49 protein-coding genes and 1 pseudogene (2 of these 50 cut by a window edge) are annotated in these 57,671 nt (G+C 64.6%); 19 read left to right on the forward strand and 31 right to left on the reverse strand.

The window, feature by feature from the left end; translation table 11 throughout:
* Window positions 1-357: the 3' portion of a hypothetical protein gene (locus AKN83_RS39480; protein ID WP_172803497.1), read on the forward strand. It extends 21 nt beyond the left edge of the window; 357 of the gene's 378 nt are visible here — the last part of the coding sequence; its start codon lies off the left edge, out of view; its stop codon occupies window positions 355-357.
* Between the two features lie 97 nt (window positions 358-454).
* On the opposite strand, the gene AKN83_RS06760 is transcribed toward AKN83_RS39480, so the two are convergent.
* Window positions 455-862 (reverse strand): GFA family protein, encoded by a 408-nt coding sequence (locus AKN83_RS06760; RefSeq protein ID WP_050406703.1) that lies wholly within the window; start codon window positions 860-862, stop codon window positions 455-457.
* 250 nt (window positions 863-1,112) lie between these two features.
* On the opposite strand from AKN83_RS06760, the gene AKN83_RS06765 reads away from it, so the two are divergent.
* The 4 genes from AKN83_RS06765 (at window position 1,113) to AKN83_RS06780 (ending at window position 3,833) form a co-directional block, all read left to right on the forward strand.
* Entirely contained in the window at window positions 1,113-2,066 is a 954-nt protein-coding gene (locus tag AKN83_RS06765) for a metallophosphoesterase family protein (protein ID WP_050406704.1), read from the forward strand.
* Between the two features lie 24 nt (window positions 2,067-2,090).
* Complete coding sequence (locus AKN83_RS06770; protein WP_050406705.1) at window positions 2,091-2,414, forward strand: cupredoxin domain-containing protein; 324 nt, start codon at window positions 2,091-2,093, stop codon at window positions 2,412-2,414.
* Between the two features lie 94 nt (window positions 2,415-2,508).
* Complete coding sequence (locus AKN83_RS06775; RefSeq protein ID WP_050406706.1) at window positions 2,509-3,066, forward strand: sigma-70 family RNA polymerase sigma factor; 558 nt, start codon at window positions 2,509-2,511, stop codon at window positions 3,064-3,066.
* Complete coding sequence (locus AKN83_RS06780; protein ID WP_050406707.1) at window positions 3,063-3,833, forward strand: anti-sigma factor family protein; 771 nt, start codon at window positions 3,063-3,065, stop codon at window positions 3,831-3,833. The genes AKN83_RS06775 and AKN83_RS06780 overlap by 4 nt, the downstream gene beginning before the upstream one ends.
* 102 nt (window positions 3,834-3,935) lie before the next feature.
* On the opposite strand, the gene hpnO is transcribed toward AKN83_RS06780, so the two are convergent.
* Window positions 3,936-5,327 carry an aminobacteriohopanetriol synthase HpnO gene (gene hpnO / locus AKN83_RS06785; protein ID WP_050406708.1) on the reverse strand — a complete coding sequence of 464 codons (1,392 nt, stop codon included), beginning with the start codon at window positions 5,325-5,327 and terminating at the stop codon, window positions 3,936-3,938.
* A gap of 102 nt (window positions 5,328-5,429) precedes the next feature.
* Between hpnO and AKN83_RS06790 the strand changes: the two genes are divergently transcribed.
* Window positions 5,430-6,089, forward strand: a complete 660-nt coding sequence (locus AKN83_RS06790) for a DUF2147 domain-containing protein (RefSeq protein ID WP_050406709.1) — start codon at window positions 5,430-5,432, stop codon at window positions 6,087-6,089.
* A 124-nt stretch (window positions 6,090-6,213) separates the two neighbouring features.
* On the opposite strand, the gene hpnN is transcribed toward AKN83_RS06790, so the two are convergent.
* Window positions 6,214-8,829 (reverse strand): hopanoid transporter HpnN, encoded by a 2,616-nt coding sequence (gene hpnN / locus AKN83_RS06795; RefSeq protein ID WP_050406710.1) that lies wholly within the window; start codon window positions 8,827-8,829, stop codon window positions 6,214-6,216.
* 451 nt (window positions 8,830-9,280) lie between these two features.
* Between hpnN and ispH the strand changes: the two genes are divergently transcribed.
* Window positions 9,281-10,207 (forward strand): 4-hydroxy-3-methylbut-2-enyl diphosphate reductase, encoded by a 927-nt coding sequence (gene ispH, locus AKN83_RS06800; RefSeq protein WP_050406711.1) that lies wholly within the window; start codon window positions 9,281-9,283, stop codon window positions 10,205-10,207.
* Between the two features lie 45 nt (window positions 10,208-10,252).
* On the forward strand, window positions 10,253-11,413 hold the full coding sequence (hpnH, locus tag AKN83_RS06805; protein WP_050406712.1) for an adenosyl-hopene transferase HpnH: 1,161 nt from the start codon (window positions 10,253-10,255) through the stop codon (window positions 11,411-11,413).
* A gap of 70 nt (window positions 11,414-11,483) precedes the next feature.
* On the opposite strand, the gene AKN83_RS06810 is transcribed toward hpnH, so the two are convergent.
* The 9 genes and pseudogenes from AKN83_RS06810 to AKN83_RS06850 all read right to left on the reverse strand — a co-directional run bounded on the left by AKN83_RS06810 (window position 11,484) and on the right by AKN83_RS06850 (window position 20,268).
* Entirely contained in the window at window positions 11,484-12,383 is a 900-nt protein-coding gene (locus AKN83_RS06810) for a Rossmann-like and DUF2520 domain-containing protein (protein ID WP_050406713.1), read from the reverse strand.
* A pseudogene (locus AKN83_RS42025) lies at window positions 12,380-13,029 on the reverse strand (class II aldolase/adducin family protein). The gene AKN83_RS06810 and the pseudogene AKN83_RS42025 overlap by 4 nt, the downstream one beginning before the upstream one ends.
* Window positions 13,030-13,086: 57 nt before the next feature.
* Complete coding sequence (locus AKN83_RS06820) at window positions 13,087-13,731, reverse strand: TetR/AcrR family transcriptional regulator (RefSeq protein WP_050406714.1); 645 nt, start codon at window positions 13,729-13,731, stop codon at window positions 13,087-13,089.
* A gap of 360 nt (window positions 13,732-14,091) precedes the next feature.
* The gene (locus tag AKN83_RS06825; RefSeq protein WP_050406715.1) at window positions 14,092-14,850 is read right to left on the reverse strand and encodes a phosphorylase; all 759 of its coding nucleotides are present in this window, start codon (window positions 14,848-14,850) and stop codon (window positions 14,092-14,094) included.
* A complete protein-coding gene (shc, locus tag AKN83_RS06830; protein WP_050406716.1) occupies window positions 14,847-16,808 on the reverse strand; it encodes a squalene--hopene cyclase in 1,962 nt (653 codons plus the stop codon). The genes AKN83_RS06825 and shc overlap by 4 nt, the downstream gene beginning before the upstream one ends.
* A gap of 65 nt (window positions 16,809-16,873) precedes the next feature.
* Window positions 16,874-18,124, reverse strand: coding sequence for a hydroxysqualene dehydroxylase HpnE (gene hpnE, locus AKN83_RS06835; RefSeq protein WP_050406717.1), 1,251 nt, complete (start codon window positions 18,122-18,124; stop codon window positions 16,874-16,876).
* A complete protein-coding gene (gene hpnD, locus AKN83_RS06840) occupies window positions 18,124-18,960 on the reverse strand; it encodes a presqualene diphosphate synthase HpnD (protein WP_050406718.1) in 837 nt (278 codons plus the stop codon). The genes hpnE and hpnD overlap by 1 nt, the downstream gene beginning before the upstream one ends.
* Entirely contained in the window at window positions 18,957-19,835 is an 879-nt protein-coding gene (gene hpnC / locus AKN83_RS06845; RefSeq protein ID WP_050406719.1) for a squalene synthase HpnC, read from the reverse strand. Before hpnC ends, hpnD begins: the two co-directional genes overlap by 4 nt.
* A gap of 196 nt (window positions 19,836-20,031) precedes the next feature.
* On the reverse strand, window positions 20,032-20,268 hold the full coding sequence (locus tag AKN83_RS06850) for a hypothetical protein (protein WP_050406720.1): 237 nt from the start codon (window positions 20,266-20,268) through the stop codon (window positions 20,032-20,034).
* A gap of 406 nt (window positions 20,269-20,674) precedes the next feature.
* Here AKN83_RS06850 and AKN83_RS06855 point away from each other — a divergent pair, with 406 nt between their 5' ends.
* The gene (locus AKN83_RS06855; RefSeq protein WP_050406721.1) at window positions 20,675-21,178 is read left to right on the forward strand and encodes a hypothetical protein; all 504 of its coding nucleotides are present in this window, start codon (window positions 20,675-20,677) and stop codon (window positions 21,176-21,178) included.
* Between the two features lie 80 nt (window positions 21,179-21,258).
* Here AKN83_RS06855 and AKN83_RS06860 read toward each other — a convergent pair whose 3' ends face one another.
* From AKN83_RS06860 to AKN83_RS06875, 4 genes are all read right to left on the reverse strand, one after another.
* On the reverse strand, window positions 21,259-23,643 hold the full coding sequence (locus tag AKN83_RS06860; protein ID WP_050406722.1) for an efflux RND transporter permease subunit: 2,385 nt from the start codon (window positions 23,641-23,643) through the stop codon (window positions 21,259-21,261).
* A 298-nt stretch (window positions 23,644-23,941) separates the two neighbouring features.
* Window positions 23,942-24,730 (reverse strand): ethanolamine ammonia-lyase subunit EutC, encoded by a 789-nt coding sequence (gene eutC / locus AKN83_RS06865; RefSeq protein ID WP_050406723.1) that lies wholly within the window; start codon window positions 24,728-24,730, stop codon window positions 23,942-23,944.
* Window positions 24,731-24,734: 4 nt separating this feature from the next.
* Entirely contained in the window at window positions 24,735-26,321 is a 1,587-nt protein-coding gene (locus AKN83_RS06870; RefSeq protein ID WP_050406724.1) for a B12-binding domain-containing radical SAM protein, read from the reverse strand.
* A 129-nt stretch (window positions 26,322-26,450) separates the two neighbouring features.
* Window positions 26,451-27,833 (reverse strand): ethanolamine ammonia-lyase subunit EutB, encoded by a 1,383-nt coding sequence (locus tag AKN83_RS06875; RefSeq protein WP_050406725.1) that lies wholly within the window; start codon window positions 27,831-27,833, stop codon window positions 26,451-26,453.
* A gap of 92 nt (window positions 27,834-27,925) precedes the next feature.
* Between AKN83_RS06875 and AKN83_RS39485 the strand changes: the two genes are divergently transcribed.
* The 3 genes from AKN83_RS39485 (at window position 27,926) to AKN83_RS06885 (ending at window position 31,561) form a co-directional block, all read left to right on the forward strand.
* Window positions 27,926-28,096: a hypothetical protein gene (locus tag AKN83_RS39485; protein WP_157113234.1), complete on the forward strand. Its 171-nt coding sequence runs from the start codon at window positions 27,926-27,928 to the stop codon at window positions 28,094-28,096.
* Window positions 28,097-28,180: 84 nt separating this feature from the next.
* Window positions 28,181-29,887 carry a methyl-accepting chemotaxis protein gene (locus AKN83_RS06880; protein WP_157113235.1) on the forward strand — a complete coding sequence of 569 codons (1,707 nt, stop codon included), beginning with the start codon at window positions 28,181-28,183 and terminating at the stop codon, window positions 29,885-29,887.
* Between the two features lie 171 nt (window positions 29,888-30,058).
* Window positions 30,059-31,561, forward strand: coding sequence for a sensor domain-containing diguanylate cyclase (locus tag AKN83_RS06885; protein WP_050406727.1), 1,503 nt, complete (start codon window positions 30,059-30,061; stop codon window positions 31,559-31,561).
* A 45-nt stretch (window positions 31,562-31,606) separates the two neighbouring features.
* Here AKN83_RS06885 and AKN83_RS06890 read toward each other — a convergent pair whose 3' ends face one another.
* From AKN83_RS06890 to AKN83_RS06940, 11 genes are all read right to left on the reverse strand, one after another.
* Window positions 31,607-32,485: a transglutaminase family protein gene (locus AKN83_RS06890; RefSeq protein ID WP_050406728.1), complete on the reverse strand. Its 879-nt coding sequence runs from the start codon at window positions 32,483-32,485 to the stop codon at window positions 31,607-31,609.
* Window positions 32,482-34,950, reverse strand: a complete 2,469-nt coding sequence (locus tag AKN83_RS06895; protein WP_244521913.1) for a circularly permuted type 2 ATP-grasp protein — start codon at window positions 34,948-34,950, stop codon at window positions 32,482-32,484. The genes AKN83_RS06890 and AKN83_RS06895 overlap by 4 nt, the downstream gene beginning before the upstream one ends.
* Before the next feature lie 83 nt (window positions 34,951-35,033).
* The gene (locus tag AKN83_RS06900; RefSeq protein WP_050406730.1) at window positions 35,034-38,291 is read right to left on the reverse strand and encodes a transglutaminase family protein; all 3,258 of its coding nucleotides are present in this window, start codon (window positions 38,289-38,291) and stop codon (window positions 35,034-35,036) included.
* A gap of 100 nt (window positions 38,292-38,391) precedes the next feature.
* A complete protein-coding gene (locus AKN83_RS06905; RefSeq protein WP_244521914.1) occupies window positions 38,392-38,889 on the reverse strand; it encodes a GDSL-type esterase/lipase family protein in 498 nt (165 codons plus the stop codon).
* Window positions 38,890-38,996: 107 nt separating this feature from the next.
* Entirely contained in the window at window positions 38,997-40,520 is a 1,524-nt protein-coding gene (locus tag AKN83_RS06910) for a UxaA family hydrolase (protein WP_050406731.1), read from the reverse strand.
* 179 nt (window positions 40,521-40,699) lie between these two features.
* Window positions 40,700-41,476: an HpcH/HpaI aldolase family protein gene (locus AKN83_RS06915; protein WP_050406732.1), complete on the reverse strand. Its 777-nt coding sequence runs from the start codon at window positions 41,474-41,476 to the stop codon at window positions 40,700-40,702.
* Between the two features lie 49 nt (window positions 41,477-41,525).
* Complete coding sequence (locus tag AKN83_RS06920) at window positions 41,526-42,611, reverse strand: malate/lactate/ureidoglycolate dehydrogenase (RefSeq protein WP_050406733.1); 1,086 nt, start codon at window positions 42,609-42,611, stop codon at window positions 41,526-41,528.
* Window positions 42,612-42,647: 36 nt separating this feature from the next.
* Window positions 42,648-43,376, reverse strand: coding sequence for an ABC transporter ATP-binding protein (locus AKN83_RS06925; protein ID WP_050406791.1), 729 nt, complete (start codon window positions 43,374-43,376; stop codon window positions 42,648-42,650).
* Window positions 43,376-45,148 carry a branched-chain amino acid ABC transporter ATP-binding protein/permease gene (locus tag AKN83_RS06930; RefSeq protein ID WP_050406734.1) on the reverse strand — a complete coding sequence of 591 codons (1,773 nt, stop codon included), beginning with the start codon at window positions 45,146-45,148 and terminating at the stop codon, window positions 43,376-43,378. Before AKN83_RS06930 ends, AKN83_RS06925 begins: the two co-directional genes overlap by 1 nt.
* On the reverse strand, window positions 45,145-46,017 hold the full coding sequence (locus AKN83_RS06935) for a branched-chain amino acid ABC transporter permease (protein ID WP_050406735.1): 873 nt from the start codon (window positions 46,015-46,017) through the stop codon (window positions 45,145-45,147). The genes AKN83_RS06930 and AKN83_RS06935 overlap by 4 nt, the downstream gene beginning before the upstream one ends.
* Before the next feature lie 72 nt (window positions 46,018-46,089).
* Complete coding sequence (locus AKN83_RS06940) at window positions 46,090-47,235, reverse strand: ABC transporter substrate-binding protein (RefSeq protein WP_050406736.1); 1,146 nt, start codon at window positions 47,233-47,235, stop codon at window positions 46,090-46,092.
* 289 nt (window positions 47,236-47,524) lie between these two features.
* On the opposite strand from AKN83_RS06940, the gene AKN83_RS06945 reads away from it, so the two are divergent.
* The gene (locus AKN83_RS06945; protein ID WP_050406737.1) at window positions 47,525-48,520 is read left to right on the forward strand and encodes a GntR family transcriptional regulator; all 996 of its coding nucleotides are present in this window, start codon (window positions 47,525-47,527) and stop codon (window positions 48,518-48,520) included.
* 27 nt (window positions 48,521-48,547) lie between these two features.
* On the opposite strand, the gene hpaR is transcribed toward AKN83_RS06945, so the two are convergent.
* A complete protein-coding gene (hpaR, locus tag AKN83_RS06950) occupies window positions 48,548-49,081 on the reverse strand; it encodes a homoprotocatechuate degradation operon regulator HpaR (protein WP_050406738.1) in 534 nt (177 codons plus the stop codon).
* Between the two features lie 110 nt (window positions 49,082-49,191).
* On the opposite strand from hpaR, the gene hpaH reads away from it, so the two are divergent.
* From hpaH to AKN83_RS06980, 6 genes are all read left to right on the forward strand, one after another.
* Window positions 49,192-49,998 carry a 2-oxo-hept-4-ene-1,7-dioate hydratase gene (hpaH, locus tag AKN83_RS06955; RefSeq protein WP_050406739.1) on the forward strand — a complete coding sequence of 269 codons (807 nt, stop codon included), beginning with the start codon at window positions 49,192-49,194 and terminating at the stop codon, window positions 49,996-49,998.
* Between the two features lie 21 nt (window positions 49,999-50,019).
* Window positions 50,020-50,418 (forward strand): 5-carboxymethyl-2-hydroxymuconate Delta-isomerase, encoded by a 399-nt coding sequence (locus AKN83_RS06960; RefSeq protein WP_050406740.1) that lies wholly within the window; start codon window positions 50,020-50,022, stop codon window positions 50,416-50,418.
* Complete coding sequence (gene hpaE / locus AKN83_RS06965) at window positions 50,411-51,955, forward strand: 5-carboxymethyl-2-hydroxymuconate semialdehyde dehydrogenase (protein ID WP_050406741.1); 1,545 nt, start codon at window positions 50,411-50,413, stop codon at window positions 51,953-51,955. The genes AKN83_RS06960 and hpaE overlap by 8 nt, the downstream gene beginning before the upstream one ends.
* A gap of 107 nt (window positions 51,956-52,062) precedes the next feature.
* A complete protein-coding gene (gene hpaD, locus AKN83_RS06970) occupies window positions 52,063-53,046 on the forward strand; it encodes a 3,4-dihydroxyphenylacetate 2,3-dioxygenase (protein ID WP_050406742.1) in 984 nt (327 codons plus the stop codon).
* A 66-nt stretch (window positions 53,047-53,112) separates the two neighbouring features.
* Window positions 53,113-53,985 (forward strand): fumarylacetoacetate hydrolase family protein, encoded by an 873-nt coding sequence (locus tag AKN83_RS06975; RefSeq protein ID WP_050406792.1) that lies wholly within the window; start codon window positions 53,113-53,115, stop codon window positions 53,983-53,985.
* A gap of 24 nt (window positions 53,986-54,009) precedes the next feature.
* Complete coding sequence (locus AKN83_RS06980) at window positions 54,010-55,638, forward strand: thiamine pyrophosphate-dependent enzyme (RefSeq protein WP_050406743.1); 1,629 nt, start codon at window positions 54,010-54,012, stop codon at window positions 55,636-55,638.
* Here AKN83_RS06980 and AKN83_RS06985 read toward each other — a convergent pair.
* The 3 genes in view from AKN83_RS06985 to AKN83_RS06995 are tightly spaced (at most 26 nt apart) and all read right to left on the reverse strand, a layout consistent with a single transcriptional unit that may run on beyond the window.
* On the reverse strand, window positions 55,635-56,849 hold the full coding sequence (locus AKN83_RS06985) for an MFS transporter (RefSeq protein ID WP_050406744.1): 1,215 nt from the start codon (window positions 56,847-56,849) through the stop codon (window positions 55,635-55,637). The genes AKN83_RS06980 and AKN83_RS06985 overlap by 4 nt on opposite strands.
* Window positions 56,850-56,875: 26 nt before the next feature.
* Window positions 56,876-57,529, reverse strand: coding sequence for a DNA oxidative demethylase AlkB (alkB, locus tag AKN83_RS06990; protein ID WP_050406793.1), 654 nt, complete (start codon window positions 57,527-57,529; stop codon window positions 56,876-56,878).
* Between the two features lie 11 nt (window positions 57,530-57,540).
* Window positions 57,541-57,671 carry the final stretch of a 2OG-Fe(II) oxygenase gene (locus tag AKN83_RS06995; RefSeq protein WP_050406745.1) on the reverse strand. It continues 613 nt past the right edge of the window, so 131 of the gene's 744 nt are visible here — the last part of the coding sequence; the start codon falls outside the window, past its right edge — the gene reads right to left on this strand; it ends in the stop codon at window positions 57,541-57,543.

Consider the following 57,671-nt stretch of genomic DNA (forward strand, 5'->3'; position numbering starts at 1 on the left):
GCAAAGCGCCTCCTGCCAAAAGAACCGCCGTCCCTTTGCGGGGACGGCGTAAGCCACTCACGCAGTACTGGAACTTTTTTAGTGTTCGCCGTGGTGCTCGGCGTGATGCCGGCTGGCCTCGGTGTGGTGATGCTGGGCATGGCTGGCGTGACCATGGGCGCTGTGGGCGTGATGCGCCGCCTTGTGGTGGTCGCCGGCTTCGTGGTGCTTGGCGGCTTCGCGATGATGACGCGCCGCGTGCTCGTGATGCTCTGCAGCCTTGTGATGGTGCTCAACGCCTGCGTGGTCGCTCATGATGATCTCCCGGTGGCGAATGAAGTCTGCCATTCATATGCCGGAGCGCTGACATTATGCTGACGGCTGCAAGACAGCTTTGTTGCGGCTGTTCATCTACGTTGCGGGGCATGACGATGTTGCGGCGCGTATCATCGCCGCTGCGCCGGCAGGTGCCCGGTCATTCCATCGGCGGAAAGCGATCGTAGGTCGGCAGCTCATGCGCCGCCTCGATCCAGCGCAGCCGCTCCGCGACCTGGATATGCATGGTGGCCGGCACCGCGCCGGGATCATCATAGGTGCCGCTCTGGATGTCGATAAACCCCGGCAACATGTTGCCGTTGGTGTAGAAGAGCCCGGTGCCGCAGTTCGCACAGAAATGACGCCGGCCATGCTCTGAGGACCGGTAGATGCCGGGCTGGCCCTTGGTCACCCTGACCATGCCTTCAGCGACCATCACCCAACCGACCATCGGCGCACCGGCATGGCGCCGGCAATCGGTGCAGTGACAGAGCGCATGGACGACCGGTTCCCCCGTCACCTCGTAACGAACCTCGCCGCAGTGACAGCCGCCGGTGACCTCAGACATATTTTCTCCGACCGATCAGTGGTTTGCGGGGTCGATAGCGTTGCAGGCCCCGGGCCTTCAATGGCGCATCTTGCCCTTGCGTCCACCTGTCGCGCCGCCCGCATGGCGGCCCAACGTCACGGCCGGCTTTCCGGCTCTCACGAAATCGTCATCCCGGCCCTGAACCTCCCCCAAAGCCGCGGGAATAAACCCTTGGGCACGCCGATCACCTCCCCGGAAACCCAATCCTTGGGCCCATGGGAGACTTGTCATGAGCGGACACGATCACAATCACCACGATGAAGAGAAAGGCGTCAGCCGACGCAAGGTGCTGGAGTGCATGACCTGGGCCGGCACCGGCGTACTCTGGACGATTACCGGCGGCGTGCCGCATTCACTCGGCATCGTCGGCTCGGCGGCAGCGGCGGAAGCCACCACCGGCATGACCTTCATGCAAATCAGCGACAGCCATGTCGGCTTCGACAAGCCGGCCAACCCGAACGCGATCGGCACACTTGAGGAGGCGATCAACAAGGTCCGGGCGATGCAGGTCAAGCCGTCGTTCATGATCCACACCGGCGACATCACGCATCTGTCGAAGGCGTCCGAATTCGACGACGCCGATCGCATCATCTCGCAGGCCAAGCTTGACGTGCATTACGTGCCCGGCGAACACGATTTCATCGACGAGGAGGTCAAGCTCTACAAGGAGCGTTACGGCAAGGGCACCAAGGGCCCGGGCTACTACTCCTTCGACGCCGGCGGCGTGCACTTCGTCGGCCTCGTCAACGTCGTCGACCTCAAGGGCGGCGGCCTCGGCAATCTCGGCAACGAGCAGCTCGAATGGCTCGAGAACGACCTCAAGGGACGCTCGAAGTCGACGCCGATCGTGCTGTTCGCCCACATTCCGCTGTGGACGGTCTATCCGCAATGGGGCTGGGGCACCGAGGACGGCGCCCGCGCGCTGGAATACGTCAAGGGCTTCGGCTCGGTCACTGTGCTCAACGGCCACATCCACCAGGTGATGCAGAAGGTCGAGGGCAACGTCACTTTCCACACCGCGCGTTCGACGGCCTTCCCGCAGCCGGCGCCGGGTGCCGCGCCCTCGCCCGGCCCGATGAAGGTCGAGGATGCCAAGCTGCGCAGCATGCTCGGCGTAGCAAGCATCAACTTCAAGCAAAACAGCCAGCCGCTGGCGATCATCGACACGCCGCTGCAGGGCTAACGGACAAGGCTAAGGGAAGAGACCATGAGTTCGATCAACCGACGCGACTTCGGTATGGCCGTGGTCGCGACCATGCTGCTGCCGGTCACGGCGGCCCGTGCCGAAGACGTCGCGGTTCACATCGACAACTTCTCGTTCGCGCCGAACCCGCTCGACGTGAAGGTCGGCACCACCGTGACCTGGACCAACCGCGACGACATCCCGCACACCGTGGTGTGTGCGGGCAAATTCCGCTCCAAGACCATGGATACCGACGGCACCTTCTCGTTCACCTTCACGGAGCCCGGCGAGTACAAGTATTTCTGCTCGCTGCATCCGCACATGACAGGCAGTATCAAGGTTGGGTAACGTGACCAGCCATACGATCACTGCGATGCCCGGCCGGTGGCCCACAGCCCCCGGCCGGGCGCAAGCCGTCTCACGACATGCCGGGCAGAACACGATGGTTGTCAATGCGTCGCAAGACGATCCCGAAAAGGCGCGGCGCTTCCGCGAAGCCGCGCTGCCGTACCTTGACGACGCCTATACGCTGGCGCGCTATCTGCTGCGCGATGCCGCCGACGCCGAGGATGCGGTGCAGGAATGCTATCTACGCGCCTACAAACATTTCGACAGCTACCGGGGCCCGGCAATGAAGCCGTGGCTGTTCGCGATCCTGCGCAATGTCTGCCGCGCCGAATATGCCCGGCGCAAGACTGCCCCGACCGTGGTCGAGGAGCTGCCCGAAGGCGGCGATCAAACGCCTATGTGGAATGAGGCGCCGGAGACCCCGGAAAAGCAGCTGCTGCGCCGCTTCGACGGCGACACCGTACGCAAGCTGGTCGCGGCGCTCGCCGAGCCGTTCCGCGAGACCTTTGTGCTCCGGGAAATTCAGAATCTTTCTTACCGCGAGATCGCCGATGTCGCCGCCGTGCCCGTCGGCACCGTGATGTCCCGCCTCGCACGCGCCCGCGCCATGCTGCGATCGGCATGGCTTGCGGAACAGGAGCAAGTGAAATGACCTGCGAGGAAGCCGAAGTGCTGATCCACGCGCTGATCGACGGCGAACTCGATGCCGGCCATGCACGCGAAGTGGAAGCCCATGTCGAGGGGTGCGCGCATTGCGCCGCTCTCATGAAGGAGTATCAGGAGATCCGCCAGGCGATCGCCGAGAGCGACGTGCGCTACAAGGCGCCGCTCGAGCTGCGCCGCAAGATCGAGAAGGCATTGCCGCAACCGCAGCCGCAGGCGGCGCCGACCCGACGCTCGGTGCTGCGCGGCTTCGCGATGGGCTCCGCGGTATCGGCGATGGCCGCGACTGGCCTGGTTGCGATCGTGCTGCGCAACGACGACGAGCAGCGCATCGAGAACGAGGTGGTGTCGGCGCATCTGCGCTCGCTGCAGGCCGGCCACCTCATTGACGTGGTCTCAACCGATCAGCATACGGTCAAGCCCTGGTTCAACGGCAAGCTCGACGTCTCGCCGCCGGTGATCGATCTCACCGCGCAAGGCTTCACCCTGATCGGCGGCCGGCTCGACTACGTCAACGCCCGCGAGATCGGCGCCGTGGTCTACAAGCGCCGCCAACACGTCATCAACCTGTTCGTGGCGCAGACCGCGAACACCGAACGCAAGACCGCGAAGATCTCGACGCTGCAGGGCTTCAACATCCGGCGCTGGAGCGACCGCGGCCTGAATTACTGGGCGGTCAGCGATCTCGGCGCCGACGAACTGACCGAGTTCGGCGACAAGTTCGAGAGCGCGATGCGCGCGAACAAGGAAGGGTGACGACTTGTAGCCCGGATGAAGCGAGGCGAAATCCGGGACAGTCTCGCAAGGATCGAAAACCCCGGATTTCGCTTTGCTGCATCCGGGCTACGGGTTCCAACTTTACGCCGACTTGCGGACCGCGTTGTCGACCAGCGTCTTGCCGAGCGACCAGATCGCGCCGGGCACCTTGTGGCTGCCGGCGATCACGTCGTCGAACGACTTCTCGATCCAACTGCAGTCTTCCTCGGTGATCATCAGCGGCGGCAGCAGTTTGATGGTGTGGAGGCCGTGGCCGGCGACTTGGGTCAGGATCTTGTGATCCTTGAACAGCGGCACCGTGATGAGCTGGCAGAACAGGCCCTTGTTGGCGGTCTCCAGCAGATTCCACGACGCCTTCAGCCGCAGCGATTTCGGCGGACCGAACTCGACGCCGATCATCAGGCCCTTGCCACGGACTTCCTTCATCAGCTCATAGCCGGGCACCATGCGCGTCAGCGCAAGGCGCAGCTCGGCGCCGCGCTTGGCGGCGTTCTCGACGAGCTTCTCGTTCCTGATGACATCGAGCGTGGCGATGCCGGCAGCCATCGCCAGATCGTTCTTGGCGAAGGTCGAGCCATGCACGACCGCGCGGTCCATCTGGTTGAAGATCTTGTCGAAGATGTGCTTGCGCGTCAGCAGGGCGCCGATCGGCACGTGGCCGCCGGAGAGCGCCTTCGCGAGCAGCACCATGTCGGGCTCGATGCCCCAATGCTCGATCGCGAGGAACTTGCCGGTGCGGCCGATGCCGGTCTGGATCTCGTCGGCGATGAACAGCGTGCCGTATTTGCGGCACAGCGCCAGCGCGCCGGGCAGGAACTCGTCGGTGGGCATGTTGACGCCCTTGCCCTGGATCGGCTCGACGATGAACGCGCCGACCTGGCGTGACGACAGCGCCTTCTCCAGCGCTTCGAGATCGTTGTAGGGGATCGGGGTGCAGCCCGGCAGCAGCGGCTCGAATCCGCTGCGGAAATTCGTATCATCGGTCAGCGACAGCGCGCCATAGGACAGGCCGTGGAACGAATGCCCGCAATAGACGATGCCCGGACGGCCGGTGGCGCCGCGCGCGAACTTGATCGCTGCTTCGACGGTTTCGGCACCGGAATTGGCGAAAAACACCTTGTCTAGATATGGAACATACTCCAGAAGCCGTTCCGCGAGCACGCCGGCGAGCGTCGAGACATCGAGCTGGACCAGATTGGGCAGATCGGCGTCGAGCACGCTCTTCAGCGCCTTGCGCAGGGCCGGATGATTGCGGCCAATCGCAAAAACGCCAAATCCGCTCAATAGATCAAGGTAACGAGCCCCCTGACGATCGAAAAGGTATTGGCCTTGCCCCTTCTGGAAGCCGACGTCATAGCCGATGGTCTTGAGGACGCGCACGAGCTGCTCATTGAGGTGACGCGTGTGCATGGCACCGCGCTGCCCCTCGCGCTCCACAAAAATCTCGGAAACGTCTAAATTGGAACTTACCATTCGTTACATACGTCGGTTGATGGCCATCTCGTCAACTTAAAACGCTCGCTAGCGGCGTTTTGACCCCCGCTCGGATCGTCTAGTTAAGCACAGGTTTGGACCATGTTGCACTGCCCAAGAACTTTCGCGCGTACAATAGCCTTTTCAGGTTTATTTTTGGCCACCGTATTATCACCGGCACTTGCAGCGGACCCGACCGGCGACTGGAAGGTCGCGGACGGTGTCGCCACCATCCGCGTCGCCCAGTGTAATGGCAACATGTGGGGTGCGGTGTCCTGGGAAAAAACCCCCGGCGGCAAGGATAAGAACAATCCTGATCCGGCGAAGCAAAGCAGGCCGACCCTCGGCATGCCGATCCTGATCGACATGAAGAAGAAGGCCGGCGCCGACGCGTGGGAAGGCCAAGTCTACAACGCGAAGGATGGCCAGCTCTACAGCTCGACCATCAAGCCGGTCGGCACCGATCAGCTCGAGATCCAGGGCTGCGTGCTCGGCTTCCTGTGCGGCGGCGAGACCTGGACCCGCGTCGGTCCGCCGATCCCCCCGAGCGTCGCCGGCAACCCGCCTGCCGCGGGCAGCCCGGCACCGAAGGGCGCCCTGCCCAAATCGGCAGCGCCGCCGCAGAAGACGACAGGTGCGGTAGCGCCTGCCGCCAAGCCGGGTCAAAAGCCGGCAGCCGGTGCCCCCGGCACCGCCAATGCATCGGCTGACGTCGTCGGCGATATCTGCCTGCTCCCCGACATTGCACGATCGACGCACTGACGGAGGCCAGCGGGCGACGCCGCGCGCGAGCACGCTGGCTACCTCGTCGTGTTGACACCCGGCTGAATTTGCGGCTCGGCGGCACATTGCCGCCAAGCCGGATCAACGGTGGATCGCCTGCACGTCAGGTGACGTCGTTGGCGATATCCTCCTCCTTGAGGGCCTCGCGCGGCTTGCCCATCAGCGCCGGCTGGAACAGCAGCACTGCCGCAAGCGTCGTGACGAGCGAGAGCGCAAGCAGCTTGCCCATGCTCGCGGTGCCGGGATGACTGGACAGCCACAGGCTGCCGAACGCGGTCGCCGTGGTCAGCGCGCTGAAAAAGATCGCACGCGTCAGGCTCGACTGCAGCAGGTTTGTCCTGCCCTGCCGCCATGCCGTGACATAGTAGATCTTGAAGGCGACGCCGACGCCGAGCAGCAGCGGCAGGGCGACGATGTTGGCGAAGTTGAGCGGCAGTCCGATCAGCACGCAAATCTCCAGCGTGACGATGCCGGCGACCAGGAGCGGCACCAGCGTCATCAGCACGTCGACGATGCGGCGCAGCGTCAGCCACAGCAGCAGGCCGATCGTGACCAGCGCCAGGATGCCGGCGTGGATGAACGCATTCACGATGACATCGCCCGACTTCAGGATCGAGACCGGTCCACCGATCGCGGTCGGCTCGGCCGCGAGCACGGCGTCGGCAAAGCGGCGCAGATTGTCGTTGTCGTTCGGATCGCCCTTCGGCTCGACCTCGACGCGCATCAGGCCGTCCTTGGTCTTCCAGCTCGCGATCAATTCCGGCGGCAGGTTCTGCAGCGTGACGGTCTGGGCCTGCAGCGTGTTGCGGAGCTGATCGAACACGATCTTCATCGGCGCGACGAAGACGTCCTGCGCCTTGTCGCGGATGGCCTGGCTCGAATCGGCAAGCTTCTGCAGGGCGTCGGCGAGCCGGCGCGCGGCAACCGCACCCGGTCCCTTGCCGTCGCCCGCGGTCCTGCGCAGGCTGTCGACCGAGCTCTTCAGCGACTCGACGTTCTCCTGATCCGACGGCGCCGGATCGACCGAGTCGGGGTTGAGCGCCGGGCCGAGCGTCTTGGCCGCCTGCGCGATCAGCTTCAGCTTGGCCGGCTGATCATCAGGCACGAAGCTGTCGAGCGACATCACGCGCGATACTTCCGGCAGCTTCTCGAGCTTGGCCTCGATCTTCTTGGCGTCGTCTTCCGAGCGCGTCATCACGTTGATGGCGTTGGCGCCGGTGTTCGGATCCTTCCTCAGATCGAGGAAGGTCGCGATCGATTCCGCCTGCTTGTTGCGCAGATTGATCGGGTTGAAGTCGAACTTCATGTAGTGCAGCAGCGGCAGGCCTGCGACCGTGACCAGGATCGTGCCGACGATGATCGGGACGCGATGCTTCTCAAGGAAGTGATCGAGCGGCGCCAGGAAGGCGTAGCCGACCGGCTCCTTCTCTCCGGGCGGATTGAGCAGGTCGAGCAGCGCCGGCAGCACGGTGATGCTGGTGGTGAAGGCCACCAGCATGCCTGCGCCGGCGATCTTGCCGAGCTCGGAGATGCCCTTGTAGTCGGTCGGCAGGAAGCACAGGAAGCCGGCGGCGGTCGCCATCGCCGCGAGCGACAGCGGCACCGCCGAGCGGCGCGCGGCGTTCTCCAGCGCCAGCGTCAGATTGTCGTTCTTGTAACGCTCGGAGCGGTAGCGGACGCTGAACTGGATGCCGAAATCGACGCCAAGTCCGACGAACAGCACCGCGAAGGCGATTGAGAGCAGGTTCAGCGATCCGACCATCATCAGGCCAACCGCGGTAGTGAGGGCAAGACCGATGAACAGGTTGACGAACACGGCGAAGATGATCTTGCCGGAATGCAGCGCCAGCCAGAGGATGATCAGCACGATCACCACGGTGCCGATGCCGTTGGTGATCGCGCCGTCCTGGACGGTGGCGTATTCCTCGTTGGCGATCGGCACCGGTCCGGTCAGGCGAACCCGCGCGTGATACTCGGTCGGGAATTTCAGATCGGCGGCCGCCTGGCGGATTGCGTCGGTCGCGGCCTTGCCCGGCTCAAGTGCCGAATAGTCGATGATCGGCTTGATCTCGATGAAGGCGCGCTTGTCCGAATCGGTCAGCGGCTTGTCGCTGGTCAGCTCACGCCAGGAGAAGGTCGCATTGCCTTTGGCGAGGACGGTCTCGACCGTCTCCGAGATCAGGTTGAAGGGCGGAGCGGCATTGTCGAGCTTGACCTGTCCGCGCTTGACGCCGGCAAGGCCGGTCTCGAGCGCGCCGGTCAGCCCGCGAATCGAAGGGTCGCCGGCCATGATCTCGATCAGCGGCGCGGCCGATTCGAGCTGGGCCGTGACCTTCCCGACCTCTTCGGTCGGCAGGAACAGCAAGCCGTTCTTCTCGAAGAATTCGCCCGAGCCGAGCGCGGTGATCGCCTCGAAGTTCTTCTTGTCGGCCTGCAGCTTTGCGGTGAGCGCCTTCGCGGCCGAGCTGGTCAGCTCGGGCGTCGCCGCCTCGACGACGGCCAGGATCAGCCGCTCGCGATCAAAGGCTTCCTCGAACTGGTTGTCGCGCTTGCGCCAATCCAGATCCGGCGAGATCAGCTTGTTGATGTCGGTGTTGATCGAGAAGTTGCGGGCCGTATAGAAGCCGGCGCCGATCGACAGCAGCACCGAGAGAATGACAACCGGAAGGGCAAAGCGCGTACAGGTCCTAACAACGGAGACGACAATATTTGTCAGCACTTCGTTTCTTTCTAATCTCTGGGAGCATGGCCGAAAACGCCCGCTCTGTAGCGGAGTTCCGGGGACCGATCTAATGTTGTTTTGGTTATCTTCCTCGACGGGATGGCGAGGAGGTTCCAAAATAAAGGAACGGCCACGAGTGGCCGGTATAAACCGCAGGAGTGGGCGATAAAGTGACGAACAAGTGAGGAAGACGGGCCGTCGAAGGGCCCAAAATCCATACCATAATACCTTACACCTCTCGCCTCGCGGACCGCTCCCCCCTTCGAAGCGCTACCTTTTTGCCACAAATCCCTGTATTTCCATGCCCTTGAGGGCGCGGATCACGTGCAGGACCTGAGCTGGTGCGGACATTGCAACTGATGTTGCGGCGTCCGACCGAGCGGAGTGCGTTGCCGAAAAAGCCGCAGGCATGGAATGAGATTGGTGCAATTTGCGTAACGGACGTCCTATGGAAGTGTTTCTTGCCCAGCCGCGCGGCTTTTGCGCGGGCGTTGTGCGCGCGATCGAAATCGTCGAACGCGCGCTGCAGAAATATGGCCCGCCGGTCTATGTCCGCCACGAGATCGTTCACAACAAATACGTGGTCGAAAGCCTGAAGAAGAAGGGCGCGATCTTCGTCGAGGACCTGTCGGAAGTGCCGCCCAAGGCGGTCACCGTCTTCAGTGCCCACGGCGTCGCCAGGAGCGTCGAGGAGGAGGCGGAGGCCCGCGACCTGCCCGTGCTCAATGCCACCTGCCCGCTCGTCACCAAGGTCCACAACCAAGGCAAGCGCTACATCTCGAGAGGCCGCGCCCTGATCCTGATCGGGCATGCCGGCCATCCCGAGGTCGAAGGAACCATGGGCCAGGTTCCAGGACCGGTCCTGCTGGTCCAGAGCGTTCAGGATGTGGCGGAATTGCGGCTGCCGACCGACGCCCCGGTCGCCTATATCACCCAGACCACCCTGTCCGTGGACGACACCAGGGACATTATCGCGGCGCTCCAGGCAAAATTTACAGATATTCAAGGCCCGGACATCAGGGATATCTGCTATGCGACACAGAACCGCCAATCTGCGGTAAGGGACCTAGGTAAGCTGGTGGATGTCATTTTGGTGGTGGGGGCCGCCAATAGTTCCAACTCGAACAGGCTTCGTGAGATCGGCACCGAGGTTGGTGTCGCGAGTTATCTCATTGCCGATGGGAGCGAGCTCAACCCGGATTGGCTGAAGGATGCGAAGGCTGTCGGCATTACGGCGGGTGCATCGGCACCTGAGGTTTTGGTCGACGATGTCATCGAGGCCCTGCGGCGCATCGGACCGGTGTCGGTCTCGGTGGTTCCGGGCCGCGAAGAGAATATTGAATTCCGGCTGCCGGCCGAACTGACTACGGGCTGATCTGAACCCACTTCCCTTTGATAAGTGCAGAAAGAAAATCGTCTAATGGCTATACCGTTCTTCAAGGAAATGCGTATCGGCGGTTATCTGATCAAGCAGAAGCTGCTTGGCCGCAAACGCTATCCGCTCGTGCTGATGCTGGAACCCCTGTTCCGTTGCAACCTCGCCTGCGTCGGCTGCGGCAAGATCGACTATCCCGATGCGATCCTCAACCGCCGCATGACCGCCCAGGAATGCTGGGACGCAGCCGATGAATGCGGCGCGCCGATGGTGGCGATCCCCGGCGGCGAGCCGCTGATCCACAAGGAAATCGGCGAGATCGTGCGCGGTCTCGTGGCGCGCAAGAAGTTCGTCTCGCTGTGCACCAATGCGCTGCTGCTCGAGAAGAAGCTCGATCTGTTCGAGCCGTCGCCCTATCTGTTCTTCTCGGTGCATCTCGACGGCCTGAAGGACCATCACGACAAGGCGGTGTCGCAGAAGGGCGTGTTCGATCGCGCCGTCTCCGCGATCAAGGCGGCGAAGGCGCGCGGCTTCACGGTCAACGTCAACGCCACGATCTTCGACGGCCATCCGGCCGAGGAGATTGCCAAATTCCTCGACTTCACCACCGAGCTCGGCGTCGGCGTCTCGATGTCGCCCGGTTACGCCTATGAGCGTGCGCCTGACCAGGAGCACTTCCTCAACCGCACCAAGACCAAGAAGCTGTTCCGCGACGTCTTTGCGCTCGGCAAGGGCAAGAAGTGGAACTTCATGCATTCCGGCCTGTTCCTCGACTTCCTGGCCGGCAACCAGGAATACGAGTGCACGCCCTGGGGCATGCCGGCACGCAACATCTTCGGCTGGCAGAAGCCCTGCTATCTGCTCGGTGAAGGCTACGCCAAGACCTTCAAGGAGCTGATGGACACCACCGATTGGGACAGCTACGGCACCGGCAAGTACGAGAAGTGCGCCGACTGTATGGCCCATTGCGGTTACGAGCCGACCGCGGCCACCGCTGCGATCAACAATCCGCTGAAGGCGATGTGGGTCGCACTGCGCGGCATCAAGACCACGGGTCCGATGGCGCCGGAGATCGACATGTCGAAGCAGCGTCCGGCGCAGTACATCTTCGCCGAGCAGGTCCAGAAGAAGCTCTCGGAGATCCGCCGCGATGAGGCGGCCGCCGCCGCTGCCAAGCAGCAAGCGAAGGCTTCTACCGCCGCCTGATGCTCGATGTGAGCGGAGAGCAAGAAGTTGAAGGGCCTCGGTTCAGCGAACCGGGGCCTTTTTTCTTGGATCAGGATGCCGCCTGGTCTTGCCGGGTTCGGAGCAGCAGCTGCTCGATCTCCGCGGCGCGCGGAGCGCTCAGTGTGCCACGCTCGATTCCGAGCGGGACATTGCGCAGCGCCAGTTCGCGATAGAGCGCGCCCGAGGAAGGGAAGCGTTCGTCCAGGGCCGTGAGGTGCTTGACGATCGTTCCAACGTCGCCGCGCGCCACGCAGCCACCCATGCCGTGGGCGAGGCCACCGTCGAGCACGGCCGCGACCGTGCCTCGCAGCAGCGGCATCATGGCGCGCAGCGCGTCAGCCTCGCTGGCACCAAAACTCTTCCAGAGCTCGACGCCTTCCTTGAGCAGCGCGATCAGGAACGGGCCGACATAGTAGGCCGAGGCATGATAGAGCGCCCGCACGCCGGCCGGCAGCGCCAGCGGCTCGCAGCCGATACCGGCAGCCAGCCGCTCAAGGTCGTGCCGGAAGTCGCCTTCAGCCTCGATGCCGACCGTGCATCCGCGCAGGCCCTCCAGCGCGACGTCGGGATTGGCAAACATCTGCATTGGATGAAATCCGCCGGTTGCGGCGCCCGCGGATCGCGCGTGGTCGAGCGCCGCCAGTTCCGTCGCGCCGCTGCAATGGACCACGCGGTGACGCGGCTCCCAGCGCAGACCGCGGCAGACCGGCAGGATCGCGTCGTCGCTTACCGTGAGGAAGACCATGTCGCAGCTGTCCACGACCTGTTGCGCGTCGCTCATCGGCCGCGCCGACGGGATGCGGGATCCGAGGTGCTGCGCGGCATCGGGACCGCGGTTGTAGAAGGCCGCGACGTTCAGATCCGCGCGGGCGAACGCCGGCGCCAGCGTCTGCGCCACGCGGCCTGCGCCGATGAAGCCGATCCGCAGCGGGTCCTGCGACGTGCTCATTGTGCGTAGCCCGCGTCGATGCGGTCGAGCCCGCGCCGCATCGCCGGCCATTCCAGCAGCCCGTAGCCGGCCTGCAGATTCTGCGCCACCTCATTCAGCACCGGATTGGTGTCGCGCTCATTGTCCAGCGTGATCTCGGTGCTGGCAAAGCAGGTCACCGTGTTGCCGATCGCCAGCTCGCTCGGCGCGTGCAGCGGCCGACCGCAGCCGAGCGCATCGACCTGGATCCGGCAGGCCTGCTCCAGCCAGTAGATCGCGTTGAACGCCTGTGGAATCGTGCTGCCGTAGACCAGCAGGCCATGATCACGCAGGATCGCACGTTGTTGCGGCCGAGGTCGGCGACGACACGATCGCATGCGTCGCGATCGATCGCCGGCCCTTCGAAATCGTGATAGCCGATCCGTCCGTGAAACCGCATCGCCGTCTGCGACAGCGGCAGCAGCGCTTCGGCAAGGGAGCTGACCGCGGGCCCCGCCCTGGTGTGAGTATGCAGCACGCACTTCACATCGGACCGCGCACGGTGGATCGGAGCGTGCAGATAGAAGCCGGCTACGTTGACATTGTAGCCGTGGTCGGGCTGCAGCAAGGTCCGCCCCTCGATGTCTGTCTTGACGAGGCTCGACGCCGTGATCTCCTCGTACAGCATGCCGTACGGACGTACTGGCTTTCACTTCCGCGGCGGCAACCGGCCGGACACGCGCATTCATGCGGAAACTCTCGAGACAGGGGTCAATTCAGGCGGGGGATGGCGAAACAGCATGCGCGCGGAGAGCCCCGCGATCGATTGTGCGATCGCCTTCGCCGCGTCGGAGTCCGGGGCTGCCTCGGGCGCCAGCGGACCAACCAGCGCCTCCATGAAGGCGCCGGCCACGCAGGATGCCGCGACATTCGCATCGATATCGACGAACTCGCCGTCGGCGATGCCGCGCCGGACCAGCGTTGCGATCTGATCGGCCAAGGCCGCCCGGTATTTCAGCCGCGCCGCGTCGATCTCGGGTTCACAGGGTTCGGCGATCAGCGCGTAGGCCAGACGGCGGCCGCGCATCGCCCGGACTGCGAAGGTGTAGATCGCGTCCACCAGACATTGGGACGCGGATCCCTCGGCTTCGACGATCGCGGCGACAACGGCCACCTCGCGCTCGGAAACCAGGGCGAGCACCTGCGCGTACAGGTCCGCCTTCGAGTCGAAGTAGCGATACACGCTGCCGGTGGCTACGCCGGCCCGTGAGGCGATCAGGGCGATCTGGGCGTCCTTCCACCCGCTCTCCGCCACGGCGTCCCTGGCGGCATCCAGAATGCGGGCCTTGGTCTCGACCAGCTGATTGAGGCGAACCGCAGCGATTGCCATCGTGAACCTTAATTCATGAATAAAGGATTAGAGTTCATGCTCAATTGAATTGCTCGATATGTCAAGCCTCTAGGGGGCGGCCGGAGGTCGCAGGACAGGGCGCACCGCTACCGGACGCTGCGGCCGGGCGCGCGGAACCAATGATCGTTTGGAGACTTGTAGCGCGACGCGCTGGCAGGAACGGGCTTCGAGCGTCACCCGCCCGCAACCCGGCAGATCGCTCGCTGAATGCGCGAAACCCGGACCGGATCGATCAGGCACCAAAGCAAGAGGCCCGATCGCGATGCGATCGGGCCTCTATGTTTGAGCTTGATTGTTTTGAGTTTGGCCAGGCGAGCGTCCCGGTCCGGGACAGTTGGATCAGGCCGCCTTGGCCGTAATCAGAACGTCTTCCGCCGGCATCAGCACCTCGTTGCCGAGCAGGAAGCCGCGGCAGCTGCGCAGCGAGCGCAGCGCGCGATTGAAATCTATACCGGTCGACACCAGCGCCCGCAGCGTCCGCGGATTGCGCACGATGCCGCGCAGCACCTTGCGCAGATCGATGTCGCCGTTCGGCTTCACCGCGGATTTCGCGAGCTCGGGCAGCGCCCGGTGCGCGGGATCGCTGATCACGCGCAGCGCAGCGAACGGAATGCCCGCCTTGGCGGCATAGGCGGCCGCAATATGGCTTTCCATGTCGACTGCGGCAGCCCCCGTCATCGAGCGCAGCGCGGCCTTGCAGGCCTTCGCCGCGATCACCTCCTCGACGCCGGCAAGCCCGCCGCGGACGATCCTGCGGCGCTTCAACGCGGCGCTGGCGATCATCTCTTCGTTCAGAGCGGATGCGGCCAGGAAACGGGTATCGCCGGACATCACCTCGGTCGCGACAACGACGTCGCCCGACTTCAGCGACGGATCGAGCCCGCCGGCTACGCCGAACGAAATCACGCCACGGAAGGTGGTCGGATCCAGCGTCGCTAGCAATTCACGCAGCTGCTGCGGATCGCTCGAGCTGCAAATCACGATCATGCCGGGACCCGCTGCGATGCGGGCTTCCTGCACCAATCCAGTCACAATCAATACCGGCCGAGGATCAATTCTACTGCCCACGGTCTCGGCGGCCCCCGCCTCAACAATCACATCCCGACCCCTACCACCCTGCTATTGGTGCTTCTCAAATTCCGATACCGCGCCAGCGCCCAGAGCGGAAAGAACTTCGAGTAGCCATGATATCGCAAGTAAAATACCCGCGGAAACCCCGTAGCTGTGTATCGCTGCTCGTCCCACAGCCCTTTTTCCGTCTGTGTTGCCTTTAGGTACTCCACCCCCCGCACAACGGCGGGATTTTCGACCTCCCCGGCCGCCATCAATCCAAGCAAAGCCCATGCCGTTTGCGAGGAAGTCGACGGCGCAACCTCATAGCCCTTGTAATCCAGCCGGTAGCTGACGGCGTCCTCGCCCCAGCCACCATCCTGATTCTGGACTGACACCAGCCAATCGACCGCTTTCCGAATCATCGGGTCGTTGCGATCGATCCCTGCGACATTTAGCGCTGAGAGCACCGACCAGGTGCCGTAGAGGTAATTCAGGCCCCAGCGGCCGTACCAGGACCCTTCGGGGAGCTGGGTGCGACGCAGGTAGGCAATACCGTCGGCCATCGCCTTGCTGCTCTCGGCGGTCTCGCCGAGTTGGCCCAGCATCGAGATGCAGCGCGCCGTGACATCCTCGGTCGGCGGATCGAGCAAAGCGCCGTGATCGGAGAACGGGATGTTGTTGAGGTAATATTCGAGGTTGTTGGCGTCGAACGCGGCCCAGCCGCCGTCGCGGCTCTGCAGCCCCTCGATCCACTCGCGGCCGCGCGCGATCGCCTCGTCATATTCCCTGGTTCCGGTGTGCCGCCGCGCGCGGTCCATCGCCATCACGACCACGGCGGTGTCGTCGAGATCGGGATAGTGGTCGTTGTTGTACTGGAACGCCCAGCCACCGGGACGGACGCCCGGCGCCTTGACCGCCCAGTCGCCCTTCAGCTCCAGCACCTGGCGCGGCTTCAGCCAGTCGAGGCCCTGCTTGGCCTTGGCCAGCGTGTCCTCGCCGCCCGCTTCCTGCAGCGCATGACAGGTCAGCGCGGTGTCCCACACCGGCGAGACGCAGGGCTGGCAATAGGCCTCGTGCTCGCCGACCACCAGCAGCTTGTCGATGCCGCGGCGGGTGATGGCGCGCGGCGGGAAATTCCCGTCCTTGCCGAGCGCCTCATACATCATGACGATGTTGGCCATCGGCGGATAGATCGCGCCCATGCCGTCTTCGCCGTTCAACCGCTCTTCGGTGAAGGCGAGCGCGGCGTCGATCGCGCGCTGGCGCAGGCGCTTCGGAAACATCGGCTCGATCACGCGCAGCACGGCGTCGAGCGAGCGGAACAGATAGAACCAGCCCGCGCTCTGATGCGGCGCCTTCGGCGCCATGCGGACAGATTTCGGATCCTCCAGGAACAACTCGTCGATGCCGACGCCCTTCGGATTCCTGGCGCGCGGCTTCAGCGCGGCGAGCACCATCAGCGGCACCATGGTGGTGCGCGCCCAGTAGGAGATCTTGTTGATATGGAACGGCGACCACATCGGCAGCAGCATGATCTCGACCGGCAGCACCGGCGTCGCGCGCCAGGTCACGACGCCAAAAAGCGCGAGCAGGAAGCGCGTGAACACGTTGCTGCCCGAGGCCCCGCCGCGCGAGCGGATCGCCTCGCGCGCCCGCACCATGTGCGGCGCGTCGACGGAATCGCCGATCATCTTCAACGCGAAATACGACTTCACGCTGGCGCTCATGTCGAACGGGCCGTCATGCACCAGCGGCCAGCCGCCATGCGCGCCCTGGACGCGGCGCAGATAGTTGCCGAGCTTGGCCTCGAGCGCGGCATCGACGGGCTCGGCCAGGTAGTGACGCAGCAGGATGTACTCGGCCGGAATGGTGCTGTCGGCTTCGAGCTCGAACACCCAGTGCCCGTCGGACTGGCGATAGCCGAGCAACGCTTCGGTTGCCTTGGAGATGCTTTTCTCCAGCGCGACCGGGTCGACTGCAACGCCGTGATCTCTCGAAAGCATTTCGCTCGATATCCTCTTCATCGCGGGCCGGCTGATCGAAAGCCATTCTCGCTCAACAGGTCGAATTAACGCCTGGTCAGAACCAGATCTGCGGCACGATCACCCGACCGCACCGACCCCTCGATGGTTGCCGGCAACCCGGTAGCAGTCCAGTCGCCGGCAAGGAACAGGTTTTTTTGCGCCGTCGCGGGCCCGGGACGCAGGGCGTTCTGTTCCGGCGTCGCCTCAAATGTGGCGCGGCGCTCGCGCACGATCTGCCACGGCGGCAGGTCGCCGGAGACGCCGGATGCCTTGCAGATATCCCGCCAGATCGCCTGCGCAAGCTCCTCGCGCGGCATGTCGACCAGGCGGTCGCCGTTGCTGATCGTCACCGACAGCCGCTGCGGGAACGCGAACAGCCACTCCACGAGGCCGCCCACCACGCCGAGAATGGGCGCGGCGTCGCGCGGCGGATCTACGCGGAAATGCGCGTTGACGATGGCGCGGAATTTGGTCGGGGTTTTCAGGCCGGGCAGCAGGGTTGCCGCGGCGCGCGGCGGCACCGCGAGCACGACGGCATCGTCGGTCGCCAGCGTGATCTTGTCGCCACCGCCGAAGTCGAGCTCACTGATGCGATCACCGGACGTGCCAAGCGTACGCAATTCGTGACCGAACTGGACGCTGTGGCCCCGCTCCTCCAAGAGCTTCACGGCCGGCTCGATCAGCACCGAGCTGAGGCCGTCGCGTGCGATCAGCGGACGGCAGGCCTGCCCGCCGGCAAGCAGCGTCTCGCGCACGATGGCGCCGGCAAGTCCGGCCGAGCCCTCCGGCGGATCGACGTTCAGTGCGGCGAGCAGCAGTGGCTGCACCAGGCGGTCATACAGCGTGCCCTTGCAGGGAATAGTGTTGCCGACGAGCGCCTCGGTGCCGGCCCAGGCCAGCGGCGCCAATGCGAGATAATCGCGCAAGGTCGTGTCGGGGACGCGGCGCGCCTCGTCGAACACCCACAGCGGCAGGCGGGAATCGCCGAGGTCGAGCTGCCAGCGCCGGCCGGAGGCAAGATCGACGAACGGAAACTGCGCGCGCGCAGGTCCTACCAGGCCGGCCTCGGTGCCGATCGAACGCGCGTAGCTCAAAGCATGGCGGTTGCCCGACAGCAGCAGGTGGTTGCCATTGTCGATGGTGAGATTGGTGGCGGCGTCGAAATAGGAACGGCAGCGGCCACCGGCCTGCTGCGTCGCTTCGTGGACGGCAACCTTGTAGCCGCCATTGGCGAGCCGCACGGCCGCCGAGAGGCCGGAAATGCCGGCACCGATGATATGAACGGTGTTTTGCATCAGATAATCGCGTAACGAAGAAGAATGCCGATCTTGGCGGCCTTGGACACACGCACCGGCTCACGCGGAGCGGCGAAGCCGCGCGCGATGAGGAGATCGAGGATCGCGCGGTAGTATTTCGACATGATCCGCGGCGCGCGCACGGCACGGCGCGAATTGCGCTTCATGATCTCGTCGGACTTCTGGAAGTGCATCTTGGCGCGCTCGGCAAGCGGCGCGCACACTTTCGGCAGCGCGCGGTCGGCAGTGACGCGGGCCGGATCGTTGTTGGTGATGCCGGCGTGCCAGAGCCATTCGCGCGGCAGATAGAGCCGGCCGAGACCGGCATCCTCGTCGATGTCGCGCAGGATATTGGTGAGCTGCAGCGCGCGACCGAGATGGTAGGCGAGCTGGATGCCGTCTTCCTCGGGCAGGCCGAACACGCGCACCGACAGCCGGCCAACCGCGCTCGCGACGCGATCGCAATACAGATCGAGCGTCGCAAGATCGGGCGCCCGGATGTCTTGCGGGACGTCCATCTCCATGCCATCGACGATCGCGACGAAATCCTCGCGCTTCAGGCCGAAGGCCTTCACCGACGCGACATAGTCCTTCAGCCGCGCCGGCGGATGCCCCGCATACAGCGCGTCGATATCCTCGCGCCATTGCTGCAAGGCGGCCAGGCGCTCCGGCCGCGGACCGTCGGAATCGGCGATGTCGTCGACCTGCCGGCAGAAGCTGTAGATCTGGAACATCGCCTCGCGCTGCGCGCGCGGCAGGATGCGCATCGCGGCATAGAACGAACTGCCCGACGCGGTGCTTCCATAGTTTGCGTTGGCCGCCGCCTCGGCACTCATGCGCCCGCCGCCGTCTTGGAGACCGCACGCCGTCCGGTCGCACGCTGCGCGGCCTCGCCGGCGACGCCGCCGAGACTCTGCAGCAGCAGTTCAACCTTGCTTAAATGCACGCGCTCGCTGAGCGGATCGCGCACCTTCAGCATGTTGACGATCTTGTCGGCGAACGCCTGGATCACTGATATCTCGAGCCCGAGCCGGAAATCTTTCACTTCGGCGGCGAGCGGCTTGCTCTGGTCAAGCAACGCTTCGGTGCGCACCGCGAGCGCCTGCAGGCATTTGAGCAGGGCCGGCTGCGATTTGGCCTCGCCGAGCATCTCGACGGTCGCCCCCGCGGCGGCCAGCGCGTCGCGCGGCAGATAGACGCGGTTCAGGTTGCGGTAGTCCTTGCCGCAGTCCTGCAGATGATTGTTGATCTGCAAACCGGCGCAGAGCGCGTCCGACGCCGCCCAAGTCGAGATATCCTCGCCATGCACGTCGAGCATGAAGCGGCCGACCGGCATCGCCGAGTAGCGGCAATAGTCGATCACGTCGTCCCAGTTTTCGTAGCGCAGCTTGGTGACGTCGAGGCGGAACGCCACCAGCACGTCGAGCGCATGCCGCGGCGGCATGCCGCGCTCGGCAAAGGCGCGGCGCAGGCTGACCGCTTCCTTCTGGCTGTCGCCATTGCCGAGCAGTTCGGCCTCCATGAGGTCGAGATAACGCAGCTTGTCGGCAGGCTGCAGCGTGGCGTGATCGGCGATATCGTCGGCGGTGCGGACGAAATTGTAGAAGGCCAGGATGAGAGCACGATGCCGCGGATGAATGATCCACGACGCGACCGGAAAATTCTCGTCGCGGTGGGTCTTTCCGGATCGCAGGTCGCTCGCGGTGGTCATGGGAAATGTGGGCTACACTGGTCATGGCACGACGCAGGCGCGAACGGACGGGCGCATGCGGGGGATTTGCGAGCCCCATATAGGGGAATACGCCACCAAAACCAATGCTATCTGTGACCGCCAGCATATGCGACCGCGGCCGGCATGGCTGCCAGCCGCGGTGTCGATAGCGGTCCCTTGAGACCTGGATTCGGTCTTATTGGCCGTGGGTCTTCAGCACCTGTTCGCAGGCGGCGCTGATCTTGCTTCGGTTCTGCTGCAGGCAGGCGAGGATAGTGAAATCGCCCTGATCGATCACAGCGCGGCAGTGACGCTGCACGTCGCGCGTGCAGGCCTTCTGCTCATCGGGCGTACCGCGCCCTTGCTGCTGGGCGAAGGCGCCGGACGAGAACGGGATCGACAACAGGGCAACAGCCAGGAGAAATTTACGCATCGTATTCCTTCATTTCCGACAGCAGAAAATCTGTTCCCGAAACGCGTTTCGGCAGGGCCGGGGACGGATTTTGGGATTACAGACGCCACGTAACGCGGCAACGGATTAACGACAAGCACTGCTAAATGCGGCTAAATTTGCGGCGCTGTAAACCCCCGCCTAAGACATTGATTTACAATGCTGATTCATGCCATCACTTTTGTCGCGTTCGGGTATTGCGGATCGCACTCGCGCAAAGCTAGATGCCAACATGAGGCCAGCGGCTTCTGATTCTGTTCGTTGACAACCGGGCTAGCGCGGGCCGCTTCCGTTGTTTGAACCTAACATTCTTGGGTGACACTAAACCTTCGATGCGGCGAGACGCTTTCTTGCGAAAGAGGCGTTGATTTTGATGGGAAAATTCACAATGAAGCTGTTTGGTTCCAGCCTTTATGGTCAGGCCCTCAGGGCTGTGGGCGTCGGCGCCGCACTGTTGCTGTCTGCCTCCGCAGTCCATGCCCAGGCCGGCGGCCCGTTCGCCGGCTTTGCCGGCTCGTGGACCGGTACGGGCACGGTGGCGTTGTCCAACGGCACGACCGAACGGATTCGTTGCAAGGCCGATTACAAGGTCGCGCCATCGGGCATGAACCTGAAGCAATCGCTGCATTGCGCCAGCGACAGCTACAAATTCGACCTGTCAAGCGACGTCACCAGCCAGGGCGACCGGATTTCCGGCAACTGGAGCGAGGCGAGCCGCAACATCTTCGGCAATTTGCAGGGCACCGCGGGTGGCGGCCGGATCGACGTGTTCGTCGAAGCCTCCGGCTTTGCCGCAAACCTGAACCTGCAAACCAACGGCTCCAAGCAAGTGGTGCAGATCGACTCCAAGGGTGAGATTCGCGGCGTCACCATCACGATGACGAAGACCTGACGCCCTCCGCGCGATCTCATTAGCCCAAAAAAAGGGCCCGGTTCCGATCACTCGGAACCGGGCCTTTTGCTTTCGGTCGATCAGGCCTTCTCGATGGGCGCCGGTTGCCCGCCCTTGCCGCGGAGCCTTTGCGACAGGTTGATCAGGAACATCGATGTCGGCCGCAGGATGAAGAGGTCAGCGACCAGGGCCGCGACCATCGAGAACGCGCTGAGCCAGCCGAACAGCCGCAGCGACGGCAGGTCGGAGAACACGGTGACGACGAGGCCGCAAGCCAGCACTACCGTGGTCAGGATCAGCGCCGGACCGACCAGGACCGTGGCGCGCTCCACCGCGAGCTCCGGCGTGACGCCGGGCTTGGTCTCGAGCCGCAGGCGATTGAGGAAGTGGATGGTCGCGCTCAGCCCCAGGCCGAACGACACGGTCAATGCGACGACGCTGGCGAATTGCAGCCCCTCCCCGAGCAGCCACAGCACGGTGCCCGACAGCACCACTGGGAAGATGCCGGGCAGGATGCAGGAGAACATCACCACGACCGAGCGGAACGCCAGCCCGATGAAGATCGCGACCAGCAAGAATTCGATGGTGAGGCCGTGGTTGAGCTTCTCGATCATGTTGGCGCTGTTGCGCGCGGCAATCACCGACAGGCCGGTGACGGCGATCTCATAGCCGGGATGCTCCGCGCGCACCTTGTCCAGCGCGTGATCGAGCTTGTTCACCACCGGAAGCAACTGGCTCGAATCCACATCCGGGACGCGGCCCGACACCACGACCGCATCCTGATTCTTGTCGATGAAGCGGCGCACCAAATGTTCGGGGATCAGATCGACATATTCCTTGAGCGTCGCGACGTCGTTGCTGCCGGCCTTCTCGGCGAGCCAGCGCCGCAGGGTCTCCAGCGACCAGACGTTGCCGACACCTGCGCTGTCCTCGACCATCGCATGAACGTCGGCGATCGTCTTCAGCGTCTCCGGCGAGTAGAGCGACTGGCCCTTGGGGAATTCGATCAGCACATCGACCGGATTGGCGCCGGTGAGCTTGGCGTCGAGCCGGCTCGAGGCCTCGACCGCCTGCCGCTTGTCCGGCACCTGGTCGGCCAGCCGATAGCGCGGCTCGAGATTGGCGTAGATGATGCCGAGGCCGCCGACCACCATCAGCGCGAGCAGGCTGAACAGCCCGGGACGGCCGACCATGCGCACCGCGATCCAATAGCAGAAATTGCGCAGCGCCTGCACGCCGGCATCGGCGCTCTGGAACTTGACCGCGAAGACCTTCTCGTTGCGCACCAGCAGGATGCCGAACACCGGCACCAGCGACAGCACCGCGACCAGCGCGATGATGGTCGCCGCAAGCCCGGCCTCGCCGAACTTGCGGATCAGGTCGGAATCCGAGAACTGCAGCGCGATAAAGGAAATGCCCGCCGTGCCGTGCGTCAGCACGCAGGCCGGGCCGACCACCAGCACCGCGTTCTTGAACGCGGTGAACTTGTCCTGGCCCGCGATCAGCCGGTCGCGCGCCGCGAATGTCAGCTGCATCGAATCGGAGAAGCTGATCACCATGATGAGCGGCGTCATCACGTTGAGGAACATGTTGAGATTGAAATTGGCCCAGCCGAGGCCGCCGAGCGCGAGCAGGATCGCGATCATCGGCGGGAACGCCGCCGCCACCATGAAGGATATCTTGCGGAAGAAGATGATGGCGATGACGCAGCCGGCGAGGATGCCGAGAATGTTGTAGGTCAGGCCGTCGCGCTCGACCGCATTGCGGATCTCGAGTTGCATGACCGGCACGCCGGACAGCTGGGCATTGAGCCCGCTGCCGCCGAGATCGTCGGCCATGATCTTCCTGATGTCGGCGACCACCTTGCCGAGCTTGTTGCTGCCGACCACCTCGGGTTCGAGCGACAGCACGACCAGCGCAAGCGTGCCGTCCTCCGACAGCAGCTTGCCGCGGATGATCTCGTTGCTTTTGACGGTCTCGACGAACTTGTCGTAGGCCGCGCCCTCGGGCAGCTCGTTCGGGAACAACGCCGCCGGCAGCTTGCCTCGCTCCGGCGCCTGGCGTGCGGAGAACAGCGACACCAGGCCGCGCACGCCGTCGACGAGTTGCAGATCCGTGACCATGTCACGCAGCTTGCCGAGATTGTCGCGCTCAAGCAGCGTCTTGCCTTCGACCACCACGAGCACGTCGAACTCGGTCGCCGGGAAGCGCTTGGTCACCGCCTCATATTGCTTGTAGTCCTTGGATTCGGAACGGAACAGCTGCGACAGCGAATCGTCGATCTTGATCCGGTGCACACCGAACACCGCGCCGATCAGCAACAGGACGAGGACGACGCAGGACAGGATCGGCGCCCGCATCGGGATCAGGCCGAGACGCTCGATCCCGAACGCGATGCTGGGGCCCGACCGCGGCTCTTCGACCTTCTCGACGTGGACCTGACTTTCGGAATTCTTTTCGAGCATGCCCTGTCCAGTTCTGAAAACGGCTCAATCTGTCTAGCTTGGGTCTAACGCGCGATGCGATCGGATTGAATCGTCATCGCGCTTTAGTTCCTTGTTTGCGCACGATCTTTTCGGAAAACCGCTTCGCACTTTTCCGGATCATGCTTTAGGGGCGCGAATGAGGCGGGTGAGCGCAACTGATCGGCGCTAGTCCTTGAAAACACGCGAATATTGACCGGCGCCGGTTTTACCTGTCCACCCCTTGGCTCGCAAGCGCGCGGGTACAACCAAATGCGCGGGGAACCGCCGATCCCCACGATTAAGTATCTGATTTGTCACACCCTGGTAGCGCATTCTGTGACGATCCGCTTTCATCCTTCAACGCGACCCCGGTGATCTGGCGTGCCAGGCCTTCGCGCACAAGCCAGGAAATCCTGGACGCGGCTTCCAGATAGCTCAGCCCGGCGCGGTGGATGTTGGAGATGCAGTTGCGGTCGGCATCGGTCAGGCCGATCCGCGGCGCGAAGGTGAGATAGGCGCCAAGGCTGTCGGGCGCCGACAAGCCCGGCCGTTCGCCGATCAGCATCACGAGCATGCGCGCGCCGATGATAGTGCCGATCTCGTCGCCGAGCGCGACCCGCGCGCCTGACGCTATTACCACCGCACCGGTGTCGATGGTGTCGGCCGCAAGCCGCGGCGCGAGGTGCCGGATCAATTCGACGGCATGCACATTGACGGCCGTCGGCGACAGGCCGTCCCCGATCACAATCGCGCAGGAACATGCGGTAATGCCGAGTTCTTCCAGCGACCGTCGCGATGCGGAATCCAGCATGCGTCCGAGATCCGGCCGCCGTAGATAGTCGCGCCGGCCGGGCGCCTGGCTCGACACCTGATACGGCGTGGTGCCGAGGCCGGCAAGACCGGCCGTAATGCCGCTGACGTCGAAGGCCGCATGAACGGCGTCGCGGGCGCGGGCGTGGTCGAGCGTGAACGAGAGCAGCGCATCGGTCGGCAGGCTGGCTCCGGATCGGCCGAGACCGACACGCGCCGGCGTCAGGTTGCGCAAATCGGGAAGCGATGGGGACGATGGCGCCGGCGGTGTCGTCATGCTGTCATTCGGCGGGGACGGAAGCCTCGCGCAGCCGGATCGAGTAGTTCGAGGCATTCTGCCGACCGCTGGAGGCTGCGCGCGCAAACGTGATCAGATGATGCGCAACCAGCGTCGCCGAGATCAGCCCCTCGATGTCGCCGCGCTTGAGCCGGCCGAGCGCAAACTTCCAGAACACGCGCCTATAGTCGCCGAGCACGCCGACCTTCCAGAAGATGTTGCGCAGCATGATCAGGCCGCGCCGGATGTTGGCCCAGCTCTTCATCTCAGGGCTGACCGGCACCTTGATGCGGTTGGCATAGGTGTAGTTGCATTGATACAAGTACCGCTCGAACAGCTTCTCGGGCTGGTAGGCGATCTCCATGCATTTGCGCCAGGAACTGACCACGTCCTCATAAGGCAGCAGGAACTCGACATTGGAATCGCGGCCGTCGTCATGGACCAGCCGGCCCGCCTTTTCGAGCCGGTCCCACAGCGGCGTCTTCGGCAACGCCTGCAGCAGGTTGATGGTGAGGAGTGGAATCCGGGACTCCTCGACGAAGGAGATCAGCGCGTCGCCGGTCTGGGGCTTGTCGGTATCGAGCCCCATGATGATGCCGGAGACCACCTCCATGCCGAACGAATTGATGGTGCGGATGCCCTCCAGGATCGGAACCATCATGTTCTGATCCTTGTGCATCGCCTTCAGCGCGTCGGGATCGGGCGTCTCGATGCCGACGAAGATCGTCACGAAGAAGGCCTCGCGCATCTTCTCAAGGATCTCGGGCCGCTTGGCGATGTTGAGCGTCGCCTCGCAGGCGAGCCGCGTGACATAGCCGGTCCGTTTCTGCCACTCGATCAGATGCGGCAGCAGCTCGGCTGCCGCCTTGCGGTTGCCGATGAAATTGTCGTCGACGAAATAGACGGTGTCGGTCGCGCCGCAGGCGCGCAGCTTGTCGAGCTCGGCGATGATCTGCTGCGGCGATTTCAGCCGCGGATTGCGGCCGTAGAGCCCGGGGATGTCGCAGAACTCACACTGATAGGGGCAGCCCGACGAGAACTGGATGCTGCCGAGGAAGTACTTCTTGGTTTCGGCGAGTTCATAGGCCGGCAGCGGGAAATCCGTCATCGGCAGGCGGTCGATGGTCTTCAGCACCACCTGCTCGTCGGGGCGACTGGTGTCCTGCTCCAGACGTTTGATCAGCTCATTGGTCGCATCGCCGAGCTCGCCGACATGAAGGTAGTCGAATGCGGGATAGTAGTCCGGACAGGCGCTGACCGACGGGCCGCCGATCGCGACCACCAGGCCATGATCATGCGCGCGATGGCAGATGTCATTCATCTGCTGGCGCTGGATGTGCATACCGCTGACGAACACGGCGTCCGCCCACTCGAAATCCTCCGTCTTTGCCGGACGCAGATTCTCGTCGACGAAACGGACCGGCCAATTCTCGGGGAGGTATGCGGCGATCAGCAGCAGGCCCTGCGGCGGCATGAACGCCTTGACGCCGTCGGTCAGGGGATAGGAGTGCTCGAAGGTCCCAAAGGACGACGTATAGCGCGGAAAGACGCAGAGAATACGCCGTGCTGTCTTTATGCCCTCAGCTCTCATCAAAACGACCCCGAAACACCTGCAAATCTAACCATGGCGTCGAACGCTGGGCCAGAAATTCTTCAACATTGTGGCACTCCCTAACGTCACAACGGCGAGATAGTTGCTTTGCAGAAATTCGCTATCCCGTCAGGTCAAGAGCCTGGCGGCGAGGTCGGGCAGCCGCCCCGCATCGGCAACGAGGCGGAAGTCCTGCCCGGCAAGGCCGACGCGCGCGAGCCAGTCGTCGAATTCGGGCGCCCGCCTCACACCGAACAGGTCGCGGATGTAGAGCGCATCGTGAAACGATGTCGACTGATAGTTCAGCATCACGTCATCGGCGCCCGGCACGCCCATGATGAAGTTCACGCCGGCGGCCGCTAGCAGCGTCAGGAGATTGTCCATGTCGTCCTGGTCGGCCTCAGCGTGGTTGGTGTAGCAGACGTCGATCCCGAGCGGCAGGCCGAGCAGCTTGCCGCAGAAATGATCCTCAAGCCCGGCGCGGATGATTTCCTTGCCGTCATAGAGGTATTCCGGACCGATGAAGCCAACCACGCTGTTGACGAGCAGCGGATCGAACGCGCGCGCCACCGCATAGGCCCGCGCCTCGCAGGTCTGCTGGTCGACCTGGTGATGGGCGTTGGCCGACAGTGCCGAGCCCTGCCCGGTCTCGAAATACATCACATTGTCGCCGACCGTGCCGCGGCGGAGCGACAGCCCGGCTTCCCGTGCCTCTCGCAGCAGCGACAGGTCGACGCCGAAGCTGCGATTCGCCGCCTCGGTGCCTGCGATCGACTGGAACACGAGATCGACCGGCAGCCCCTGCCCGATCAGGCCGAGCGTGGTCGTGACATGGGTCAGCACGCAGCTCTGTGTCGGAATTTCGAGCCGCGTGATGACATCGTCCAGCAGCCGCAGCAGGGTGCCAATGATGTTCGGATCGTCGCTCGCCGGATTGATGCCGATGCAGGCATCGCCGGATCCGAGCAGCAGGCCGTCGAGGATCGAGGCGGTGATGCCTTTGGCATCGTCGAACGGATGGTTCGGCTGCAATCGCGTGCTCATTCGCCCGTGCAAGCCGATGGTGTTGCGGAAGCGGGTCGTCACCTCGCATTTCTTCGCGACCAGGATCAGATCCTGGTTGCGCATCAGCTTCGACACCGCCGCCACCATCTCCGGCGTGATGCCGCGCGAGATCCTGTTGATCGCAACACCGGTGGCGGCATCCGACAGCAGCCAGTCGCGGAAGCCGCCGACGGTGAGCGACGACACCGGCAAGAAGCCGGCAACGTCGTGGCTGTCGAGGATCAGGCGGGTGACTTCGTCGTCCTCATAGGGGATGACAGGCTCATCGAGGAATTGCTTGAGCGGAACGTTGGCGAGCGCGAGCCGCGCGGCGATCATTTCCGCTGCGCTGTCGGCCGCGATGCCGGCCAGGCGATCGCCGGACCGCGGCGGCGAAGCCTTGGCAAGCAGGATGCGCAGATCGTCGAATGCATAATTGGTGGCGTCGATGGTGTGACGATAAAGCATGGGAATTCGCGTCGAGGCTGGGGACAGCGTAGCCTAGCACCTCTTTGCGAAAGTCGTGCCATCAGCTTCGCTCCGTGCGCCGGAGGATGTTGATGAATGATGATGATGGCGGTCCGTCATTCAACACGACGGCAATTCGCCGCGACCCGGCCACTTGGGAGCATCTCATAAGACGTTGGTATTATTTAGAGATTTTAACGGCTGCGGCGGCGGCGAACGCACGCGTTAAGAAATTGTCCATGAAGATTTTGCATAAACTTTAATTGGCCGAAGGTGCTCCCCGGCCTCTTGGAGTGCCCGCAATGCCCACCCCCGTCACATCCCCCATCCCCACATCGCGGCCTCCCATGGCATCCCGATTCTCGCTTGCTGCAAGGCTGTACTCGACGTTTGCGCTGATTGCGGCGCTGACCGCGGCCATCACCGTCCTGTCCGACTACAACGCGCGGCGCAACGCCGAGCTGACCGCGGCCGTCGATCTCGCCAGCCGCGCCGCGCTCAATGTGGAGCGGGTCAACTCGCTGGTCTACGCGGTGGTGATGGAATCCCGCGGCATCTACATGTCGACCGAACCCGCGGCGGTGAAGAAATACGGCGACGGGCTGCTGGCGTTCAACGACCGCATCCTCGCTGTGGTGAGGAATTGGGAAACCCTGGTGCAGGCCGACGACGCCGCGGAGTTCGCGGTGTTCAAGAAGCGCATCGAGCAGTTCATCGAGTTCCGCAAGGAGCTGGTCCGCCGCGGCATCGAAATCGGCGCCGCCGCCGGGCGTGAGTGGGGCGACAACGACGCCAACCGCGACGTGCGCACCGCGCTGAACAAGGACCTCGAGGCGCTGTCCAAGGTCTACGCCGAGCGCAGCAAGAGACTGGCGCAGCAAACCGACACCAATCGTGAGCTGGCGCTGCTGCTGACCGGGCTCGGTGCGGCAGCCCTGATCGTGGTAGTGCTGGGCGTCTTGATCATCGCCCGCTCGGTGGCGCGGCCGCTGTCGCAGATCACCACCACCATCAGGCATGTCGCCGATGGCGCCGATCATGTCGACGTACCGCATGTCGGGCGCAGCGATGAAATCGGCGCACTGGCGCGCGCCATCAAGGTCTTCCAGGAGGCGATGGACCGTAACCGCAGCCTGAACGCGCAAGTTCTGCAGGACGCCGAGGCCCGCGACGCCCGCGGTCGGCATATCGAGCGCTTCGTCGAGACTTTCCGCGGCACCATCGGCGAGGTGCTCCGCGCGGTGCACGACAACGCAACGACGATGCGTCAAACCGCGCAGACCATCGCGACCGTCGCGGCGGACGCCAACGGTCGCGCGGTTGCTGCGGCAGGCGCGACCGAGCAGGCCTCGAGCAACGTCTCTGCGGTGGCGGGTGCTGCCGAGGAGCTCTCCGCCTCCGTCGAGGAGATCGGCCGCCAGGTCAAGCAGTCCTCCGGCGCGGTCGATCAGGCAGGTGCGCGCACCGACCGGTCTATCACCGAGATCGAGAGCCTTGCCGCCACCACCCAGCGCATCGACGGCGTGCTGAGCCTGATCCAGGCGATCGCCGAGCAGACCAATTTGCTCGCGCTCAACGCCACGATCGAAGCCGCCCGTGCCGGCGATGCCGGCCGCGGCTTCGCGGTCGTTGCGCACGAGGTCAAGGCGCTGGCCGGGCAGACCGCGAAGGCAACCGCCGAGATCAGCGAGAATGTCGGCCTGATCCAGGCCTCGACCCGCAACTCGGTGGCCGCCGTGCGCGAGATCGGCCAGGCGGTGCGCGAGATCAGCAACGTCACCGCCAACATCGCCAGCGCGATCGGCCAGCAGGATGCAGCCACGCGCGAAATCTCCGCCAACGCGCAGATGGCCGCCCAGGGCAACGAAACCCTGGTGACCAATGTCGGCTCGCTCCGCGACGACATGGACCAGACCAGCAAGGCGGCGGAATCGGTACTCGCAGCATCGAACGATCTGACCGCAACAGCGGAGACGCTGTCGCGCGAGGTCGAGCAGTTCTTCCGCAATTTGCGCAGCGACGCCGCCGAGGACCTGCGACGGACCGGAACCTGAACGGATCAGTCGATCTGTCCGGGGCCAACGATGGAAGCCGACCAATCCGGAATGGTTAAGACTCTGCCAAAGCACGCACGCAAATTGCCCGCGCTTGAGGTCGCCTTTCTCAATTTGATGCCCCTATAGAAAGTGACAGAGCGCGGGGGCGCGGGGAAGCGGAAGCAAGTGATGAACGGGCTGTTGCCAACGCCGAAGGCGGTGCCGACCAAACGGCTGCTCGCGCTCGGGATCGGTCTCATCTTGTGCTTTTCGGCGATCTGCGCGTCCATTCTCTGGGAAATGGCCGGCAAGGACTATCAGCATGCGAAGGAAGGCGCGACCAACCTCGTCGCCTCCATCGCCAGCGAGATCGACCGCAACATCGAGCTCTACGACCTGTCGCTACAGGCCGTCGCCGACGGCGTCAAGCTGCCGGAGCTCCGCAAGATCAGCCCGGAGCTTCGTCAGGTCGTGCTGTTCGATCGTGCCGCCACCGCCAAGGATCTCGGCTCGATCCTCGTGCTGAATACCGCGGGAGACGTCACGCTGGATTCCCGGACATTGACGCCGCGGACCGCAAATTTCGCCGATCGGGACTTCTTCCGGGTGCATCAGGCGCGAGCCGACCGCGGACTGTTCATCAGCGCTCCCTGGGTTACTTCGGACGGCGAATATCTGATCAGCCTGAGCCGCCGCATCAGCAATGACGACGGCTCCTTTGCCGGCGTCGTCGCGGGCAGCATGCGGCTCAGCTATTTCCACAATCTGTTTCGCAAGCTGAGCTTCGGCATCGGCGACAGCATGGCGCTGTTCAACACCGATGGCATCATGCTGATGCGGGCACCGTTCGACATCGACAAGATCGGGCAAAGCATCAGAGACTCACAGGTCTTCAAGCAATTCCCGGCCCGGCAATCCGGCTCCTACACGACGAAATCGCTCGTCGACCAGGTCAGCCGGCTCTATGTCTTTCAGGCCGTCGGACACCATCCCCTGCTGATCGCCGAAGGCCTCGCGCTCGACGGCATCTATGCCGACTGGTGGCAACAGCTCTGGCTGATCGGAAGCGTGGTGGCGGCGCTCTGCGGCTTCTCGATCGTCCTGATGTTCTATCTGCTGGCCGCTCTCAAACGGCGGGCCGCCGCGGAAGACCGGCTCGCGCACCTCGCGAGCACCGACGCGCTGACTGGCCTTGCCAATCGCCGCCGGCTCGACGATACGCTTGACGTCGAATGGCGGCGTGGCATGCGTGCAAAATCGCCGGTATCGCTTCTGATGATCGACGTCGATCATTTCAAGACCTTCAATGATACGTACGGCCACCAGGCCGGCGACGCGGTGCTCGCTACGGTGGGACGATGCATCGCAACCAGCACCAAGCGCGCAACCGATCTCGGTGCGCGCTACGGCGGCGAGGAGTTTTCGGTGCTCCTGCCCGGCATCGGCAAGGCAGGCGCATTGGAGGTTGCCGAGCAGATCCGCGCGAAGCTGACGGCTGCGCGCGAATCCGAGCATGAGTTGCCGACCGTCAGCATCGGGTTGTCTTGCCTCGTCCCTGATCACGAGCGCACATCGCGCGATCTGCTCAAGGCCGCGGACCTCGCGCTCTATCAAGCAAAGCATGAAGGCCGCGACCGCGTCATCGTCAGCCCGATCGGGTGGGACAAATCGGGCAAGCGCCACGTCGCCTGATCGAGATCGCGGCGGCACGGTCGGACGCGCGGCCGCCCCGACGGCTCAATCCACCGGCAACACGTCGACGGCGACGCTGAGCTTCTGCTTGCGCGCGCCGACGATGATACCGTCGACCGGCGAGACATCGGCGAAGTCGCGGCCGATGGCGAGAATGATGTGATCGTTGGCGACCATGAGATCGTTGGTCGGATCGAACCCGACCCAGCCGAGCTCGCTGCCGCACCAGACCGACACCCAGGCGTGGGTTGCGTCCGCGCCCTGCAGCCGCGGCTGGCCCGGCGGCGGAATGGTGCGCAGATAACCGCTGACATAGGCGGCCGGCAGGCCGAGGCCGCGAAGCCCCGCGATCATCACATGGGCAAAATCCTGGCAGACGCCGTGGCGCTTCTCGAACACGTCGCGAAGCGGCGTCGAGATCACGGTGGCCTTGGGATCGTATTTGAAATCGCTGCGGATGCGGCGCATCAGATCGGCTGCACCGGCAAGGATGCCGCCGCCGGGCGAAAAGCTCGCGGACGCATAGGCCGTCACCGGCCGTAGCACCGGCACCAGCGCGCTGGCGAAGACATAGCCGACCGGCGAGGTTGCATCGAGGCTCAATGCCTCGAATGCGTTATCGCGCACGCCCTCCCAGGGCGGGCTCGCCGCGTCGCGGAGCGGCGGCTGCCGCGCCACCGAGACCCGCGAGCGCGAATCGATGCGAAGGCTGCGATGCGCGGTCTCGATCAGGACGCTTTCGGTCAGCGTGCCGAAGAAGTCGCGCCGCGCGGTACGCTCCGCCGGTTTGGGACGAATCTCGACCGAATGGGAAACCAGCTGCTGCCCGTCGCCGGTGATCGGCTCCAGCCGCAGCGAGCAACGCGCGAAGCTGACCTGGGTCTCGTAGCTGTAGGTCGTGACGTGACGGATGTCGTAAATCACGCCAGCCCCGTGAGCTTCTCCGGCCGGCTGGCGTTCGGTCCGTGCGGGAAATAGTGCAGCCCGACCGAGTCGGCGAGGTTGAGCAGGTCCTGCTCCAGCGCAAACAGCGTCTTGACGTCGAGGCTACCGGCTTCCGCCGTCGTCAACATCGCCTCGACCGCGACCGCGAGCCGCTGCGGCCGCTCGATCAGGCCGTGCTCCTTCAGGCTCGGCAGCGCGGCGATATGCTCGTTCAGCGCGGCGACCTGGAACGCGACCGAGCGCGGATTGTAGGGATCGAGCACCGCGAGATCGCGCACCGGCGTCAGCAGCGGCTGCACCAGATAGCGCGAGCGATAGGTGATCTGGCAATCGACCAGCGTCAACAGGACATCGAGATCCTCGTCACCGGCTTCGTCATAGGCGAACTGTCGGGCAAAGCGCGTGGTGTTGATGGCGCGCTCGGCACGGCGGCCCATCTCGAGGAAGCGCCAGCCGGCGGCACGGTTCATGTTCTCCTGCGCGAGGCCGGCGAAACTCGCGAGTTCCTGCAAGGTCAGCTCGGCGGCGCTGACCACGCCGTCATCGTCGTGCACCTCGATCGCGAGCCGGTCGGCCATCTCGGTGATGACCTGCCAGGCATCCGGCGACAGCCGCTCGCGCAGCGAGGTTGCGGTGCGCTGCGCCGACCGCACCAGCGACAGCGCCGAGCCGAACTTCTCCTCGCTCTGCAACGCTTCGAGTGCGACCTTTGCGGGATTGGTGCGCGCGGTCTGCGTGGCCGCGCCCCAGGTGACCAGCATGCGCTGGATGCGCTCGGCCGAATGCATCGCCGGCGTCGAACCGGTCGCATTGGCCCGCGCGGGATCGCGCAGCGGCGTACACAGCGCGCGGATCAGGCGAATGGTAGCCTCGGCACGCTCGAGATAGCGGCCGAGCCAGAACAGATTATCGGCCGCGCGGCTCGGCAGCACGCCGGCGATACGTCGGATGCGGACGGTGTCGACCGCCGGCAGCAACGTCGAGGTCGCGACCGCTTTGTCGGACACCACCCAGACGTCGGCGGACACCGCGCCGTCGCCCATCGACACCGCGCGCGCATCCGCCCGATCGGCAATCCGGCAGAAGCCGCCGGGCAGCACGGTCCAGCCGTTCGGCGTCGCCGCCGCGAACACCCGCAGCACGAACGGACGCGGCGCGATGCGGCCGTTCTCCCACACCGGCGTCGTCGACAGCCGGACCAGCTCCTGCCCGACATAGTCGATGCCGCGATGGCCGATCGCGTCCTTCAGACGGTCGCGGTCCGCGGCCGACAGCTCGCCCGGTAGCACCGGGCCATGGCCCGGAAAATCCGCAACGCCGCGGCCATAGGCGCCTTCGATCGCGAATTCGTCGAACCGCGACAGCACCTCTTCGCGGGCGGGCTTCTGGCCGCACCACCATGTCGCGATGTGCGGCATCATCAGGTCTTCGGAGAGCAGGCGTCGGCACAGATTGGGCAGGAAGCCGAGCAGTGCCCGCGCCTCCATCACGCCCGAGCCCGGCATGTTGGCAACCACGGCGCCGCCCTTGCGCAGCACCTCGACGAGGCCGGGCACGCCGAGATAGGAGGAGGCGTCGAGCTCGAGCGGATCGAGCATGTTGGAATCGACCCGGCGCAGCAGCACGTCGAGCCGCTTCAGTCCGGCAACGGTGCGAATATGGATGCGGTCACCGGAGACCGCGAGGTCGTCGCCCTCGACCAGCAGAAAGCCGAGATAGCGCGCCAGCGTGGCATGCTCGAAATAGGTCTCGCTGAACGCGCCGGGCGTCAGCAGGCCGATCCGCGGCTCGTCGCGGTCGGCGCTGGCGCGAAGTGAATCGCGAAACGCCTCGAAGAACGGCGCAACGCGCTCGACATTCATCGACTTGTAGAGATTGGAGAAGGCGCGTGACAGCACCAGGCGGTTTTCCAGCGCATAGCCCGCGCCCGACGGCGCCTGCGTGCGATCGCCGAGCACCCACCAGCGGCCGTCGGGCCCGCGGCCGATGTCGGCGGCATAGAGATGCAGATAGCGGCCGCCCGGCGGCTTGATGCCGCTGACCGCGCGCAGATATTCGCTGCTGCCGGCAATCGCCGCGGCAGGAATTGCGCCCTCGGCGACGAGACGGCCATCGCCGTAGAGATCGGCCAGCACCATTTCCAAAAGCTGCGCGCGCTGCGCGACACCAGCGGCGAGCTGTCGCCAGTCAGCCGCATCGATGATCAGAGGAAGATGGCTGAGCGGCCAGATCCGATCCGACGTATCCCCGTGCGGGCGATAGGTGACGCCAGCCTCGCGCAGGTGGCGGTCGGCAGAGGCGAAGCGGCGCTCGATGTCGGCCGGCGACAGCGCGGCAAAGGCGTCGAAGAAACGGGCCCAGACCGGCCGCGGCGCGCCATCCTCTGCGAGGAATTCATCGGGAATTCCAGGCAGCCGGACATAGTCGCGGGCCCATTGCGCCATCCGGCGCTGACCGGGACGGGCCCTGCTCTCTTGACTGTTTCCTTGGCCACCCGATGCCGTCATTGCACTTCCCCTGCAGCCAATTAGTGCAGGAGCGGCGTCCGCAAGTCGAGGGTCAAGGGAAACTCAATTGTGCGTTCCTCCGGCGGCGGTTCTATCTTGCCGGGGCTATGACCGTGCTCCTGGAAGCGCGCCAGCCGCCGCGCCTCGGCCTCGTAGGAATTAACCGGCTTGGTCTCGTAGTTGCGGCCGCCGGGATGGGCGACGTGATAGACGCAGCCGCCAAGCGAGCGGCCGTTCCAGGTGTCGATCAGGTCAAACGTCAGCGGCGCGTGCACGGGAATGGTCGGATGCAGGCCGGAAGCCGGCTGCCAAGCCTTGAAGCGCACGCCGGCGACCGCCTCGCCGGCGCGGCCGGTCTCGGTCATCGGCATCCGTCTGCCGTTGCAGGTGATGACGTGGCGGCCCTCGACGAAACCGGTCGCCTTCACCTGCAACCGCTCGACCGAGGAATCGACGTAGCGCACGGTGCCGCCCGAGGTGCCTTCCTCGCCGAGCACGTGCCAGGGTTCGAGCGCCTGCCGCAGTTCGAGGCCGACGCCGCCATGATGGACACGGCCGAAGGCGGGAAAACGAAATTCGAGTTGGGCCTGATACCATTCCGGCTCGACGTCGTAGCCGGAATGCCTGAGCTCGGCGAGCACGCCGAGGAAATCCTCCCAAAGGAAATGCGGCAGCATGAAGCGGTCATGCAGCGCGGATCCCCAGCGCACGAACTTGCCCTGCTGCGGCTCGCGCCACAGCTTGGCGATCAACGCGCGGATCAAGAGCTGCTGCGCCAGCGACATCCGCGGATCGGGCGGCATTTCGAGCGCACGGAATTCGACCAGTCCGAGCCGGCCGGTCGGACCGTCGGGAGAATAGAGCTTGTCGATGCAGATCTCGGCGCGATGGGTGTTGCCGGTGATATCGACCAGAATGTGCCGGAACAGCCGGTCGACCAGCCACAGCGGCGCGTCCATGCCCGGCGGCGGCACATGCGACAGCGCGATCTCGAGTTCATAGAGCCCGTCATGCCGCGCCTCGTCGATGCGCGGCGCCTGGCTGGTCGGACCGATGAACATGCCGGAGAACAGATAGGACAGCGACGGGTGCCGCTGCCAATACAGCACCAGGCTCTTCAAGAGATCGGGCCGGCGCAGGAACGGCGAATCCTCCGGCTTGCTGCCGCCGACCACAATATGGTTGCCGCCGCCGGTGCCCGTGTGGCGACCGTCGATCAGGAAACGGTTGGCCCCGAGCCGCGTCTTCGCGGCGTCCTCATAGAGGCCGAGGGTGATGTCGACGGCCTCGCGCCAGCTTTGCGCCGGCTGCACGTTGATCTCGATCACGCCGGGATCCGGCGTCACCTTGATCACCTCAATGCGCGGATCGAACGGCGGCGCGTAGCCTTCGACATGGACTTGCAGCTGCAACTCTTCGGCCGCGGCTTCAATCGCGGCGATGAGCTCGAGATAATCCTCGACCTTCTCCACCGGCGGCATGAAGGCGCACAGCACGCCGTCGCGCACCTCGATCGACATCGCAGTGCGGACCGGCAGCGGCTCGGGAATCTCTTTCAGTGCCTGCTGCAATTCCTCGGACAGCGCCTCGCGCGGCGCCATCGGATCGCGCTCGATGACGTAGGGATAGTCGTCGGGCGGGACATATTCGAGCGAGGCGATCGGAAGCCGCAGGCCGAGCGGGGAATCGCCGGGGGACAGAAACAGATGGCTGCGCCGGATCTTCCAGTGTTCGCTGCGCCAGCGCGCCGGCACGCGCTCACCAAGCGGGCTCCAGCGCTGGATCGGCAGCACGTAACCTTTCGGCGTGGTCAGCCCCTCGTCGAACACCCGCGCGAGCCGCGCGCGCTCTTCCGGATCGGTCAGTTTGGAATTCGCAGGTGTCACATTGGCCGGCAGGCCGGCCTCACGTTGCAGCCAGAAGGCGGGATCTTCATAGGCCGGCATGGCATAGTCGGCGCCGAGACCAAGCCTTGCTGCAGTCGCCTCGACGAAACGTTTGGCTTCCGCGATCTCGGCCTTGCGCGAATTCTCGACGCTTGCGATCAGATCGGCATTCTTCCAGATCGGCTTGCCGTCCTTGCGCCAGTAGAGGCCGAACGCCCAGCGCGGCAGGCTTTCGCCGGGATACCATTTGCCCTGACCGTAGTGCAGCAGGCCGCCGGGTGCGAACCGTGTGCGCAGCTTGCGGATCAACTCGTCGGCCAGCGCGCGCTTGGTCGGGCCGACCGCGGCAACATTCCACTCCGGCGATTCCAGATCGTCGACCGAGACGAAAGTCGGCTCGCCGCCCATGGTGAGCCGCACGTCGTCCTTCTGCAGATCGGCATCGACCTGCTCGCCGAGCCGATCGAGCCGCGCCCAGGATTGATCGGAGAACGGCCTCGTGATCCGCGGCGCCTCGCGGATGCGCTTGACGCTCATCTCGAAGCCGAACTCGGTATTGGCGATACCAGCAGTGCCGGTCACCGGCGCGGCCGAGCGGTAGTGCGGCGTGGCGCAGACCGGGATATGGCCCTCGCCGGTCAGCATGCCGGAGGTGACGTCGAAACCGATCCACCCTGCGCCCGGCAGATAGACCTCGGCCCAGGCGTGCAGGTCGGTGAAGTCGCTCTCGACTTCGCGTGGCCCCTCGAGCGGATCGATGTCGGGCCGCAGCTGAATGAGGTATCCGGAGACGAAGCGCGCGGCGAGCCCGAGATGGCGCAGCGCCTGGATCAAGAGCCACGCCGAGTCGCGGCAGGAGCCGGAGCCCGCGGCCAGCGTCTCCTCAGGCGTCTGGATGCCGGCCTCCATGCGGATCACGTAGCTGATCTTCTTCTGCAGCTGCGCGTTGAGCTCGACCAGGAAATTGACGGTCGAGTCGGCCTGGCGCGGAACGTCCTTCAGATAGGCCGCGAACAATGGCCCGGGTTCATCGGTCTCAAGATAGGGCGCAAGCTCGGTCTTGAGATCGGCGGGGTATTCAAATGGAAAGCTGTTGGCGTAGGGCTCGACGAAAAAATCGAACGGATTGACCACCGTCATCTGCGCGGTGAAGTCGACCTCGACCTTGAGCTCGGTGGTCTTCTCCGGAAACACGTAACGCGCCAGCCAGTTGCCTTGGGGATCCTGCTGCCAGTTCACGAAGTGATTGGCGGGCGTGACCTTGAGCGAATAGCTCAGGATCGGCGTGCGTGTGTGCGGCGCCGGCCGGAGCCGAATGGTCTGGGGCCCGAGATCGATCGGCCGGTCGTATTTGTAGTGCGTGACGTGATGCAGTGCGACGAAGATCGACACGGACCGAGGACTCCAGCAGCTTTTTTGAGCAGAACACTGGTTCCGGTCGACATCAAGCACTAACAACGGGCAGCGATTGCCCAAGCGGCGGGCTACGGGACTAGCGGCCGATCGCGCTGGATACCTGCGACGCCAGTTGCTCGGCGAGCATGTGATAGCCCTCGGGCGTCAGATGCTGACCATCCGGCTGATGCGGGAGGCCGTGCAGCATCCCGTTGGAGAGCATGATCACCGCGATGCCGCGGGCGCTGAGGCGGCTTTGAATATCCGCGGTCCGGTCGGGGCTGCCCTTGCGCCGATCGTTGCCGCCCGGCTGTAGAATCACGGCACGGGTCCCGTTCGGAACGGCGCGGTCCAGGCGCTGCAGCATTCCTTCCGTGGTGTCGCCATTGATGCCGGCGTTCACGACACGGACGCTCAAACCCTTCGTCCGCAAGATCGCTTCAAGCTGCGCGGGATAGGCCTGGTTGCGCGCCACGCCCTTGCCATAGGTGTTGCTCGCGCCAAGCGCCACGATGGTTGTGGCACCGGCCGAACCGACGCCGAGCGTCAAGGCGGCCAGCAATGCGAAGCATCCAATCAACCGCCGCACGCGCATGTTTCCTCCATTCAATCCGTAGCCCGGATCGAGCGTAGCGCAATCGGGGGGTCTCCACGGTAAGAGCGTCCCGGATTTCGCTGCGCTCCATCCGGGCTTTGCAAACACTACATCGTTGCGCCCAGCACCCAGGGCGCGAACTCGGCGCCGCCGAAGTCAAAGCTCTCGCTCTTGGTCGGCTGGCCCGAGGCGGTCTTGAGGATCAGGTCGAAGATGCGCTGGCCGCATTCCTGCACACTCTCCTCGCCGTCGAGGATGGTGCCGCAATTGACGTCCATGTCGTCTTGCATCCGCTTGTACATCGGCGTGTTGGTGGCGAGCTTGATCGACGGCGCGGGCTTGCAGCCGAATACGCTGCCGCGGCCGGTGGTGAAGCAAACGAGGTTGGCGCCGCCGGCGACCTGCCCGGTGGCGGCGACCGGGTCGTAGCCGGGCGTGTCCATGAACACGAAACCCTTCTTGGTGACGGGCTCGGCGTAGTTGAGGACGTCGACGAGGTTGGTGCTGCCGGCCTTGGCCATTGCACCGAGCGACTTCTCCAGGATGGTGGTGAGGCCGCCGGCCTTGTTGCCGGGACTCGGATTGGCGTTCATCTCGGCGCCTTCGCGCTGGGTGTATTCCTCCCACCAGCGCATCAGGCCGACCAGCTTCTCGCCGACCTCGCGGCTGACCGCGCGGCGGGTCAACAGATGCTCGGCGCCGTAGGTCTCCGGCGTCTCCGAGAGGATCACCGTACCGCCGTGGCGAACCAGGAGGTCGCTCGCGGCGCCAAGCGCCGGATTGGCCGATACGCCGGAGTAACCATCCGAGCCGCCGCATTGCAGCGCCACGGTCAACTCGCTTGCCGGCACCGCCTCGCGCTTGACCTTGTTGGCGTCGGTGAGCGCTTCCTTCACGAAGGCCACACCGGCTTCCACGGTCTTGCGCGTGCCACCGACCTCCTGGATGTCCATCGCACGCAGGCGGCCGGCGAGCTTCTGTTCCTGCATCAAGCCGCCGATCTGGTTCACCTCGCAGCCGAGGCCGAGCACGATGACGTTGGAGAAATTGACGTGCCGCGCATAGCCGCCAAGCGTGCGGCGAAGCAGCGCCAACGGCTCGTCCTGCGTCATGCCGCAGCCGGTCTTGTGGGTCAGCGCCACGACGCCGTCGACATTCGGGAAATCCGCCAACGGGTTGTCGCCGGTGAACGGGTTCTTCTTGAACATGTCGGCGACGATTCCGGCGACGTGAGCGCTGCAATTCACAGAGGTGAGGATGCCGATATAGTTGCGCGTCGCGACGCGGCCGTCGGCGCGGCGGATGCCCTCGAAGGTCGCCGGCAGATCGAAATTCGGCACCGGCTTGACGTCGACGCCGTAGGCGTAGTCCTTGGCAAAATCGCCCATGCCGCAGTTCTGCGTATGCACATGCTGACCGGGCGCAATCGGCTGGGTTGCAAAGCCGATGATCTGGCCGTAGCGCCGGATCGGCTCGCCCTGCGCGATCGGCTTGATCGCGACCTTGTGGCCCGCGGGGATGCGGTCGACCGTGGTGATACCGTCGGCGACTTCCAGTCCCGGCGGCAGGCTCGCGCGCGCGATCAGGACGCTGTCGTCGGCGTGCAGACGGATCACTTGTGCCGAGGCCATGGGAGTTCTCCTTGGTGTTTTCTTCACCTCCCCCGTCCTTCACGGGGAGAGGTCGGACCGCGTCAGCGATCCGGCTGAGGGGCAAGGCACGCAGGCGATCACGAAAACACTGCTCGCCGGATGGAGGCCCTGACCCCAACCCTCTCCCCGCAAAGAGCGGGGAAAGGAGGAGGATAGATTTACGCCTTGCCGCCGGACTTCTCGCGGGTCTGGTTGACCTGCATCTTCGCGTAGACCTGCATCAGGCCGACCTCGTTCGACAGCGTCACGAGCTTGAAGCCCATGTTGATCGCGCGTACCGCGCCCTCGGCGCCGGAGCAGTGAATGCCCGGGTTGAGGCCGCGCTTGCCGCATTCCTTGATGATCTTCTCGTAGATCTTGAGGATCTCCGGCTCGTCGCGATCGAGCTTCGGCACCAAGCCATAGGAGAAGCCGAGATCGGACGGGCCGATATAGACACCGTCGATGCCTTCGACATCGAGGATGGCTTCCATGTTCTCGACCGCGGTCTTGGTCTCCATCATCGGCAGCAGCACGATCTCGTCGTTGGCGGTCTGCTGGTAGGTGCCGGCTGAGCCGTACATGCCGGCGCGGATCGGGCCGTTGGAGCGTACGCCCTTCGGCGGATACTTTGCGTAGGAGACAAGGTTCTTGGCTTCCTGCGGCGTGTTGACCATCGGGCAGATCACGCCATAGGCGCCGCCATCCAGCACCTTGCCGATGATGCCGGGTTCATTCCAGGGCACGCGGACCATCGGCGTGACCGGATGGGCATGCATCGCCTGGAAGCACTGCACCATCGACTGATAATCCTGCACTCCATGCTGCATGTCGACGGTGACGCTGTCGAAGCCGCATTGCGCGATCACTTCGGCCGAGAACCCGGAGGGGATCGCGAGCCACGCGTTCACCACGGCCTTGCCCGATGCCCAGACCTGTTTGACCTTGTTCGCCATTGATCACGTTTCCTTTGTGCTTCTTGAAGGTTTTCTTGGAGGGCAGACCTCAGCTGGTCGCCCGCTGGATCGAGACTTCGCTGACGCCGACCTCGCGCGCGGTATTCACTATCGCCGCCCAGGTATCGTCAGGCAAGGGGATGCCGTTCCTGGTGCGATCGGCGCGGGTTTTCCGCTCGGGATCGCCCGGAACCAGCACGAACTCCGTGCCTGCGATCGGCTTGGTAGCGCGGATGAAATCGGTGTAGCGGGTGATTTCGCCATCGAAGAAATTGCTGGTGTCGATCACCTTGGGGTCGATGTAGAACGCCATCATGCCGTTGGCGAAACGGCGGTCCGACGACGTCGCGCCGGTGCCGGTCAGCGCGCCGCCAAGCAATTCGCAGATGAAGGCAAGGCCCGAGCCCTTGTGATCGCCGAAGGCGCGGATCGCGCCGGTTCCCTTGGTGTGGTCGCGCGGCCCATCGGGCGTGTATGGACCATAGAGCACGTGCGGATCCTCGCTCAGCGTGCCGTCGGCATCGACCAGCGCGCCGACCGGCAGCTTCTTGCCGCCGCGGCTTGCCACGAGGCACTTGCCCTCGGCGACAACCGAAGTGGCGAAATCGAGCACGATCGGATCCTGGCCCTGGCGCGGAATGCCGACGCAATACGGCGCGGTCGACAGCCGCTTCTCGACGCCCCCATAAGGGGCGACCAGGAGCGAGCCCGCCGCCGTCACGAAATGAATAGAAACGAGGCCTTCGGCAGCAGCCATCTCGGCCCAGTCGCCGACGCGGCCGAGATGGCCGGAGTTGCGCAGTGCGACGGCGGCGAGCCCCGCCTTCTTGCACTTCTCGATGCCGAGCCTGACTGCGATCGGGGTGACGGTCTGGCCATAGCCGAACTTGCCGTCGACCACCGCGAGCGATGGCGTGTCGACCACGACCTCGGGGGTTTGATTCGGCACGATCGAGCCCATCTTCTTCCACCTGACATAGACGGGCACGCGGATCACGCCGTGGCTGTCATGGCCGGTGAGGTTCGCGGTCGTGAGGTAAGTCGCGATGCGCTTCGCCTCCTCCGGAGAGGACTCCGAATGGGAGAACACCTCGGACACGAAGTTGATGAGATTATCGACCTTGATGGTGACCATGAAAAACTAGCTCGCTCGATACAGCACTGTGAGGTGTCAGGCGTGGGTCTTGGCGTGACCGCCGAGATAGGCAGCGGCGATGGCTTCATTGCCCCACAATTCGTCGGGCTTGCCGCCGAGCACGATCCGCCCGGTTTCGAGAACGAAGCCGTGATCGGCGACCGAAAGTCCCATGCGCGCATTTTGCTCAACGAGCAAGACCGTGGTGTCCTTCCTGATCTGCGAAATGATGCGGAACACCGCCTGCACGATCACAGGCGCGAGACCGAGCGAGGGCTCGTCGAGCAGCAGCAGCCGCGGCTTGGCCATCAGCCCGCGCGCCACCGCCACCATCTGCAGCTGGCCGCCGGACAGCGTCCAGCCGAGCGCATTGGAGAAGGCACGGATATCCGGGAACAGGTCGAACATCGCATCGGCCTCGCGCGAGATCTGCGACGCCCCGACCTTTCGGTTCGACGCGCCGAGCATGATGTTCTCTTTCACGGTGAGACCGGGAAACACGCGGCGGCCTTCCGGCACATGCGAGATGCCGAGCCGCACGATCGCTTCTGGCCCGAGGCCCGCGATCGAATGACCGTCGAACAGGATGTCGCCGGAGGCGGGCTTGGCGAGGCCAGAGATTGCGCGCAGCGTGGTCGACTTTCCGGCGCCGTTGGCGCCGAGCAGCGTGACCACCTGGCCCTGCTCCACGGCGATGGTGACGCCGCGCAGCGCTTCGATCTCGCCGTAGCGGACCACGAGATTGCGGATTTCGAGCAGCGGCATCATTCGCTCCCGAGATAGGCGGAGACCACGTCGGGATGACGCAGCACTGCCATCGACTCGCCATCGGCGATACGGCGTCCGAAGTTCAGCACGGTGATGTGTTGGGCGGCTTCCGAGACCAGCGTCATGTCGTGATCGATGATCAGGATCGTAAGTCCTTGCGCCGCGATGCGCTTCAGCAGCTCATGCAGTTCGAGCTTCTCGGTCGAGTTGAGGCCGGCGGCCGGCTCGTCGAGCAGCAGCAGGGTCGGGTTCGACGCCAGCGCCCGCGCGATCTCGATCAGGCGCTGGTGGCCGTAGGAGAAGCTCGAGATCAACTCGTTGGCGCGATTGCCGAGGCCGACGAAGGACAGAGCCTCCATCGCGCGCTCGGTCAGCGCATCGTCGCCCTTCCCGATCATGGTGTTGCCGGGGCGCTCGGCGCCGATCTCGACGTTCTCCAGCGCCGTCATCGAGCGGAACAGGCGGATGTTCTGGAAGGTGCGCCCGAGCCCCGCTGCAGTGCGCTGATGCGGCGCCATGCTGGTGATGTCGGTGCCGTCCAGCAGGATCTTGCCTGATGTGGCCTTGTAGAGCCCGGACAAGACATTCAACGTCGTGGTCTTGCCGGAGCCGTTCGGTCCGATCAGCGCATGCACGCTGCCGCGCTTCACCGCGATATCGACGCCGTCGACCGCCTTGAGGCCGCCGAAATGCTTCGAGAGCCCGGTGACCTCGAGCACGATGTCGCCGCCGGCGCTCGCGGGCTTGAGCTGGAGCGCTCCGGCAACGGGCGGCGCATTAGTGTGCGCGCGCCAACGCGTGAAGGCATCGGACACGAAGCCCCAGATGCCATCAGGCATGAAGCGGATAATCAGGATCACCGACAGGCCGTAGATCGCAAGATAGAGGCCCGGCACGCTCTTCAGGAAACGCAGCCATTCAGGGATCAGGATCAGGAGCCCGGTGCCGATCGCCGAACCGATCGGCGAGGCCACGCCGCCGAGCAGCGACATGGTCAGGAACTGAATGGATTCCGCAAACGAGAACTGATCCGGGCTGACATAGGCAAAGCCGCCGGCGAACAGGCCGCCCGCGAGGCCCCCGAGCACCGCGCACACCGCGAAGGCATAGACCTTGGTGCGGAACACGTCGATGCCGTTGACGCCGGCCGCGAGCTCGTTGTCGCGCACTGCACGCATCGCCCGGCCAAGCTTGGTGTCAGGCAGGTGCCAGACCAGATAGCCGACGATGGCGAGCATCGCGACGCAGAAGGCGAGATAGCTCTGCGAGGACTGGAACAGCTCGGGCCGGCGAATATTGGCGACGCCGTCCGGTCCGTGGGTCACCCCGATGGCGTTGATCATCACCAGCGTTACGATCTGCTGGAACGAGATCGTCACCATCGCAAGGTAATGCCCGCCGAGCCGCAGCGTCGACATCCCCAGGAACGCGCCGGCGATCAGCGTGATCACGCAACCGCCAACCAAACAGAGCCAGAAGTTCAGATGCAGGTCGGCGGTGCCGAGGCCGACGGCATAGGCGCCGAAGCCGAAGAATGCGGCTTGCGCCAGGTTGATCTGGCCGCACAGGCCGAGCACGACCGACAATCCGAATACCGCGATCGAGAAGGTCGTGGCCTGCAGCAGGATGTTGAGGATGTAACCGTCGAACTGCATGCTGGCGGCGAGCGCCACCAGCACCGCAACGCCGAGGAAATACGGCAGATGCCGGACGATCAGCGGCTTCGAGCGCACGGCCGGCGCCTGGATCATGTTGTCGCTGGCGCTCATGCTTTCTCCGCGACACGTTCGCCGAAGATACCCTGCGGCCGGAACACCAGGAACGCGATCAGCACCAGGAAGGCAAAGCCGTCCTTGTATGGCACCGAGATGTAGGCGGCGCCGAACGTCTCGATGACGCCGAGCGCGAGGCCCCCGACGATGGCGCCGGCGACATCGCCGAACCCGCCGATGATGGTCGCGGCAAACGCCTTCAGCGCGATCGTCGAGCCCATCTGGATCGAGACGAACAGCACCGGCGCCACCAGGATGCCGGCGAGACCGCCCAGCACGGCCGAATAGATGAAGGTGATCATGATCATGGTGGAGACGGAAATGCCGAGCAGCGAGGCCATCTCCTTATCCTGCGAGGTCGCCTGCAGCTTCTTGCCGAGCAGCGTCTTCTCGAAGAACCAGAAATTGAACAACACCAGCAGGATCGTGACGCCAATGATCAGAAGATACTGGCTGTCGAGATAGACCGGGCCGAGCTGGATACCGGGCGTGTCGAACCAGCCCTGCAGAACCTGCGGCTGCGGACCGTAGATCGCGAGCACAGAGTTGGAGAGCAGGATCGAGGCGCCGATGGTGGCGATGATGACCGGCAGATAGGTGCGGTGGCGCAGCGGATAGTAGACGCCCAGATTGAAGATGACGCCGAGCAGCGCCATGCCGGCGAGCGCGATCACGAAGGACAGCCAGTAAGGCAGCCCCAGCTCGACGCAGACCACCATCAGATAGGCGGCGACCATCGAGAATTCGCCCTGCGCGAAGTTCACCACGTTGGTGGCGCGGAAGATCAGCACGAAACCGAGCGCGACCAGCGCGTAGACCGCGCCGATGCCGATTCCGGTGAACAGCAGTTGTAGAACCAGATCCATGACAGCGCTCGATCAGAACAGTGTGCGCAGAAGATTGGCCTCGCCGCGCCTGGCGGCGAGGCCAAGCGCCGATCAATCGTTGAAGTCGATGTGCTTGTCGTAGACGATCTTGCCCTTGTCGTTCTTCACGACATTGTAGCCGTGCAGGCCGTCGCCGTTCTTGTCAAAATTGTACTCGCCTTCGGCACCGGCGAACTTCTGCGTCGCCAGGATGGCGTCGCGGATCTTGTTCGGATCGGTCGAGCCTGCCTTGTTGATCGCCGCCGACAGGATGGTGATCGCGTCATAGGGCCAGGCGCTCTGGTTGTCGGGCGCGGTCTTGTAGGCATCGCGATAGGCCTTACCGAACGCCTTCGCGGTGTCGCTCGAATCTTCAGCGAAGTCGGCGACACCGTAGGTGCCGAACAGCGCCGGACCGGCGAGCTTGGTCGAGGAGACCGCCACCACCGAGGGCGAGCCGACCCACGGGATGTTGACGCCGAGCTGGCGCAGCTGACGGGCAAAGATGCCGAGATCGTTCTCGAAGGTGAAGTAGGTGCCGAGCACGTCGGCGCCGGACTGCTTCACAGCCAGCACAACCGGGGTGAAGTCCTGGCTCTGGTTGGCATAGCCCTGGTCGAGCACCGGCGGCGCGCCGAGCTTGGTCAGAGCCTCGGTGAGTGCCTTACCGCCCGCGGTGCCGAAGGCGTCGGTGGAATGGACGATCGCCCATTTCTTCTTGCCGAGCGTGTTGACGCCGTAATCGGCGATCACGCGGCCGGAATAATTGTCGTTGGGGCGGAAGCGGAACAGCCAGGGATTGCCGGAATGAGTGAGATCGGGATTAGTGCCGCCGATCATCACGGGTTTGCCGACCTTGATCACGTCGGGCGCCATCGCCTGCACCTGGGTCGAGCGGATCGAGCCGAGGAACGCGACGATGTCGGATTGCGCGGCGAGCTTGGAGAACGCCAGCACGATGCCCGGATTGGTGGTCTGGTCGTCCTCGATGACGAGCTCGACCTGCTTGCCGAGCACGCCGCCGGCCTTGTTGACCGCCGCCAGCGCCAGCTTGGCGCCGTTCTGGGCCCACAGGCCCTGCTCCGCCGCCGGCCCGGTCACCGGCACGCACATGCCGATCTTGATGGTCGCCCCTTGCGCCCAAGCGCCGCGCATCAGCGCAGGAGCAGCGAGACCTGCCGCCAAGCCGGCGGAAAACTCACGCCTCGTCAGTTTCATTCAATCCTCCCTTTGGTGCGCCGAACTTGCATGTCGGCTGCGTTGAAACGAGCTGACGCGTCGATCCGTTGCGCTATCCGCAGCCATCAATCGGCGCGGCGAACAAACGTGAGCGCCGCTGCAGCGCACAAGACGCGCAACGGCGGCCATCGATCTGGCGTTTGACACAGCTAAACATGATTGCACATTGCACGCAATAGTCAAAAGTTCGCTGGCAACGGTGCGTAAATGCCTGCTACCAGCGACCATGACGGGATCACATGATAGTGTGACCGACGGGCAGTCATCGATGTCGATTCCAAGAGCGAAATCGCAGACCAGACGGAAGCAGCCGGCCTACGCGCTGATCAAGAGCGCGTTGGCAAAGCACATCCGCGCTGGCAACGTGCCACCTGGCACGGTGCTTTCCGAATCGGCGATCGCGACCCTGTTCGGCTCCAGCCGCTCGCCGGTGCGGCAAGCCTTCGAACAGCTCGAGCACGTCGGACTGGTGCGCCGCTTCGACGGCCGCGGCGTCGTCGCCGGCAAGCGCAATGTCGAACCGCGGCGCGTCCCGATCACGCCGGAGATGTTTGGATTGACCGACGGCCCGGTCGAGGCGGTGCGAAGCGACGCCTGGGACACCCTCTATTACAAGCTCGAACGCGAGATCATCTACCGTTCGCTGTTCGGCCGCTTCCGCGTCAGCGAGCTCGCATTGGCACGGCACTTCCGCGTCGGGCGCACGGTTGCGCGCAATCTGCTGTTACGCGCGCAGGCGATCGGAATCCTGGAGAAAGGCGCCAAGGCTCATTGGTATGTCGTGCCCTTGGACGAGGATCGCCTCCGCGACATCTTCGAGGTGCGCGCCACCCTAGAGCCGCTACTGCTCAAATCCGCTGCGGCAAAGATCCCTGCCGCGCTGCTAGACCGGATGGCGGAGCGGCTGCGCGAGGGAATCCAATTCCGCAGCCGTGTCGGCGTCGGCGAGCTCGATGAGATCGAGGGTGATCTTCATATCCGTTGCCTCGGCTACGGCGTCAATCGCGAGATGATCGAAGCGCTCAAGCGCACCCACTGCGCGTTCGTGATCGGCAAGCATATCCAGGTGGCGCTGACCGCGCCGCAGATCGATTCCTTCATGGACGAGCATCTGGTGATCATCGAGGCCTTGCGCGCCCGCGACGGCGATGCGGCCGCCGCGACCTTGCGCCGCCATATCGAATGGTCCCACTCCAAGGTCGCCGGCTGGATTGCCCAATTCCGCGCCATCAACGTGATCTCGCGCGTGCCCTATATGGCCTGAGCGGCATCGCCGCGCAAAGCCCCGGTACTACTCGTCGGCCTCGGCCACGGCATCATCGGTCGGGTTCATTCCGGCGAGACTTGCTTCCAGCGTGCCCAGCATTTCGTGAAGCTCCGCAAGCTTGCGCGCGCCATACCGCCGTGTGATCTCGGCGTAGATCGCTTCCGATGTCGGCGCCACCGCCTCGATCAGCTTCAACCCCTTGGCCGAGATCGAGACCACCGCGCGCCGGCCGTCGTTCTCCGCCGCCTTGCGCTCGATTAATGCGCGGGCCTCGAGGTCGCGCAGGATTCGCGACAGGCTCGGGCCGAGCAGAAACGCCACACGCGCGAGCTCGGTGACCTCGATTTCGTCGACCGCGGTGAGCGCCCGCAGGATCCGCCATTGCTGCTCAGTCAGCCCGTGATTGCGCAGCGACGGCCGGAACTGCCGCATCACGGCCTCGCGCGCACGCAGCAGCGACATCGGCAACGAACGCGAGAATTCGCGCATCGGGGCCCGTCGTGCCGATGCGTCGTCGCCCTGCCCTGGCCGAATGTCGTTCGAATTCTTTCGCGCCATCGCTCAATCCATCGCAACGAACTTTTGCGCTGCAGCATGCTTTGAATCAGTTTGCGGAAATTCATTTAACATGTTAATCATCTCCCGACATCCACTTTTGTGTAGCACGCATGGCCCTTTCCAAGGACGATATCCGCGCTGCCGCCGAACGGCTCGACGGCGCGGAAAAGACCCGCAAGCAAATCCGCCAGCTGTCGCTGGAATACCCCCGCATTACCCTCGAAGACGCCTACGCGATTCAGAAGGCCTGGGTCGGGATGAAGGTGGCGCAGGGGCGCGTCGTCAAGGGCCACAAGATCGGCCTGACCTCGAAGGCGATGCAGAGCGCGCTCAATATCGACGAGCCGGATTCCGGCATCCTGCTCGACGACATGTTCTTTGCCGATGGCGGCCTGGTGCCGACCGACCGCTTCATCGCAACCCGCGTCGAGGCCGAACTCGCCTTCGTGATGAAGCATCGCCTCGCAGGGCCGAACTGCACGCTGTTCGACGTGCTCAACGCCACCGACTTCGTGGTGCCGGCGCTGGAGATCCTGGATACCAGGATCGAGCGCGTCGATCCCGAGACCAAGGCGACACGCAAGATCTTCGACACCATCGCCGATAACGCCGCCAATGCCGGCATCGTGCTTGGCGGCCGGCCGATCCGCCCGCTGGAAGCCGATCTGCGCTGGATCGGCGCGCTGTGCTTCCGCAACGGCCAGCTCGAGGAAACCGGTCTGGCTGCCGGCGTGTTGAATCATCCGGCGACCGCGGTGGCGTGGCTCGCCAACAAGATCGCCCCGAACGGGCTGGCGCTGGAAGCCGGACAGATCGTGCTGGCCGGCTCCTTCATCCGCCCGATCGAGACCCGCAAGGGCGACACCATCCAGGCCGATTACGGACCCTACGGTTCCGTGAGCTGCTACTTCGCCTGACGCCATCAGTAGGAGCGCTGCATGCCGCATTTCACGATTGAATACTCCGCCAATCTCGACGATCTCGTCGACATGGGCGCGACGGTCGAACTGGTCCGCAAGGCCGCGGTCGGGACCGGCATCTTCCCGCTCGGCGGCATCCGCGTCCGCGCCATCAGATGCGAGCACTACGCGATCGGCGACGGCCGCAAGACTTACGGCTTCCTCGACATGGTGCTGCGGCTCGGCGAAGGCCGCGACCTCGCCACCCGCAAGAAGGCTGGCGAGCACATCTTCCAGGCGCTGTCGGCCCATCTTGATCCGGTCTTCGCCAAAGCCAAGTTCGCCCTGTCTTTCGACATGCAGATCAACGACAAGGAAACCAGCTGGAAACGCAACAACATCCACGACGCACTGAAAGTGGAGACGGTCAATGGATAAAGCGACAGCGAAATCGTCAGCCGACGTGTTCCAGGCCAACCGCGATCGCGCCGGGCCGCTGTTGGCGAAGCTGAAGGCAGAAGGCATTGGGAATGTGATCGACGGCAAGGTCGTCCCATCCGCTTCCGGTCAAACCTTCGAGACGAAATCGCCGATCGACGGAACGGTGCTGGCGACCGTCGCGCGCGGCAACGCCGACGATATCGACCGTGCCGCGACCGCCGCGTCCAAGGCCTTCAAGACCTGGCGCGACATGCCGGCGGCGCAGCGGCGCAAGCTGCTGCATCGCGTGGCTGACGCGATCGAGGAGCGCGCCGACGACATCGCCGTGCTCGAATGCATCGACACCGGCCAGGCGCACCGCTTCATGGCCAAGGCCGCGATCCGCGCCGCGGAGAATTTCCGCTTCTTCGCCGACAAATGCGCCGAGGCCCGCGACGGCCTCAACACGCCCTCTGACGAGCACTGGAACATCTCCACCCGCGTGCCGATCGGCCCGGTCGGCGTGATCACGCCGTGGAACACGCCCTTCATGCTCTCGACCTGGAAGATCGCGCCGGCGCTCGCCGCGGGCTGCACGGTGGTGCACAAGCCGGCGGAATGGTCGCCGGTCACCGCTGATCTGCTGGTCAAACTCGCAAAACAGGCCGGCATGCCGGACGGCGTCTTCAACACCGTGCACGGCTTCGGCGAGGACGCCGGCAAGGCGCTGACCGAGCACCCCGCGATCAAGGCGATCGGCTTCGTCGGCGAGAGCTCGACGGGCTCGGCAATCATGGCGCAGGGCGCGCCGACCCTGAAGCGAGTGCATTTCGAGCTCGGCGGCAAGAACCCGGTGATCGTGTTCGACGATGCCGACCTCGACCGCGCGCTCGATGCCGTCGTGTTCATGATCTACTCGCTCAACGGCGAACGCTGCACCTCATCGAGCCGACTGCTGGTTCAGGAGAGCATCGCCGACAGATTCATCGAGAAGCTGACCGCGCGCGTGAAGGCGCTCAAGGTCGGTCATCCCCTCGATCCCGCAACCGAGATCGGGCCTCTGATCCACGAGCGGCATCTCGCCAAGGTTTGCAGCTATTTCGACGTCGCGCAGAAGGACGGCGCCACGATCGCGGTCGGCGGCAAGCCGCATGACGGCCCCGGCGGCGGACATTATGTGCAGCCGACGCTGGTCACCGGCGCGAACGCAAAGATGCGTGTCGCCCAGGAAGAAGTGTTCGGTCCGTTCCTGACGGTGATCCCGTTCAAGGACGAAGCCGACGCGATTGAGATCGCCAACGGCGTGCAATACGGCCTGACCGGCTATGTCTGGACCGGCGAGATGGGCCGCGCGCTCCGTGTCGCCGATGCACTGGAAGCCGGCATGATCTGGCTCAACTCGGAAAACGTCCGCCATCTGCCAACCCCGTTCGGCGGCATGAAAGCCTCCGGCATCGGCCGCGACGGCGGCGACTACTCGTTCGACTTCTACATGGAAACCAAGCACGTCTCGCTCGCGCGCGGGACGCACAAGATCCAGAAACTGGGAATTTGATTGCACGTCGTTCCGGGGCGGCGCGTAGCGGCAAACCCGGAACCTCGAGATTCCGCGTTCTCGCTTCGCGAGCCCGGAATGACGAATAAAATTGAGGGGAAACACCGATGCCCGTTCCGACACACGTCTTCGATCCGCCGTTCAACATCATCCGCTGCAGCCATGCCGTGCTCGACGTCACGGACCTGGAGAAGAGCGCCGCCTTCTACGAGAAGACCGTCGGCCTCCACATCGAGGACCGCGACGACAAATCGGTGTATCTGCGCGCCAGCGAGGAGCACCAGCATCACTCGGTGGTGCTGCGCAAGGCTGCGAAGGCTGCCTGCAACCGGCTCGGCTTCAAGGTCGGCAATGACGGCGACCTCGACAAGGCGGCCGCCTTCTTCTCGGAGAACGGCATCGCCTACGCTTTCGTTGACCAGCCGTTCCAGGGCCGCACGCTGCAATTCGCCGATCCGTTCGGCTTCCAGATCGAGCTCTACGCTACGATGGAGAAGCGCCCGCATCTGTTGCGGCGCTACGATCTCTACAAGGGCTGCCATCCGCAGCGGCTCGACCATTTCAACGTATTCGCCGCCGAGGTGCAGGACACCGTCGACTTCTACGCCCGGCTCGGCTTCCGCCTCACCGAATATGCCGAGGAGGACGGCGACCAGGGGCGCATCGCCGCCGCCTGGATGCATCGCAAGGGCAATGTCCACGACTTCGCCATCACCAACGGTCGTGGCCCGCGCTTGCACCACATCGCCTATTGGGTGCCGACCGCGATGAACATCGTGCACCTCTGCGACGTGATGGCCTCCTCCGGCTTCCTCAAGAACATCGAGCGCGGCCCGGGCCGGCACGGCATCTCCAACGCCTTCTTCCTCTACATCCGCGATCCCGACGGCCACCGCATCGAGCTCTACACCAGCGATTATTTCACCGGCGATCACGACCACGAGCCGTTGCGCTGGTCGCTGCGCGATCCGCGCCGCCAGACGCTGTGGGGCGCGCCGGCGCCGCGCTCCTGGTTCGAGGAAGGTTCGACCTTCGCCGGCCAAACGGTGCGCGAACCGCGCTTCGTCGCCGACGTGCTGGTCGCGGATTAGTGCGCAAGACCCCATCCCCTCACCGTCCCGGCGAAAGCCGGGACGACACCAATTATGGGACTGCTGATGCCCTCTCCTCGCCTCGCCACCTACTCCGTCAACGGCACCACCAGCTATGGCGCCGTCACCGATACCGGCATCGTCGACCTCTCGTCGCGCTTCGCCAAGAACTATCCGACGCTGCGCGAGGCGATCGCCGCCGGCGCGCTGCCCAAGCTCGTTGAGGACGCCGCCAAGCACGCGCCCGACCACGCGCTCGACGCGGTCACCTGGCAGCCGCCGATCCCGGCGCCGGACAAGATCATCTGCATCGGCGTCAACTATCCCGATCGCAATGCCGAGTACAAGGACGGCTCGGACGCGCCGAAATATCCGAGCATGTTCCTGCGGGTGCCGCGCTCCTTCGTCGGCCACAACACGCCGGTGGTGCGGCCGCGGATCTCGCCGCAGCTCGACTATGAGGGCGAGTTGGTGCTGGTGATCGGCAAGGCCGGCCGGCACATTCCGGAGAGCGCGGCGCTCGATCACATCGCCGCGATCACGCTCTGCAATGAAGGCACCATCCGCGACTGGGTGCGCCACGCCAAATTCAACGTCACCCAGGGCAAGAATTTCGATTCCACCGGCAGTCTCGGCCCGTGGATCGTGCCTTACAGCAGCGAAGCGCAGATCGCCGATGTCCGGCTGACCACCAAGGTCAACGGTGAGGTCAGGCAGGACGACCGCACCTCGCGCTTGATCTTCGGCTTCCGCTACCTCATCAACTACATCTCGACCTTCACGACGCTGGTTCCCGGCGACATCATCGTCACGGGAACGCCGACCGGCGCAGGCGCGCGGTTCGATCCGCCGCGCTATCTGAAGCCCGGTGATGTCGTCGAGGTCGAGGCCGAAGGCGTCGGCATCCTGCGCAACGGCGTCGTCGACGAAGCCAACTAATCCCGCAAGCGAGTGGACAGTGCCATGACATCAACATCCGGCGGCGAAGCAATCGTCAACGGCCTCGTCGCCCACGGCGTCGACACCGTGTTCGGCCTGCCCGGCGCGCAGATCTATGGCCTGTTCGATGCGTTCCACCAGGCGCAGCTCAAGGTAGTCGGCGCCCGGCACGAGCAGGCCTGCGGCTACATGGCGTTCGGCTATGCCCGCTCCTCAGGCCGGCCCGGCGTGTTCAGCGTGGTGCCCGGCCCCGGCGTGCTCAACGCCTCGGCGGCGTTGCTCACTGCGTTCGGCTGCAACGAGCCGGTGCTGTGCCTGACCGGCCAGGTGCCGACGCAATTCCTCGGCAAGGGCCGCGGCCATCTGCACGAGATGCCGGACCAGCTCGCGACCTTGCGCACCTTCGTGAAATGGGCCGACCGGATCGAATATCCCGACAATGCGCCGGCGATGGTGTCGCGCGCGTTCCAGGAGATGCTGTCGGGCCGGCGCGGTCCCGCGTCGCTCGAGATGCCGTGGGATGTGTTTACCCAGCGCACTCAGGTTGCAGCGGTCAAGCCGTTCGACCCGTTGCCGGCGCCGCAGCCCGATCCGGACCGCATCAAGGCCGCCGCCGACCTGATCGCCGGCAGCAAGGCGCCGATGATCTTCGTCGGCAGCGGCGCCATCGAGGCAGGCGAGGAAATCCTCGAACTGGCCGAGATGATCGACGCACCGGTGGTCGCATTCCGCAGCGGCCGCGGCATCGTCTCCAACGCGCACGAGCTCGGACTCACGATGGCCGCGGCCTACAAGCTGTGGCCGAAGACAGATTTGATGATCGGCATCGGCACCCGCATGGAATTGCCGACGATGTCGCGCTGGCCCTATCAGCCTGCCGGCCTGAAATGCGTGCGGATCGACATCGATGCGGTCGAGCTGAGACGTTGGCCCGCCGACGCCGGCGTGATCGCGGACGCCAAGGCCGGCACCGCCGATCTCGTCTCGGCCGTGCACAAGGCGGGCTACAGCAAGACCGCGGGACGCCGCGCCGCGATCCGCGAGGCGACCGCAGCCGCCGAACACGAGATACAGCGCATCCAGCCGCAGATGGCCTATCTGAAGATCCTGCGCGAGGTGCTGCCGGCCAACGCCATCGTCACCGACGAGCTGTCGCAGGTCGGCTTTGCGTCGTGGTACGGTTTTCCGATCTACGAGCCGCGCACCTTCATCACGTCGGGCTATCAGGGCACGCTCGGCTCGGGTTTCCCGACCGCGCTCGGCGCCAAGGTCGCCAACCCGGACAGGCCAGTGGTCGCGATCACCGGTGACGGTGGCTTCATGTTCGGCGTGCAGGAGCTCGCTACCGCCGTGCAGTTCAAGATCGGCGTGGTGACGCTGGTGTTCAACAACAATGCTTACGGTAATGTCCGCCGCGACCAGCGCCAGCATTTCGACGGCCGCGTCGTCGCCTCGAACCTGGTCAATCCTGATTTCGTCAAGCTCGCGGAATCCTTCGGCGCCGGCGCCGCGCGCGTCACCTCGCCGGATCAGTTCCGCCCGGTGCTGGAGAAGGCGCTGGCCGACGGCGGGCCCTACGTGATCTCGGTGGAAGTGCCGACCGATTCCGAAGTCTCACCCTGGGCGTTCATCCATCCGGCACGAAACAACTAGGCACCCTGCACGCCGCGTTGCGCCCGCGACGCGGCGATCACCAGCAGGCCGGCGCCGGCGACCGACCAGCAGGCGACCGGCGCCCAATGCACCAGCGGCGCATAATCCGGCAGCTTCTGCAAGCCACCGGCAACCGCCGCCATCCGAGCAAACGTCGCGAGCGCCAGCGCCGAGAACACGAGGCCCGTGACCTTACCTTCGGCACCGGTCTCCCCGATCGCAAGCGCCGCGGACACTGCGCTCATCAGCATGCAGCCCCAGGCCGCGCCCGCCATGAACTGCGCCACGATCAGCACGTTGAGGCTGCCGGCGATCTCCGCGGCAACGATGGCGAATGCGCCAAGCAGTCCCGCCGCGCCCATCGCGATCAGGCCGCCGCGATGCTTGACGACTATACTCGCCGGGAACATCGCGATGTTGAAGCCGATCCAGAACACCGGCATCAACCATTGCAGCTCGTCCGGCTTGGCGAAGCGGAGATAGAACGGGGCGCTGTTGATGTTGAAGTGCAGTTGATAGCCGAGCGAGAGCAGAACCAGCGATCCGATAAGGAACATCGGCACCGCGCCGAGCCGCTTGGCCGGTGGCGGGAGCCGCTCCGGCTGCACATCTTCGGCGACGCGGCGTTCGATCCCTGAGAACGCCAGCGCGGTCAGCAGCAGCACGGCGCCGGACAGCACGAACGGCAGCCGCGCATCGTGATCGCGCAGCACGACGGCGAGGTAGGGCGAGACCGCGCCCGCGATGCCGTAGCCCAGCATCGCCAGCGCCGCGAGGAACGGGACGGAAGGTTGCGCGCGATACTTGCCGAGCAGCGTCAATGGCGGCGCGCGTAAGGCCGACGACGTCACGGCCCAGATCACGATCGACGCGATCAGCCAGACTTTTGCGCCCGGCCCAGTGTCGGCGACGTAAGGCAGCGCGATGAAGGCGGCGCAGGAGATCGAAGCGAGGATGCCGACGAACACGCCGAGACGACCGACCAGGATCGATATCCTGTCGGCGGCCATGCCCATCGCAGTGTCTGACACGGCGAAGATGGCCTGGTCCATCATCAGGATCAGGATGACGGTTGAAGGCGCGATGCCGACATCGGCGCACAGCTTGGGCAGGTAGATCAGGTAGGTGGTCCAGCCCAGCGTGAACACGAGTTGCAGCACGGCGAGATAAGCGCCGGTGCGGTTGACCGCGCGGTCGGCCTTGGTGGTCATCTACCAAGTCTAGATCACCCGGCGGTTCAGCGCACCTTGCGGAAGGTCAAATTGATGCGCTGGCGGCCGAGCACGCTGTGCTCGCCATCAGCGAGCGCTGCGACACCGTGATAAAATAGCCGCGACGGCCCGCCCCACACCGCAACATCGCCGTGTTCGAGCCGATAGCGGCGCGGCGTATCGCTCCGCTTCAGGCCGCCGAACAGGAAGATTGCCGGCAGCCCGAGCGAGATCGAGACGATCGGTGCGCCGTAGTCGAGCTCGTCCTTGTCCTGATGCAGCGACAATTTTGCGCCGGGCACATAGCGGTTGATCAGGCAGGCCTGCGGCGCAAAGCCATCGAAACCGGCCGCAGCCGCGGCATCGGCAGCGACCCCGCGCAACACCGCCGGCATCGTGGGCCAAGGCTGTCCCGTATCAGGGTCGATCGGATCGTAGCGATAGCCGCTGGGATCGGAAACCCAGCCGACGCTGCCGCAATTGGTCATCGCGACCGACATCCGATGGCCGCCCGGCGTGATCAGATGCCGGAACGGCGCCTGCTTGACGATGACACGCAAGGCCGGGATCAGCTCGGCCTCGAACGGCCGGACGAAGCCGCGCAGCAGCACCGCGCCGTCCGCGATCGTCTCGCGCGGCGGCCTTGCATCGCCAATGGACTCGAACAGATCAGCAGCCACGCCTTGCGCGCTCACTTTGCGTCGTGGAAGATCACGCCAACGGTGTGGCGATGGCCGGATCTGATCCGGCTGACGCCATGGCGCAGATTGACACGATACGGCCCGCGCGTCCCCTGCACCGGACGATGATGCACGGCAAACG

Source organism: Bradyrhizobium embrapense (assembly GCF_001189235.2).
Taxonomy (GTDB): Bacteria; Pseudomonadota; Alphaproteobacteria; order Rhizobiales; family Xanthobacteraceae; genus Bradyrhizobium; species Bradyrhizobium embrapense.

Coding starts and splice junctions, on each gene's coding strand:
- AKN83_RS06760 (WP_050406703.1), bottom strand. CDS start 862: ATGTCTGAGGTCACCGGCGGCTGTCACTGCGGCGAGGTTCGTTACGAG.
- AKN83_RS06765 (WP_050406704.1), top strand. CDS start 1,113: ATGAGCGGACACGATCACAATCACCACGATGAAGAGAAAGGCGTCAGC.
- AKN83_RS06770 (WP_050406705.1), top strand. CDS start 2,091: ATGAGTTCGATCAACCGACGCGACTTCGGTATGGCCGTGGTCGCGACC.
- AKN83_RS06775 (WP_050406706.1), top strand. CDS start 2,509: ATGGTTGTCAATGCGTCGCAAGACGATCCCGAAAAGGCGCGGCGCTTC.
- AKN83_RS06780 (WP_050406707.1), top strand. CDS start 3,063: ATGACCTGCGAGGAAGCCGAAGTGCTGATCCACGCGCTGATCGACGGC.
- hpnO (WP_050406708.1), bottom strand. CDS start 5,327: ATGGTAAGTTCCAATTTAGACGTTTCCGAGATTTTTGTGGAGCGCGAG.
- AKN83_RS06790 (WP_050406709.1), top strand. CDS start 5,430: ATGTTGCACTGCCCAAGAACTTTCGCGCGTACAATAGCCTTTTCAGGT.
- ispH (WP_050406711.1), top strand. CDS start 9,281: ATGGAAGTGTTTCTTGCCCAGCCGCGCGGCTTTTGCGCGGGCGTTGTG.
- hpnH (WP_050406712.1), top strand. CDS start 10,253: ATGGCTATACCGTTCTTCAAGGAAATGCGTATCGGCGGTTATCTGATC.
- AKN83_RS06810 (WP_050406713.1), bottom strand. CDS start 12,383: ATGAGCACGTCGCAGGACCCGCTGCGGATCGGCTTCATCGGCGCAGGC.
- AKN83_RS06820 (WP_050406714.1), bottom strand. CDS start 13,731: ATGGCAATCGCTGCGGTTCGCCTCAATCAGCTGGTCGAGACCAAGGCC.
- shc (WP_050406716.1), bottom strand. CDS start 16,808: ATGCTTTCGAGAGATCACGGCGTTGCAGTCGACCCGGTCGCGCTGGAG.
- hpnE (WP_050406717.1), bottom strand. CDS start 18,124: ATGCAAAACACCGTTCATATCATCGGTGCCGGCATTTCCGGCCTCTCG.
- hpnD (WP_050406718.1), bottom strand. CDS start 18,960: ATGAGTGCCGAGGCGGCGGCCAACGCAAACTATGGAAGCACCGCGTCG.
- hpnC (WP_050406719.1), bottom strand. CDS start 19,835: ATGACCACCGCGAGCGACCTGCGATCCGGAAAGACCCACCGCGACGAG.
- AKN83_RS06850 (WP_050406720.1), bottom strand. CDS start 20,268: ATGCGTAAATTTCTCCTGGCTGTTGCCCTGTTGTCGATCCCGTTCTCG.
- AKN83_RS06855 (WP_050406721.1), top strand. CDS start 20,675: ATGAAGCTGTTTGGTTCCAGCCTTTATGGTCAGGCCCTCAGGGCTGTG.
- AKN83_RS06860 (WP_050406722.1), bottom strand. CDS start 23,643: ATGCTCGAAAAGAATTCCGAAAGTCAGGTCCACGTCGAGAAGGTCGAA.
- eutC (WP_050406723.1), bottom strand. CDS start 24,730: ATGACGACACCGCCGGCGCCATCGTCCCCATCGCTTCCCGATTTGCGC.
- AKN83_RS06870 (WP_050406724.1), bottom strand. CDS start 26,321: ATGAGAGCTGAGGGCATAAAGACAGCACGGCGTATTCTCTGCGTCTTT.
- AKN83_RS06875 (WP_050406725.1), bottom strand. CDS start 27,833: ATGCTTTATCGTCACACCATCGACGCCACCAATTATGCATTCGACGAT.
- AKN83_RS39485 (WP_157113234.1), top strand. CDS start 27,926: ATGAATGATGATGATGGCGGTCCGTCATTCAACACGACGGCAATTCGC.
- AKN83_RS06880 (WP_157113235.1), top strand. CDS start 28,181: ATGGCATCCCGATTCTCGCTTGCTGCAAGGCTGTACTCGACGTTTGCG.
- AKN83_RS06885 (WP_050406727.1), top strand. CDS start 30,059: ATGAACGGGCTGTTGCCAACGCCGAAGGCGGTGCCGACCAAACGGCTG.
- AKN83_RS06895 (WP_244521913.1), bottom strand. CDS start 34,950: ATGGCGCAATGGGCCCGCGACTATGTCCGGCTGCCTGGAATTCCCGAT.
- AKN83_RS06905 (WP_244521914.1), bottom strand. CDS start 38,889: ATGCGCGTGCGGCGGTTGATTGGATGCTTCGCATTGCTGGCCGCCTTG.
- AKN83_RS06910 (WP_050406731.1), bottom strand. CDS start 40,520: ATGGCCTCGGCACAAGTGATCCGTCTGCACGCCGACGACAGCGTCCTG.
- AKN83_RS06915 (WP_050406732.1), bottom strand. CDS start 41,476: ATGGCGAACAAGGTCAAACAGGTCTGGGCATCGGGCAAGGCCGTGGTG.
- AKN83_RS06920 (WP_050406733.1), bottom strand. CDS start 42,611: ATGGTCACCATCAAGGTCGATAATCTCATCAACTTCGTGTCCGAGGTG.
- AKN83_RS06925 (WP_050406791.1), bottom strand. CDS start 43,376: ATGCCGCTGCTCGAAATCCGCAATCTCGTGGTCCGCTACGGCGAGATC.
- AKN83_RS06930 (WP_050406734.1), bottom strand. CDS start 45,148: ATGAGCGCCAGCGACAACATGATCCAGGCGCCGGCCGTGCGCTCGAAG.
- AKN83_RS06935 (WP_050406735.1), bottom strand. CDS start 46,017: ATGGATCTGGTTCTACAACTGCTGTTCACCGGAATCGGCATCGGCGCG.
- AKN83_RS06940 (WP_050406736.1), bottom strand. CDS start 47,235: ATGAAACTGACGAGGCGTGAGTTTTCCGCCGGCTTGGCGGCAGGTCTC.
- AKN83_RS06945 (WP_050406737.1), top strand. CDS start 47,525: ATGTCGATTCCAAGAGCGAAATCGCAGACCAGACGGAAGCAGCCGGCC.
- hpaR (WP_050406738.1), bottom strand. CDS start 49,081: ATGGCGCGAAAGAATTCGAACGACATTCGGCCAGGGCAGGGCGACGAC.
- hpaH (WP_050406739.1), top strand. CDS start 49,192: ATGGCCCTTTCCAAGGACGATATCCGCGCTGCCGCCGAACGGCTCGAC.
- AKN83_RS06960 (WP_050406740.1), top strand. CDS start 50,020: ATGCCGCATTTCACGATTGAATACTCCGCCAATCTCGACGATCTCGTC.
- hpaE (WP_050406741.1), top strand. CDS start 50,411: ATGGATAAAGCGACAGCGAAATCGTCAGCCGACGTGTTCCAGGCCAAC.
- hpaD (WP_050406742.1), top strand. CDS start 52,063: ATGCCCGTTCCGACACACGTCTTCGATCCGCCGTTCAACATCATCCGC.
- AKN83_RS06975 (WP_050406792.1), top strand. CDS start 53,113: ATGCCCTCTCCTCGCCTCGCCACCTACTCCGTCAACGGCACCACCAGC.
- AKN83_RS06980 (WP_050406743.1), top strand. CDS start 54,010: ATGACATCAACATCCGGCGGCGAAGCAATCGTCAACGGCCTCGTCGCC.
- AKN83_RS06985 (WP_050406744.1), bottom strand. CDS start 56,849: ATGACCACCAAGGCCGACCGCGCGGTCAACCGCACCGGCGCTTATCTC.